At 67.1% G+C, this 57,291-nt stretch carries 49 protein-coding genes and 2 pseudogenes (1 of these 51 only partly in view); 31 read left to right on the top strand and 20 right to left on the bottom strand.

Annotated elements, in window-relative coordinates; translation table 11 throughout:
- Positions 1-253, bottom strand: partial view of a DUF2243 domain-containing protein gene (locus D187_RS55700; RefSeq protein WP_002624752.1) — the 5' portion only. It extends 5 nt beyond the left edge of the window; 253 of the gene's 258 nt are visible here — the first part of the coding sequence; it begins with the start codon at positions 251-253; the stop codon falls past the left edge of the window.
- A gap of 679 nt (positions 254-932) precedes the next feature.
- Here D187_RS55700 and D187_RS55695 point away from each other — a divergent pair.
- The 4 genes from D187_RS55695 to D187_RS59350 all read left to right on the top strand — a co-directional run bounded on the left by D187_RS55695 (position 933) and on the right by D187_RS59350 (position 4,553).
- The gene (locus D187_RS55695) at positions 933-2,027 is read left to right on the top strand and encodes a hypothetical protein (RefSeq protein WP_155893803.1); all 1,095 of its coding nucleotides are present in this window, start codon (positions 933-935) and stop codon (positions 2,025-2,027) included.
- Positions 2,028-3,007: 980 nt separating this feature from the next.
- Positions 3,008-3,793, top strand: coding sequence for a hypothetical protein (locus tag D187_RS34290; protein ID WP_043432862.1), 786 nt, complete (start codon positions 3,008-3,010; stop codon positions 3,791-3,793).
- Between the two features lie 3 nt (positions 3,794-3,796).
- Positions 3,797-4,429, top strand: a complete 633-nt coding sequence (locus tag D187_RS34285; RefSeq protein ID WP_002629265.1) for an ankyrin repeat domain-containing protein — start codon at positions 3,797-3,799, stop codon at positions 4,427-4,429.
- A gap of 10 nt (positions 4,430-4,439) precedes the next feature.
- The gene (locus D187_RS59350; RefSeq protein WP_002629264.1) at positions 4,440-4,553 is read left to right on the top strand and encodes a DUF5953 family protein; all 114 of its coding nucleotides are present in this window, start codon (positions 4,440-4,442) and stop codon (positions 4,551-4,553) included.
- Between the two features lie 28 nt (positions 4,554-4,581).
- On the opposite strand, the gene D187_RS34280 is transcribed toward D187_RS59350, so the two are convergent.
- Together D187_RS34280 and D187_RS34275 are read right to left on the bottom strand one after the other, a co-directional pair.
- Entirely contained in the window at positions 4,582-5,526 is a 945-nt protein-coding gene (locus D187_RS34280) for a DUF2381 family protein (protein WP_002629263.1), read from the bottom strand.
- A gap of 122 nt (positions 5,527-5,648) precedes the next feature.
- Positions 5,649-6,560: a LysR family transcriptional regulator gene (locus D187_RS34275; protein WP_002629262.1), complete on the bottom strand. Its 912-nt coding sequence runs from the start codon at positions 6,558-6,560 to the stop codon at positions 5,649-5,651.
- Between the two features lie 132 nt (positions 6,561-6,692).
- Here D187_RS34275 and D187_RS34270 point away from each other — a divergent pair, with 132 nt between their 5' ends.
- The 4 genes from D187_RS34270 (at position 6,693) to D187_RS34255 (ending at position 15,580) form a co-directional block, all read left to right on the top strand.
- Positions 6,693-7,457 carry an SDR family oxidoreductase gene (locus D187_RS34270; RefSeq protein ID WP_002629261.1) on the top strand — a complete coding sequence of 255 codons (765 nt, stop codon included), beginning with the start codon at positions 6,693-6,695 and terminating at the stop codon, positions 7,455-7,457.
- Positions 7,458-7,878: 421 nt separating this feature from the next.
- Positions 7,879-12,873 (top strand): non-ribosomal peptide synthetase, encoded by a 4,995-nt coding sequence (locus D187_RS34265; protein WP_051256672.1) that lies wholly within the window; start codon positions 7,879-7,881, stop codon positions 12,871-12,873.
- Positions 12,870-14,384 (top strand): condensation domain-containing protein, encoded by a 1,515-nt coding sequence (locus D187_RS34260; RefSeq protein ID WP_076606285.1) that lies wholly within the window; start codon positions 12,870-12,872, stop codon positions 14,382-14,384. The genes D187_RS34265 and D187_RS34260 overlap by 4 nt, the downstream gene beginning before the upstream one ends.
- The gene (locus D187_RS34255; RefSeq protein WP_002629258.1) at positions 14,381-15,580 is read left to right on the top strand and encodes a cytochrome P450; all 1,200 of its coding nucleotides are present in this window, start codon (positions 14,381-14,383) and stop codon (positions 15,578-15,580) included. Before D187_RS34260 ends, D187_RS34255 begins: the two co-directional genes overlap by 4 nt.
- A gap of 189 nt (positions 15,581-15,769) precedes the next feature.
- Here D187_RS34255 and D187_RS58335 read toward each other — a convergent pair whose 3' ends face one another.
- Positions 15,770-19,789 carry a Kelch repeat-containing protein gene (locus D187_RS58335; RefSeq protein ID WP_002629257.1) on the bottom strand — a complete coding sequence of 1,340 codons (4,020 nt, stop codon included), beginning with the start codon at positions 19,787-19,789 and terminating at the stop codon, positions 15,770-15,772.
- Positions 19,790-20,394: 605 nt separating this feature from the next.
- Entirely contained in the window at positions 20,395-25,263 is a 4,869-nt protein-coding gene (locus D187_RS34240; RefSeq protein WP_076606284.1) for an MmyB family transcriptional regulator, read from the bottom strand.
- A gap of 14 nt (positions 25,264-25,277) precedes the next feature.
- On the opposite strand from D187_RS34240, the gene D187_RS34235 reads away from it, so the two are divergent.
- Together D187_RS34235 and D187_RS34230 are read left to right on the top strand one after the other, a co-directional pair.
- Entirely contained in the window at positions 25,278-25,595 is a 318-nt protein-coding gene (locus tag D187_RS34235; protein ID WP_002629255.1) for a Rossmann-fold NAD(P)-binding domain-containing protein, read from the top strand.
- A gap of 43 nt (positions 25,596-25,638) precedes the next feature.
- On the top strand, positions 25,639-26,088 hold the full coding sequence (locus tag D187_RS34230; RefSeq protein WP_002629254.1) for a hypothetical protein: 450 nt from the start codon (positions 25,639-25,641) through the stop codon (positions 26,086-26,088).
- 58 nt (positions 26,089-26,146) lie between these two features.
- Here the strand turns inward: D187_RS34230 and D187_RS58935 are convergent, their stop codons facing one another.
- Positions 26,147-26,272, bottom strand: a complete 126-nt coding sequence (locus tag D187_RS58935) for a hypothetical protein (protein WP_002629253.1) — start codon at positions 26,270-26,272, stop codon at positions 26,147-26,149.
- Positions 26,273-26,415: 143 nt separating this feature from the next.
- Here D187_RS58935 and D187_RS34225 point away from each other — a divergent pair, with 143 nt between their 5' ends.
- The 3 genes from D187_RS34225 to D187_RS34215 all read left to right on the top strand — a co-directional run bounded on the left by D187_RS34225 (position 26,416) and on the right by D187_RS34215 (position 30,429).
- Positions 26,416-27,243 (top strand): dienelactone hydrolase family protein, encoded by an 828-nt coding sequence (locus D187_RS34225; protein ID WP_002629252.1) that lies wholly within the window; start codon positions 26,416-26,418, stop codon positions 27,241-27,243.
- Between the two features lie 366 nt (positions 27,244-27,609).
- Positions 27,610-28,608, top strand: a complete 999-nt coding sequence (locus D187_RS34220) for an FG-GAP repeat domain-containing protein (protein ID WP_002629251.1) — start codon at positions 27,610-27,612, stop codon at positions 28,606-28,608.
- 501 nt (positions 28,609-29,109) lie between these two features.
- Complete coding sequence (locus D187_RS34215) at positions 29,110-30,429, top strand: leucine-rich repeat domain-containing protein (protein ID WP_002629250.1); 1,320 nt, start codon at positions 29,110-29,112, stop codon at positions 30,427-30,429.
- Positions 30,430-30,501: 72 nt separating this feature from the next.
- On the opposite strand, the gene D187_RS34210 is transcribed toward D187_RS34215, so the two are convergent.
- Together D187_RS34210 and D187_RS59345 are read right to left on the bottom strand one after the other, a co-directional pair.
- Positions 30,502-30,945, bottom strand: a complete 444-nt coding sequence (locus tag D187_RS34210) for a RidA family protein (RefSeq protein WP_002629249.1) — start codon at positions 30,943-30,945, stop codon at positions 30,502-30,504.
- Positions 30,946-31,080: 135 nt separating this feature from the next.
- Positions 31,081-31,185 carry an AraC family transcriptional regulator gene (locus tag D187_RS59345; RefSeq protein ID WP_155893799.1) on the bottom strand — a complete coding sequence of 35 codons (105 nt, stop codon included), beginning with the start codon at positions 31,183-31,185 and terminating at the stop codon, positions 31,081-31,083.
- A gap of 602 nt (positions 31,186-31,787) precedes the next feature.
- Here D187_RS59345 and D187_RS55685 point away from each other — a divergent pair.
- The 5 genes from D187_RS55685 to D187_RS34190 all read left to right on the top strand — a co-directional run bounded on the left by D187_RS55685 (position 31,788) and on the right by D187_RS34190 (position 34,630).
- The gene (locus tag D187_RS55685) at positions 31,788-32,033 is read left to right on the top strand and encodes an ATP-binding protein (protein ID WP_002629247.1); all 246 of its coding nucleotides are present in this window, start codon (positions 31,788-31,790) and stop codon (positions 32,031-32,033) included.
- Positions 32,034-32,122: 89 nt separating this feature from the next.
- On the top strand, positions 32,123-32,653 hold the full coding sequence (locus tag D187_RS50790; protein WP_155893797.1) for a hypothetical protein: 531 nt from the start codon (positions 32,123-32,125) through the stop codon (positions 32,651-32,653).
- A 174-nt stretch (positions 32,654-32,827) separates the two neighbouring features.
- A complete protein-coding gene (locus D187_RS34200) occupies positions 32,828-33,112 on the top strand; it encodes a BP74-related protein (protein ID WP_002629245.1) in 285 nt (94 codons plus the stop codon).
- 62 nt (positions 33,113-33,174) lie between these two features.
- Entirely contained in the window at positions 33,175-34,362 is a 1,188-nt protein-coding gene (locus D187_RS34195; protein ID WP_002629244.1) for a lipase family protein, read from the top strand.
- A gap of 13 nt (positions 34,363-34,375) precedes the next feature.
- A complete protein-coding gene (locus D187_RS34190; RefSeq protein ID WP_081713973.1) occupies positions 34,376-34,630 on the top strand; it encodes an adenylate/guanylate cyclase domain-containing protein in 255 nt (84 codons plus the stop codon).
- A gap of 3 nt (positions 34,631-34,633) precedes the next feature.
- On the opposite strand, the gene D187_RS34185 is transcribed toward D187_RS34190, so the two are convergent.
- Positions 34,634-36,970, bottom strand: coding sequence for a nitric-oxide reductase large subunit (locus D187_RS34185; RefSeq protein ID WP_002629242.1), 2,337 nt, complete (start codon positions 36,968-36,970; stop codon positions 34,634-34,636).
- A gap of 170 nt (positions 36,971-37,140) precedes the next feature.
- Between D187_RS34185 and D187_RS54275 the strand changes: the two genes are divergently transcribed.
- Positions 37,141-37,521: a 3-oxoacyl-[acyl-carrier-protein] synthase III C-terminal domain-containing protein gene (locus tag D187_RS54275; RefSeq protein ID WP_002629241.1), complete on the top strand. Its 381-nt coding sequence runs from the start codon at positions 37,141-37,143 to the stop codon at positions 37,519-37,521.
- Positions 37,522-37,531: 10 nt separating this feature from the next.
- Here D187_RS54275 and D187_RS34175 read toward each other — a convergent pair whose 3' ends face one another.
- A complete protein-coding gene (locus tag D187_RS34175; RefSeq protein ID WP_211241606.1) occupies positions 37,532-37,780 on the bottom strand; it encodes a hypothetical protein in 249 nt (82 codons plus the stop codon).
- A gap of 185 nt (positions 37,781-37,965) precedes the next feature.
- Between D187_RS34175 and D187_RS34170 the strand changes: the two genes are divergently transcribed.
- The 5 genes from D187_RS34170 to D187_RS50780 all read left to right on the top strand — a co-directional run bounded on the left by D187_RS34170 (position 37,966) and on the right by D187_RS50780 (position 40,950).
- A complete protein-coding gene (locus tag D187_RS34170; RefSeq protein WP_002629239.1) occupies positions 37,966-38,172 on the top strand; it encodes a hypothetical protein in 207 nt (68 codons plus the stop codon).
- Entirely contained in the window at positions 38,169-38,405 is a 237-nt protein-coding gene (locus tag D187_RS34165; RefSeq protein ID WP_002629238.1) for a hypothetical protein, read from the top strand. Before D187_RS34170 ends, D187_RS34165 begins: the two co-directional genes overlap by 4 nt.
- A 630-nt stretch (positions 38,406-39,035) precedes the next feature.
- Positions 39,036-39,305, top strand: coding sequence for a hypothetical protein (locus tag D187_RS34160; RefSeq protein WP_002629236.1), 270 nt, complete (start codon positions 39,036-39,038; stop codon positions 39,303-39,305).
- A gap of 59 nt (positions 39,306-39,364) precedes the next feature.
- Positions 39,365-40,210: an MbnB/TglH/ChrH family RiPP precursor modification enzyme gene (locus D187_RS34155; RefSeq protein ID WP_002629235.1), complete on the top strand. Its 846-nt coding sequence runs from the start codon at positions 39,365-39,367 to the stop codon at positions 40,208-40,210.
- Positions 40,207-40,950 carry a DUF2063 domain-containing protein gene (locus tag D187_RS50780; RefSeq protein WP_002629234.1) on the top strand — a complete coding sequence of 248 codons (744 nt, stop codon included), beginning with the start codon at positions 40,207-40,209 and terminating at the stop codon, positions 40,948-40,950. Before D187_RS34155 ends, D187_RS50780 begins: the two co-directional genes overlap by 4 nt.
- A gap of 34 nt (positions 40,951-40,984) precedes the next feature.
- Here the strand turns inward: D187_RS50780 and D187_RS34145 are convergent, their stop codons facing one another.
- Both D187_RS34145 and D187_RS58930 read right to left on the bottom strand, forming a co-directional pair.
- Positions 40,985-41,764 (bottom strand): NrsF family protein, encoded by a 780-nt coding sequence (locus D187_RS34145; RefSeq protein ID WP_002632715.1) that lies wholly within the window; start codon positions 41,762-41,764, stop codon positions 40,985-40,987.
- Positions 41,761-41,958, bottom strand: a complete 198-nt coding sequence (locus tag D187_RS58930) for an RNA polymerase sigma factor (RefSeq protein WP_081713971.1) — start codon at positions 41,956-41,958, stop codon at positions 41,761-41,763. The genes D187_RS34145 and D187_RS58930 overlap by 4 nt, the downstream gene beginning before the upstream one ends.
- Here D187_RS58930 and D187_RS56490 point away from each other — a divergent pair.
- Positions 41,911-42,075, top strand: a complete 165-nt coding sequence (locus tag D187_RS56490) for a hypothetical protein (RefSeq protein ID WP_438356970.1) — start codon at positions 41,911-41,913, stop codon at positions 42,073-42,075. The genes D187_RS58930 and D187_RS56490 overlap by 48 nt on opposite strands.
- A 19-nt stretch (positions 42,076-42,094) precedes the next feature.
- On the opposite strand, the gene D187_RS34135 is transcribed toward D187_RS56490, so the two are convergent.
- From D187_RS34135 to D187_RS56485, 3 genes are all read right to left on the bottom strand, one after another.
- On the bottom strand, positions 42,095-43,459 hold the full coding sequence (locus tag D187_RS34135; RefSeq protein WP_020918472.1) for a YopT-type cysteine protease domain-containing protein: 1,365 nt from the start codon (positions 43,457-43,459) through the stop codon (positions 42,095-42,097).
- Entirely contained in the window at positions 43,456-44,082 is a 627-nt protein-coding gene (locus D187_RS34130) for an imm11 family protein (protein WP_063725057.1), read from the bottom strand. Before D187_RS34130 ends, D187_RS34135 begins: the two co-directional genes overlap by 4 nt.
- A gap of 257 nt (positions 44,083-44,339) precedes the next feature.
- Positions 44,340-44,588 carry a hypothetical protein gene (locus D187_RS56485; RefSeq protein ID WP_002632480.1) on the bottom strand — a complete coding sequence of 83 codons (249 nt, stop codon included), beginning with the start codon at positions 44,586-44,588 and terminating at the stop codon, positions 44,340-44,342.
- A gap of 1,047 nt (positions 44,589-45,635) precedes the next feature.
- Here D187_RS56485 and hrpA point away from each other — a divergent pair.
- From hrpA to D187_RS34100, 4 genes are all read left to right on the top strand, one after another.
- Entirely contained in the window at positions 45,636-49,832 is a 4,197-nt protein-coding gene (hrpA, locus tag D187_RS34115; RefSeq protein ID WP_245591895.1) for an ATP-dependent RNA helicase HrpA, read from the top strand.
- A 191-nt stretch (positions 49,833-50,023) separates the two neighbouring features.
- A complete protein-coding gene (locus tag D187_RS34110) occupies positions 50,024-50,410 on the top strand; it encodes an ArsR/SmtB family transcription factor (RefSeq protein WP_043432847.1) in 387 nt (128 codons plus the stop codon).
- The gene (locus D187_RS34105) at positions 50,407-50,910 is read left to right on the top strand and encodes an SRPBCC family protein (RefSeq protein WP_002632483.1); all 504 of its coding nucleotides are present in this window, start codon (positions 50,407-50,409) and stop codon (positions 50,908-50,910) included. The genes D187_RS34110 and D187_RS34105 overlap by 4 nt, the downstream gene beginning before the upstream one ends.
- A 603-nt stretch (positions 50,911-51,513) precedes the next feature.
- Complete coding sequence (locus D187_RS34100; protein ID WP_002632484.1) at positions 51,514-51,726, top strand: hypothetical protein; 213 nt, start codon at positions 51,514-51,516, stop codon at positions 51,724-51,726.
- A gap of 540 nt (positions 51,727-52,266) precedes the next feature.
- Here D187_RS34100 and D187_RS34095 read toward each other — a convergent pair.
- Together D187_RS34095 and D187_RS34090 are read right to left on the bottom strand one after the other, a co-directional pair.
- On the bottom strand, positions 52,267-53,046 hold the full coding sequence (locus tag D187_RS34095; RefSeq protein ID WP_020918471.1) for an NrsF family protein: 780 nt from the start codon (positions 53,044-53,046) through the stop codon (positions 52,267-52,269).
- Positions 53,043-53,567: an RNA polymerase sigma factor gene (locus tag D187_RS34090; RefSeq protein ID WP_043432845.1), complete on the bottom strand. Its 525-nt coding sequence runs from the start codon at positions 53,565-53,567 to the stop codon at positions 53,043-53,045. The genes D187_RS34095 and D187_RS34090 overlap by 4 nt, the downstream gene beginning before the upstream one ends.
- Positions 53,568-53,690: 123 nt before the next feature.
- Here D187_RS34090 and D187_RS34085 point away from each other — a divergent pair.
- A pseudogene (locus D187_RS34085) lies at positions 53,691-53,927 on the top strand (DUF2400 family protein); the annotation flags it as partial.
- 19 nt (positions 53,928-53,946) lie between these two features.
- On the opposite strand, the gene D187_RS34080 reads toward D187_RS34085, so the two are convergent.
- The gene (locus D187_RS34080; RefSeq protein WP_020918468.1) at positions 53,947-54,330 is read right to left on the bottom strand and encodes a YopT-type cysteine protease domain-containing protein; all 384 of its coding nucleotides are present in this window, start codon (positions 54,328-54,330) and stop codon (positions 53,947-53,949) included.
- A 46-nt stretch (positions 54,331-54,376) separates the two neighbouring features.
- Between D187_RS34080 and D187_RS34075 the strand changes: the two are divergent.
- Positions 54,377-54,772, top strand: a pseudogene (locus D187_RS34075) (type 1 glutamine amidotransferase domain-containing protein); the annotation flags it as partial.
- A gap of 123 nt (positions 54,773-54,895) precedes the next feature.
- On the opposite strand, the gene D187_RS50775 reads toward D187_RS34075, so the two are convergent.
- Both D187_RS50775 and D187_RS57235 read right to left on the bottom strand, forming a co-directional pair.
- Entirely contained in the window at positions 54,896-55,423 is a 528-nt protein-coding gene (locus D187_RS50775) for an SRPBCC family protein (RefSeq protein ID WP_002632721.1), read from the bottom strand.
- Between the two features lie 1,391 nt (positions 55,424-56,814).
- The gene (locus D187_RS57235) at positions 56,815-57,171 is read right to left on the bottom strand and encodes a reverse transcriptase domain-containing protein (RefSeq protein ID WP_211241604.1); all 357 of its coding nucleotides are present in this window, start codon (positions 57,169-57,171) and stop codon (positions 56,815-56,817) included.
- Between the last annotated feature and the right edge of the window lie 120 nt (positions 57,172-57,291).

Here is a 57,291-nt window from a genome sequence, read left to right as displayed (position 1 = left end):
CTCGCGACCCTACTTCACGGCCTGTTCGAGCCTCAACCGCGAGGATTCTGGCGAGGGCCTTCCGTGCCTCGAAGCACGGGCGGGACGACGCCTCGCGGCAGCGTATCCGCACGGCCCGCGCGCCCGAGCGCGCCGCCCCCACGATGAGCAGGGCCCCGAAGAGCAGGAAGCCGATATCCCAGGCCAACTGCCCCTCCCCGGGGTGGACGTGGTGGATGCCGAGCAACTGATGGTCGATGAGCCCCTCCACCACGTTGAACGCGCCCCAGCCGATGGAACGAGAGGAGAGCAGGCTCGGCTCAGAGCGGCGGGCAACCTCTACTGGAGGCGGCGGGAATCGAACCCGCGCCGGGCGGTGCGAAACTCCCAGCAGAATCGCGCCCTTACCTCGCAACCGCCCGGAATGCTTGGGAGTCGGTATCCCGCCGCATCCCCTGCTGTCCCGTCCTGTTCCAGGCCATTCCGCAGGCTCCCGCGACATACGTGCAACACGACGGGGGCTGCCTACCTCGCGCCGGAGGGTTATCCCGTGCCGTGTGGCTCGCTGCCGCTCCCATGACCGTCCTGAACGGTAGCTTGCCCCTCGCTGCCGGGTTCTCGTGCCAGGACTGCTGCGGGGCTAAAGGCCACAGGGACTCAACCGGGTCGATGCCGGGGCGCCATTCGAGGCGTCAGCCGCCTGGATACCCGGCCTCTCTCCAGTTTTGGGCAAGCGGTGCCTGACCCGGAACTGTCCGTAAGAGCGAGCTGGTGCTAGCTGCCATTTCCGCCGTGCACTCCACGACCAACCCCATGAGAGTTGCTAGACACAGCCACAACCGCTACACCGCTCCCTAGAGGTTGAGCCATGGAAGAGCGAAGCGATTTTGTGGAATTTTCAACCATCCAGCCTAGATTTTGCGGCAACCCATCTGCCACGGGGAAGCGAGACAATGACGACAGTTGCTGACACCTCCAAGACCTACACTCTTTTCTATTCTTGGCAGTCAGACATGCCCGACAATCAAGGCAGAAATTTAATCAAGAGCGCCCTACGTGATGCAGCAAGCGCTATTGAAGCGAAGCTTCCGGGTGTGCAACTAACTCTCGACGAAGCAACACGTGGCGAAGCTGGGAGTCCTGATATACCGAGCACTATATTTCGCAAGATAGAATCCGCAGACGTCATCATTTCCGACATCTCCATCATAAATAGCAGCACGACAACCGGTCGCAAGACACCGAACCCGAACGTGCTAGTCGAACTCGGTTATGCAGCAGCCCTTCATGGATGGGCGCGAATTATCATGGTTGCCAATAAGGAGCTTGGAAACATAGACGACCTTCCTTTCGACATCAGGCAAAAAAGAATCACCCCATTCAAATGCCCGCTCCCGACCAGAGACGCGAAGAAGAATACAGACTCCGTATCAAGTGCCCTAGGTGCACTAACTAAAGACCTAACTCTCGCCATTGAAGCGATTGTAAAGACCTCTCCGAATCGCCCGGTCGCCGTTGCGACTGACGCAACCTCACTCAAGAGGCAGCGCGACATTCGAACTCTAAATGATCTACTTCTACACCTGAATCCGGACGTCTTCGACAGTATCTGGGAGGACGCACCCCATCGAATTGATTTTACTGTGGTCCATTTTTGGGAAGGCTTCAATGCCCTCTGGGAGGCATCATCGACTTATTTGTACGATGAAACGGCCAGAAACCTGATGATGCAGGTGCACCAATACTGGGGCGATGTCCTATCTCACGGGACTCAATACCAGCGTGGACCCGGAGAATTTTACATTTGGAACCTGTCTAATGACACTCTTCACTCCCCAACCCACGAAGAGGACTACAATAAAGCGTACAATAAAGCAAAAGAAGAAATGCGGTCACTCAAGAAAGCGCATTCTGAACTCATGGCTCATCTGCGCTCTAAATACATCGAGCTTGATTTGGAGACTTTGCGAAAAAATTCATGGGCCCGTTACCATGAATTTCACCAGGAGGTCAAAAACCTCTTCCCATCAGCTTCGAACGAGGACTGAGTAATTAGTACGAGCTGATTACAGATTGTGAGCGGTAAAGCATCATCTCTGCCCTCGTGGCCAGCTCATAACAACGTGGGCGCGGCGTGTGTGAGGGCACATACTCAACGCCCCATCTTCGGCCCGTCGGGAAGGTGATGTTCCCGAAGGTTAAAGACGCGCGTTATCGGTGTCCCCCACAGATTGAAGTCAGTGAGCTGCCGTCGGCCCCTCGGGTAAGGTGATATTTCCGAGGGTCACGCCCCGTGTCTCAGTTGCATCCCACAACTTGAACGTACAGGGGCACGAGAGCGGTCCCGGTCGCCTCTCAGTGCCCACCACGACGTTACCCTCAGTCCCGGCGAGTATCGGGAAGGGCTGGAAGGCGGCTAGAGCCGATCTCGAAATTGGAGGAGGTACAGCCCCAAATGCGGCTGACCGTTCCCTCCACCCAACCCCGAGCCCTAGCAGCCGCGCCGCTGGAGCCTCCTAGCGCGGTCCAGGTGCGCGCCCCACCGTTTCACCGGCCCGGGGCCACGGGGCTGTGCAACCTAGCGCCCTAGAGTCTGCACCGCCCCCGAGCATGGGCTGCCCGCTGCATTCGCGCTCGCCCTGGCCCGAGTTGCGGCTGCGGCCCCCTGGCCCGTTCCGTGCCCCCGGCGCACTCGTCCGTAGCTGTCGGGGCGCCCTGTCATACTCCGAGCGGCCCCGCCAGGGCCCGCCAGGTCCTATCTAGAATGGAGGACCCTCTCATGCGTTTCCGAGCCTGCCTTGTACTTCTGCTCTTGGCCTCAGCCTGCGCTAGCGCGCCCGCCCCGCAGTCGATGCCACGGCCCCATGCCTTCGCGTCGACTCCCACCTCGGGCCCGCGCATCCGGCTCGTTTCCGCGCCGATGGAGCCGACACCAGAACGGTCGTGGATTGGAAAGCCGGACCTGGACAAGGCCAGGGCACTGCTATCTCGGGCACGCCAAGACATCGAGCCGCATCAATGGGAACAGTTGAACCGCAAGCTCACCGCAGCGGAACGGGCCTTCGAGCGCTTCTCGCGCGCCGCGAAAGCGAGCGGGCAAGCCGCCGAGGTGGTGAGGGGGGCGGAGGGCGTCGCGCAGGCGGGACGCGCCAGGACGCTGGCCGAATTCCTCCCCCGGGTGGGCCCGTTGCTCGTGGGCCTCGTCCTGCTCTACCCCTCCAGCACCGCCGGGCCGGAGATCGACCGCCGCCCGGAGTGGGTCGACGCTCAAGGGGAGTACGAGGCCCGTCTGCGGGAGGTGGCGGAGGAGTCGCGGCGGCTCATGGAGGAATTTGAGCGTCAGGAAGCAGAGGAGGTCGTGCCGGACTTTGATTCGGATCCGGTTGCGGCGGTCAAGGTTCCCACCTCTTGGCAGACTGAGACCAATCCGGCGACGGGCAAGCCCTACACCAGTGTGGAGGAGTATGACCGGATTCCGCGTTACCCGAACCAGACCTGCAAGAACAGTCTGCTCGACAAGCTTGAAGCGGAGAAGGATCAGCTCACCAACGAAATCCCTCGCTACAATCCGAAGGTGCCCAACACGAAGAACAAAAAGAAGCTGGACAAGGTGCCGTGCTCCAGGATCCGGCTGCGTCTTGACGCCGTGAAGAAAGTTTTGGAGAAGCGGTGGGAGATTCAGAAAAAATGCTTTGGAGGCAAGCCCGATCCGGGCCACAACACAGCGATGACCCAACTCGAAGATGGCCTTGCGGATATCAAAGCCCTTGAAGCGAAGAATTGCGCCCCGGGTCATCCAATGTCGGAATTGTGAGTCATGTCGAAAGAACTCTTCACAGCGATCGAGCAGCACGATACGTCCCGGGTCAAGGCGCTGCTGGCTGCGGGGGCCGATCCGAACGAGCCGCAGCCGGAGCCGCCGGGGTTGCGTCCGCTGCAAGTGGCCATTTACGAACTCTCCGATGGGGGCGAACTCGACGTGCTCCTGGCGCTCCTTGAGCACGGCGCGGACGTCAACGCGTGGGATGTCGAGCGGGACAGGACCCCCTTGTTGGTCGCGGCCTGCGAAGACGAATTGGCGGCAGTCGAAGCGCTCGTGAAGGCAGGGGCCGAGCCCAACGTGTGCAGCCGCGACGGCATCACGCCGCTGCGGACGTCCGCAGAGGTTGGCAATCTGGGCATGGCCTCGCTCCTCCTGGGCGCGGGGGCGACTCGGACGATCAACGACTGGGGAGGGCTGACCGGATACACCGCGCTCGGGCACGCGGCACGCCGGCTGGACCTTCCGATGATCAAGCTGCTTCTCGACGCGGGCGCCGATCCGAAGGCCCCGGACGAGGACGGTCGACCCGCCCACTACCGTCTGCCGCCGCGCGCTGAATCCGATTCCCAGACATGGGACGCCGCGTTCGAGTTGCTCGGAGGAGCGAAGGACCGCATGCCGTTGTAGAACGGAGGTCGTGCGCGTCGGGCTCACGGGCACGCCGCTCGACCTGGACAACCCCGCGCACTTGGACCCGCTCAAACGGGCCTACGAGCGCTTCCCGGAGATTGGCGGGCGTGCAGCCCCTTGAGGCTCGGCACGGCTCGCGCTGGCCGTGCTCAGGGCCCCGACTGCTGGCTCACCGGGAACTCGACGTTCCCGAGGGTGAAGGTGCGCGGCCCGGTTGCTTCCCACAGCTTGAGGGTGCAGGGGCAGCCGAGCTGCGCGCGCTCCCCCTTGATGCCCACCACGACGGCACCGGCACCATTCGCGGGGATGGGCGCCAGTGGCCAACGGGCAAGCTCCACCTGCTCCCCCGCCGAGTCCACCAGCGCCGCCCCCGCCAGTGTCCAGGGCTCGGCGCCGGGGTTCAAGAGGCGCAGCCGCACAGCCACGCTTGCCGGGTGGGTCTCGCCCGTGGGCGTGTAGCTGTAGCTCCGGGCTTGAACGAGCCCGAGCGCGTTGGCTGGCGGCTCCGTCGGAAAGGCAAGCTTCATGGACGCCACGACCCCGGCCCCCTCCAGCCACGCGGCACCAATGAGTCCGCCCGGCTCCTCACGCTCGGCCAGAAGCCGCGCTTTGTCCTGCTGGCACTGGCGTGCTTCGGCCTGTGCTTCGTCACGCTCTTTCTTGAGCACGTCGGGCGGGCGCGGCTGGCGGAACACCTCCACCCTTCGCGCCCCGAGTCCACCATGCCCCACCAGCCAAAAGGTCGCACTGGCCGGGGCCGCACCATCCGCGAAGCGCACCGTCACCTTGACGCGCTCCCCGGGCAAAAATCCCCGCCTGGGATTCACGGTCACGAAGTCATCCCCCTGGGCAACACCTATGGAGCGATTGTCCGGCAGCATTTCCACGGCTCCCGGCGGCAAGAGTGAATCAAAGACGAGCGTCGTCGGCTCGTCCGCGCTGACGCACACGCTGAGGGCCCCCTCCGGGGACTCCCCCGCCAAGTCAAAGCGAGCCGTCGCGGCGCAGCGGGGGGCGGGGGGAGGCTCTGCGGCTTGTGCAGCACCAGCGAGCAGGGCGGCCAGCAGGACGGCACCGGGAGAGGGGGGCAGCACGGCAACTCTCCGATGCTCAAGCGGCCTGTCCACGCAACCGGGCCAAGCCCACGCGTGTCATCCACCGCCAGGGTGGAGCGCGGAGCCCTCTCCGCGTGGATGGTGCCGCGCATCCGCGCGGGTTACGTCCTGTCCCACGAGGGCGTGCCCCGGAGCTGCTCGGCGAGGAAGTCGATCATCAGCCGGACCTTGGCGCTGAGATGCCGACGGCTGGGATACACGGCGAGGATGTCGATGTCCGGGAGCGAATGGTCCGGCAGCACGCGCACCAGACGTCCGGCACGCAGGTCATCGCCAATCAGGAACGTGGGCTGCCAGGTGAGCCCACGGCCCGCGAGCGCGGCGGCTCGGACGGTGTCGCCGTTGTTGGCTTGCATCACGCTGCGCATGCGCACGACGCGCGTATTGCCGGCCGCGTCGGTGAGCGGCCACTCCTCCGCCATCGACGAATTGCTGTACGCGATGCAGACATGCGCGGCGAGGTCCTCCAGGCGCTTGGGCCTGCCCGCGCGCGCCAGGTAGGCGGGAGCGGCACAGACCACGTTGCGCGACGTGGAGAGCCGGCGAGTGACCTGGCTGGCGGCGGCGCCCTCGCGTGAGATGCGGATGGCGAGGTCGTAGCCCTCCTCGACGAGGTCGACCACCCGGTCGGACAGGGAGACGTCCAGCTCCACGTCGGGATGGAGGGCCATGAAGCGGGGCCAGAGCGGCGCGAGGTGGAGGATGCCGAAGCTCAGCGGCGCGTTGAGCCGCAGCCTGCCGCGCGCCTGGACGGTGCTCGCGGAGGCTAGCGCCTCGGCCTCGGCCACGTCGTCGAGGATGCCGCGCACGTGCTCGTGAAGAGCCTGGCCGCTCTCCGTGAGCGAGAGATGGCGCGGCGTGCGGTGGAGCAGGCGGGTGCCGAGATGGCGCTCCAATTCGTTCACGTAGCGGGTGACGTTGGCGGCGGACGTGTCCAGTGCGTCCGCCGCGCGGGTGAAGCTGCCGCGCTGGACCACCGTGGTGAAGACCTCGAAGGCACGCAATCGGTCCATGCTCAGGCTCCAATCATTCAGGAAAGCTGAATGAGCAAAGCAGGTTCAGCATATTTCTCGAACAAATGCTGATGAGTACATCTCTCCCATCGGCCCGGGCGTCTCGCCGCGGGCCTCGACGGGAGCAGGCACATGGAACGGTTGAACGGGAAGGTCGCAATCATCACGGGCGCGAGCGCGGGCATCGGGCGGGCCACGGCGAAGCTGTTCGCGGCCGAGGGCGCCAAGGTGGTGGTGGGCGCGCGGCGCAAGGAGGAGCTGGACGCGCTGGTCGCGGAGATTGCCGCGGCCGGAGGCGAGGCCGTTGCCCTGGCCGGTGACGTCCGCTCGGAGGACTACGCCCGCGCGCTGGTGGCGCTCGCACTCCAGCGGTTCGACAAGCTGGACATCGCCTTCAACAACGCGGGAGTCCTCGGCGAGGGCGGGCCGAGCACGGAGGTCTCCGAGAAAGGCTTCAGCGACGCGCTGGCGGTGAACCTGACCGCCGCCTTCCTGGGCGCCAAGCACCAGCTCGGGCCGATGGTGAAGCAGGGCGCGGGCTCCATCATCTTCACTTCGACTTTCGTCGGGTACAGCTTCGCCTTCCACGGCACTGCCGCCTACTCCGCCAGCAAGTCCGGGCTGATTGGCCTGACGCAGGCGCTGGCCGCCGAGTACGGACCGCGTGGCGTGCGGGTGAACGCGGTGTTGCCGGGCGCGGTCGAGACGCCGATGTACCAGGCGGCGAACGCCACGCCCGAGGCGAAGACGTTCGTCACCGGGCTGCACGCGCTGAAGCGGGTGGGCACGCCCGAGGAGCTGGCCCGGGCGGTGCTGTTCCTGGCCTCCGATGACGCCTCCTTCGTCACGGGCACGGCGACGCTGGTGGACGGCGGCGTGTCGATTACCCGGACGTAAGGCGCCGCCTCGGGACGCGGCGCTACCGCCGGCAGGACGGCGTGGTAACGCAGTTGCAGCCGTTGGACAGGCCCGCCTGCAAGTCCCTCAACCCTCAACAGGGCCCCCATCCTCTCATGCGCAAGAACCGTGACGAGAGGGCTGTAGACCTCTGCCCGAGCCACACGCTCGGCGCCGGTCAGAGCCCGCGTGCTACGGTCCGCGCCAACCAGACCGCCGGGTCGATGCTCGCCGCGGCAGTCGCGCTCCAGATTACCCCCAGGAGACATCGTTGCCTTCCACCCCACCGCCCTTCCTGGTTACAGGAACAGAATACGAGCGTCTGCTCACCAGCCTCCGGCTGAAGAGTCCCTGGGCGCTCGAATCCCACACGCCGATCGCCCCTGAAGCGAGCCCGAACGAAAAGCGAACGGAGGCCTCCGTGCGCGAGGGCAGGGGCGCCCCGGATCCCTGGCGGTCGGCGGTGGACTGGATTGACGAGCAGTCACAACTGCATGGCGAGCGCATCGCGCTCTCGAACGCCTCCGTCGAGGTGACCTACGCACAGCTGCGGTCGCGCACGCAGGCCCTGGCTGAAAGGCTCCGGGCACATGGGCTGGGGCGTGGAGATGTGGTCGCGCTCGTCCTGGATCGAGGCCCCTCCTTCATCGAGCTCGTGCTTGCCGTCTGGCGGGTCGGCGCGGCCTACCTTCCGCTGGCCCCCGCACATCCGCCCTCCTGGCGGCAAGACATCATCCAGCGGGCCGGGGCCAGGCTCGTGGCCGGACTGTCACGTGACAGCGCCGTTCCAGGCCTGCCCTTCCTCGACCTCGCAGAGGCGTCCCCTGCTGTCGCGCCAGGACCCGAGGAGGTCATACTCGCACCGGAAGACCTCGCGTACATCATCTGCACCTCCGGCTCGACCGGTGAGCCCAAGCTCGTCATGACCGAGCATCGTGGCGTCGCCAATCTCATCCACGCCCAGCGCGACTACCTCGGCACGCTGGGGCCGGACGCTCGCGTGCTTCAGTTCTTTCATCCCTCTTTCGATGCGTCCTTGTTCGATATCTTGATGGCGCTCCCCAATGGAGGGCGCCTGGAGACCATCGACGAGTCGCGCATCTCCGGTGAGCCCCTGGCCGAGGTCCTGCTGAATCGCCGTATCACCCATGCGGTGCTTCCAGCGACCGTCCTTCGCACCCTGCAACCCGGCCGGTTCACCGACCTTCGGACGGTCATGAGCACCGGCGACGTCTGCCTTCCGGAGACCGCTCGGCAGTGGGGCGCATTCCACCACTTCGTCAACGGCTACGGCCCGACCGAGGTGACGGTGGCCAGCACGCTCCACTCCGCGGGGCCCCAGGACTCCGAGCGCGTCTCCATCGGCCGGCCAATCTCCAACTACCACGCCGTCATCCTCGACGAGCACCTGCGGCCCGTCCCCGATGGGACTCCCGGAGAGCTGTGCCTGGGTGGTGAGGGCGTCGGACGCGGCTATCTCGGACGCCCCGCGCTCACCGCCGAGCGCTTCATCCCGGATCCCTTCTCCGCCCTTCCAGGACGTCGCCTGTATCGCAGCGGCGACATGGGCAGGGTGCTACCGGACGGCAGCCTCGAGTTCCTCGGCCGGCGCGATGACCAGGTGAAGGTCCGCGGGGCGCGCATTGAACTGGGGCAGATTGAATCAGCGCTCATCACCCTCCCAGGCGTGCGTGACGCGGTCGCCCTCATCGACCGCACGGGAGAGCGGCTCCTGGGCTACGTGCTCCCGGTCGACGGGGCGGCGCTCCTGGTGGACACCCTGCTCGCGGAGCTCCGGCGTCGGCTCCCCGGCTACCTGGTGCCAGATGTATTGGTTCAAGTCGATGCATGGCCCCTGACCACGAGTGGCAAGGTCGACCGTGCCCTTCTGCCACGACCGCGGCGCTCGGAGCGCACCGACTACCAGCCGCCCCAGTCGCCCGTGGAGGTCGCACTGGCGGCAATCGCGGCGGCGCTGCTCGGGATGGAGCAGGTGGGGCGCCACGACAACCTGTTCGAGCTGGGAGGACACTCCCTCTTCGCCACCCAGCTCGTCGCCCGGGTGCGGCGCGAGATGCGGGCGCACATCGAGTTGAGCGCCGTCCTCCAGGCGCCCACGGTCGCGGAGATCGCCGCGCGGCTGGGTGAACGGCATGACGCGGCGGACCCGGGCCCTCGGGTGGCTCAGGCCGGGGCCGCGCTCGTTCCCTCCTTCGGGCAGCAGCGGGTGTGGCTGATGCACAAGCTCAACCCAGACGCCCGGGCCTATCACTCCCAGGCGGTCCTCCGTCTCGCGGGCGACCTGGACCTCCCCGCGCTTCACGCCAGCCTCACCGACATCGTCCGCCGCCACGACGTGCTCCGCTCCCGCTTCCCGGAGGTCGACGGAGAGCTGCGCTGCGAGCTGGAGCCGCCCTGGGAAGTACAGGTCCCTCTCCAAGACCTCAGCGCCGTGAACGCGGAGCAGCTGGCCTCACGGGTGGGTGAGGCCATTCGCGATGGGGTCCAGGCCCATTTCACCCTCGCCGAGGGCAGGCCGTTCCGCTGGCTCCTCCTCAAGCTCGGCCCCCAGGAGCACGTCTTCGTCCATGTCGAGCACCACGTCGTCCACGACGGCTGGTCCTTCAACCTCTTCGTGCGCGAGCTGCTCAACGGCTACACGGACCACGTTCGCCACGGACAGGTGCGGCGCCCCGACCTCGTCGTCCAGTACTACGACTATGCCCGCTGGCAGCGGGAGTGGTGTGCCACCGAGGCCGCCGACGCCCAACGCCGCTTCTGGCGTCAGGCGCTGGAGGGCGCCGAGACGATGCTCCAGCTCCCACGACGCTCGGCTCCGGAGGGGAGGCGGTTCCGGGGCGTGGGGCCTCGAATGGATCTCGACGGCGAACTCTCGCGGAGCATCCAGGCGCTGGCGGACCGGAATCACACCTCGCTCTTCACCACCCTGCTCGCCGCCTTCTTCGTCCTGCTTCACCGCTACACCGGCTCGCGCGACCTGCTCGTCGGCTCCGCCGTCGCCAACCGCCGCTGGCAGGACACCGAGAGCGTGCTCGGCATGTTCGTCAACACGGTCGTCATGCGCGGCCAACTGCACGCGGACCCTTCCTTCGAGGAGTTCCTGGCGCGGGTGAAGCGCAATGCCCTGGATGTCTATGACCACCAGGAGCTGCCCTACGAGATGATCTTCGCGGAGTCACCCGCGCGTCACCAGGGTGGGCTCAATCCGTTGATCCAGGCCATGTTCAACTTCCACGACACGACGGTGGGCGCTCTCGATGCGGCCCCGCTCGATGTCACCATCGTCGAGGGACTCAGCAACGGCTCGGCCAAGTTCGAGCTGTCCGTCGTCGTGGTGCCCCGCTACGCGGAGCCAGGGCACATCAGCAAGCTGGCCGGGGACATCGTCCACATTCCCCGCTCCGACACGCCGCTGCGCTCCAGCCCCCGCTCGTCCCTGAGCGGCATCCTGCTCGCTTGGGAGTTCGACTCCGACCTCTTCGACGACTTCTTCATCACCGGCATGCTCTCCGCCTACCAGGAGTTGCTGCACTCCATCGTCGCCGCCCCGGAGACCCGCGTGTCCAGGCTGGCGCTGCTGGACGCGGCGGCCCAGAGAGCCCTCATCGTCGCGGGGCCCCGGCGGGAGGCTCCCCCGCGATGGGTTCCAGACCTCGTCGACCTCCAGGCCCAGCGCACGCCCGATGCGCTCGCGGTGACCTCGTGTCAGCCGCCCATGACCTACCGCACGCTCACGCGCGAGGCGGAACGACTGGCGCGCCACCTTCGAAAGATGGGCATCGACCGCGAGGCCCTGGTCGCGGTGTGCGTGCCCCGCTCCGAGCAGCTCGTCGTGGCACAACTCGGCGTGCTCAAGGCCGGAGCAGCATTCCTCCCGCTGGACCTCCACCAGCCGCTCCCCTACCTGGAGGGGCTCGTCCGCGAGGCCGGAGCCCGCGCCCTGATCACCACGGAGAACCTGTCAGGATGGCTCACGGAGCTCCCGGTCATCGTGCTGGATGAAGTCACCGACGCGCCCGAGATGACCCTTGCCTCGGGAAGCCCTGCTGACCTCGCGTACGTCATCTACACCTCCGGTTCGACGGGCAGGCCCAAGGGCGTCCAGGTCGAGCACCAGTCGGTCGTGGCCCTGCTGCACGAATCGGACACGCTCGGGCTGGGGCCGGGCAAGACGGTGTTGGCCATGACGTCGCCTTCCTTCGATCCCTCCGTGCTGGAGATCTTCGGGGCGCTGATGAACGGCGCGGCGCTCCACTTCCTGCCATATGGATGGGACGTGCGCGGCCTGGCGCGCGCCCTCACCGGCACGTCCATCACCCACGCGGTGATTCCCCCCTCGGTGCTTCCCCAGTTGGTGGCCGAAGCGCCCGAAGCCTTCGATGCCCTGGAGCGGGTGATCATCGGAGGGGATGTCTTCTCCCCGGACGTGTTCCGCGCGCTGAAGCACAGGGGCTTCACGAAGGCGACCAACGTCTACGGCCTCACCGAGACGACCATCATGGCCAGCAGCCACCGGCTCGAGGATTGGCGCGACACGGGCGCCGCCAGCGTGCCCATCGGCCGCGCGCTGTCCGACGTCCACCTCGTGGTGCTCGATGAGTACTCGCAGGTGGTGCCGCCGGGCGTGGTCGGGGAGATCTACATCGGTGGGCCCGGCATCGCGCGAGGCTATCGCGGCCTGCCGGAGCTCACCGCCGAGCGGTTCGTGGCGGACCCGTTCGGGCCGGTGCCCGGCGGACGGCTGTACCGCAGCGGGGACCTGGGCCGGTGGCTTCCCGGAGGCGTCCTCGAGTTCGTGGGCCGCGCCGACGAGCAGGTGAAGATTCGCGGCTTCCGCGTGGAGTTGGCCGAGGTACGGGCTGGACTCGCCGCGCATCCCGGGGTGACCGACGCCCTCGTGGTCGTCGACCGGACGGGACTGGAGCCCCGGCTCGTCGGCTACGTGGTGGCCACACCGGACGCAGCGGTGACAGGGCAGAGCGTGCGAGCGGACGCGGCGCACCACTTGCCAGGACACCTCGTGCCCTCGGAAGTCGTGGTCCTCGACGCGTGGCCTCTGAACGCCCATGGGAAGATCGACCGGAGCCTCCTGCCAGCGCCCGGCAAGGTCCCCGACGCGGACTTCACCGCACCGAGAACCGAGGTTGAGACCCGGATCGCGGAGCTGGTCGCGGAGTTGTTGAACGTGGCCCGGGTTGACGTCCACGAGAGCCTGCTCGCGCTGGGCATGCATTCGTTGCAGGCCATGAGGCTCGCCTCGCGGCTGAGCAGGCTGGTGGGCCGGGAGGTCGGTCTCGCCACGATTCTCGTGGGTCCGACTGTCGCGCAACTGGCCGAAGCGCTCACCGCGCTTCCGTCCGCGCCCACCACCATCAAGCGGCTGCCCCGCGCATGACGAACGCGTTTCCCATGTCGTTCGCGCAGCAGCGCCTGTGCTTCCTGCACCGGGTCGACCCGACGGGAGCCGCGCACAGCTCGGCCCGCTGCTTCCGCGTGACGGGGCCGCTGGACACCGAGGACCTGCGTACGGCCCTGGAGGCGCTGGTGGCCCGGCACGAGCCGTTGCGGACCGTCTTCCCACTCGGGACGCACCAGCACGTGTTGAAGCAGGCCCGGGGGGACATGCGGGTGGTGGACGTGGCGACCGAAGCCGAAGCGCTGCGTCACGCCGAAGCCCTGGTGTCCCAGCCGTTCGACCTCGAGCACGGGCCGCTGCTGCGGCTCGCCGTGCACAGGGTGGAGCCGGAGACGCACCTCCTCGTGTTCTTCGTTCACCTGCTGGTGGCCGATGGCTGGTCGCAGCAGGTCTTCTTCGAGGAACTGGCCATCGCCTATCAGGCGGCCGTCACCGGAGCGCCCACGACGCTTCCCGAGCTTCCCGTGCAGTACGTGGACTGGGCGGCCTGGCAGCGCGAGCAACTCACCGAAGCGCGGCGCGCGGAGTTGTCGCGTTGGTGGCGGCAACGACTGTCCGGGATTCCCCTCGTGCTCGACCTGGTCTCGCCCCGCCCCGCGCTGGGACGAGGACGGCGCATGCACCGGGTTCTCTCCGCCGAGCTCACCTCGGCGGTACATGCCTTCGCGAGCGCCGAGCGGCAGACGGTGTTCACGGTGCTGTCCGCCGCCTGCGGCGTCGTCCTCGGGCACCACTCGGGCCGGCAACAGGTGTTGCTGGGCCTGGCCGTGGCCAACCGGGACCTGCCCGAGGTCGAGCGAGTGCTCGGCTTCTTCGTCAACACCGTGGTGTTGCAGGTCGACCTGCGCGGCAACCCGACCTTCCGCGAGCTGCTCGCGCGGGTATCCGAGGCCACGGCCGCCGCGTACGCCCACAAGGACCTGCCCTTCGAGCAGCTCGTCGCCGACCTCGCACCCCCGAGAGATCCGACGCGGTCGCCCGTCGTCCAGGTCAACTTCGCCTACCATCCGACCGGTACGGCCGGCGTGCTGGGATTGCATGGCTGCACGGTCACCGAGCCACGGTGGGATCTCCCCACGGCGAAGTTCGAGCTCACCCTTCGCGTCGAGGACCGCGGCGACGGCACGTGCACCGTCTGGGCCGAGTTCGACGAGAGCCTGTTCGACGCTTCCTTCATCGACGACCTGCTGACCTCGTACGAGGAGGTGCTGCGCGCCGCGGCTCCGGAGGTGCCTCTGTCGAGCCTGCGGCCGGCGCACACCACGACCGAACAGCGCCTCACCCGCATCTTCGCCGACGTGCTGGGGGTCACAGCGGTCGCCCCCCACGACGACTTCTTCCGCCTCGGCGGCCATTCCCTACAACTCATCGACGTCGCGGCCCGAGTCCGTACCGAGCTGGGGCGCGACCTCGGGTTGCGAGAGCTGTACCAGAACCCCACCGCGGCGGGAGCCGCCGCTCGGCTCGAGCGAACTGGAGCATCACGATGACCGATTCCTATCCATTGCCCAAAGACTGGCAGCATCCCCTGGACCCGCCCCCCGAGTACAAGCGACTGAGGAAGGAGGCTCCGGTGTGCCCCGTTCGCACGTGGGACGGCAACACGCCGTGGCTCATCACCCGCTACGAGGACGTCCTCGCGGCGCTGGGTGACCCGAGGCTGAGCCTGGACTCCTCGCTGCCTGGGTTTCCTCACACGTCGCCCGCCTCCGCGGCCCGCCAGAGTCGGCCCCTCCCTTTCCCGTTTCTTCCCGAGGCGGAGTACCGGGCGCAGCGGGCCATGCTCGTACCCGAGTTCGCGCCACGACGGATGGAGGCCCTGCGCCCGAGAATCCAGCAGACCGTCGACGAGGTCCTCGACGCGATGCTGGCCGGGCCCCGGCCGGCCGACCTGATCTCCGCCTTCGCGCTTCCCGTGTCCATGCGTGTCATCTGCGATCTGCTCGGCGTGTCCCGAGAGGACGCCGACCGCCTGCACGTCCTCAGCCGCACGATTGGCTCGCGCGCCTCGTCGCGCGAGGTGGCCGAGAAGGCCCTGGACGAGCTGGATACCTACTTCCGACGGCTGGTGGAGGAGAACCTGCGCGAGCCCACCGACACGCTCGTGGGTCGCGTCGTGGCCGAGCACGTGCAGCCGGGAAGGCTGAGCGTGCCGGACGCCACCGCGATGTTCCACGCGCTGTTCTACGCCGGGCACGGACCGTCCGGGTACATGGTGGGAATGGGCGTGCTGGCCCTGCTGCTCCACCCGGACCAGCTCGACAGGTTCCGCGCCCTGGAGACGCCAGACGCACTCTCCGCCGCCGTCCAGGAACTGCTGCGCTACGTCACCGTCTCTCATATGGGGCGGCAACGCGCCGCCACGGAAGATGTCACCATCGGTGGCCAGCTCATCCGCGCCGGAGAAGGCGTCCTCGCCCAACCGGATTCGGCCAACCGCGATGAGACAGTCTTCCCGGAGCCGGACCGCCTGGACGTCCACCGCGAGCCCTATCGCAATTTCGCCTTTGGCCACGGCATCCACCTCTGCACGGGTCGCACGCTCGCCATCGTCGAGCTCGAGGTGACATTCCACACCCTGTTCCGGCGCATCCCGAACCTGCGACTGGCTGCACCCCTGGAGCAGATTCGCTTCAAGAAGGACGAGAACCTGATCGGCGCCCACGAATTGCCGGTCACCTGGTAGTCCTCCGCCCGTCGGATGGCGCAGGCACTGAGTGAAGGGACTGGTCGCGCTGCCTGATGTGATGGGAGAGGGCGTCGGCGGCTCCAGCCCTCTCCCTCCACATCGCCCCCATTCCGCCTATACGCAGCGGTGGGGCCGTGCAGCTGGCCCCACCGAGTGCCTGTCATCGACACCCACTGACCACGAGGCTCAGGGCGTGTACAGCTCCGCCGACATCGCTCTCATTCCCCCCGAAACGAGCACCTTGCCGTCGGGCAGCAGCGTCGCCGTGTGGTCTTCGCGATCCCAAACCATGGAGCCAGCATCGCTCCAGGTGTCCAGGGCCGGGTCGTACACCTCCGCCACCGGTGTGTCGCCTCTGTTTCCCCCCGAGATGAGCACTCTACCGTCAGGGAGCAACGTCGCCGCGTGGCCCTCATGAGGCGAGAGCATGGAGCCCGTAGCGCGCCAGGTAGCCGTGACCGGATCGTACACCTCCGCCAACACGAGGCAACTCGCGCTGCCGCATCCCGAGACGAGCACCTTGCCGTCGGGCAGCAGCGTCGCCGTGTGGCGATAGCGAGGCGAGGCCATGGAACCCGTGGTACGCCAGGAGCCCACGGCCGGGTCGTATATCTCCGCCGTCGCGAGGTCACCGCCACCGGAAGCACGTCCCCCCGAGACGAGCACCTTGCCGTCGGACAGCAGCGTCGCCGTGTGGCCAGCACGGAGCGAGACCATGGAACCGGCAGCGCTCCAGGTGCCGGTGACCGGGTCGTATACCTCCGCCATCGCGAAGGTACTGCCGCCACTGAACCCCCCCGTAACGAGTACCTTGCCGTCGGGCAGCAGCGTCGCCGTGTGGTGATAGCGAGACGAGGCCATGGAACCCGTGGCACGCCAGGAGCCCACGGCCGGGTCGTACACCTCCGCCGTCCGGTGCCCCTCCCCCCCGGCGACGAGCACCTTGCCGCCGGGCAGCAGCGTCGCCGTGTGGCCAGAGCGAGACACAGCCATGGAGCCGGTAGCGCTCCAGGTGCCCATTGCCGGATCGTATACCTCCGCCGTCGCGAGGCTCGAGTAGCTCTCCTCCCCCCCGGCGACGAGCACCTTGCCGTCGAGCAGCAGCGTCGCCGTGTGGCTTCCGCGAAGCCCGGCCATGGAGCCCGTCGAGGCCCACTCACAGGACGGCAGCCCCTTGACCAGGAAGCGCCTCACCGACTTCTGGTTGAAGGCGTTGGTGACCGTGGCGGTGAGGGTCGCGGTACTGCCCGCGGTGATACAGGAGGGAGCCGTCCAGGTAATGCGGCTGGTGGATGCACCGGTGGCCGGTGCGCCAGGCGAGCCCGTGGTGGCGGTCCAGGAGAAGCCGAGCGCGGAGCCCTCGGGGTCCAAGGCATCCACCTCGAAGGTGAGCACCTGGCCGGGGGTGGCCGTCTCCGAGGAGCTGGAGGCCCGGGTGATGACGGGATTGAAGTGGCTGGGAGTAGAGGGGGTGGGATCCATCTTCAGCACGAAGGAGGAGGAGGAGCACGTGCTCACCCGCCCCATCCCGAAGTCCACGGTGTCAGCGAATGAGCCCCCCAGCAGCAGGTTTCCCTCGGGGTCGACACTTGGTTCGGCTCTCCAATAGTTTCCAAGCACTGCTCCGTCCACCGCACTGAGCGCCGGGAGGACGTAGTCCTTCAGATACCTTCCCTGTGGATCGTACCAGGCCACGAACACACCCTGGCCTCTGGACTGACGGATCCCACCGCCCAGGTCGACACTGCCACTGAATGTCCCGGTAACCAGTGCGTTGCCCGCGGCGTCGACCCCCAAGCCATCCACACCCTCGTCTGTGATGATGTGGCTCCAGAGCTCATCGCCATCCGCGGAGAGCTTGGAAAGTATTGCCTCTCCACTCCCGTTATTCATCAGCACCAACACCGACCCTGCTCCCGCCACCTTCAGGTACGGAGGGCTTCCTCCTTCCCCACCTATCAGGCCTGCGCTCCGGGCCCAGAGTTCCTTGCCCGTGGAACCCTCGAGCTTCATGACGAGAGCACTCGGGTAAACGTTCACCACCAGCAGGACATTGCCCGCCTCATCCGCGTCGAGGGAGATGGCATAGTACAACGTGCCGAGGTTCCGGATGCTCCGGCTCCAGAGGGGCGCCCCCGTGCCCGCGTCGAGCTTCGCCACGTAGATGGCATCGTACCCGTACCTCGCCAGGAGGAGGACATTGCCTGCCGCGTCCGTGGCCACGGCCCCACCGCCGAGCCCGTCCCCCTCCGCGGGGAATTGCTGGGCCCACAGCAAGCGGCCATTGGGAGCGAACCTGGCCACGAAAACGTGCGGGGAGCCTTGGCTGAGCAGCGAGACACCATCGATGCGCAGGGGACCAACGAACGACCCCGACACCACCACGCCCCCCATCGCGTCCACGGTGATGCTCTCCTTCGCCGTGGAATAGAAGGAGCTGCTGTAGATATCGAGGAGTTTGGCCCAGACGGGTTGACCCCTGGCATCCACCTTCACCAGGAGCAGATCGTCCTCGTCTCCCGTGAAGACCTCGCCGCCGATGGTGGTAGTGCCACTGAATGCGCTCAGGATCAGCGTGTTCCCTTCGCCGTCCACATCCATGCCCCGCATCCACGTGGAGGACGTGCAGCTCAGGCCATTGGCGTCCACGGCCCAGAACCACTGGGACACGGGCTCGCATCCTTCGTTCACGCCATTGCAGTTGTCGTCCTCGAACGTCGAGCAGGTCTCCGGCACGGGAAGCCGTTGCCCCTGACAGACGACGCGGCCGAACATGTCGCACGCCACCGTCCCGCCATGGCAGAGACCCACCCCTTGAGTCTCGATGGCGCCGCCATAGCAGGGTGAGCCCTCCTGATCGGAACAGCTGCAGTCCTCGTTCACCACGCCATCGCAGTCGTCATCGAAGGGAGTCCGGCAGCTCTCGGCCGCTGGCAGCACTTCCCCCTGACAGGCGCTCCACTCCGTCCCGATGACGTTGCACTGCCGGCGGCCAGCCCGGCACGATCCCTTTCCCTCTGTTCCCGCGGGCCCCGGGTACGCGCATGCCTCGTAGGCGCCCGGCGTGCAGATGAAGTCCCCCAGGGTGAGCTGGACCTCGGTGCAGGGGCCGCTGCCACACACGGCCGCATCCGCCGTCCCCGTCACCGTCGCCATGCCCGCGGCGGGCTCACCGGCCAGTCCCGCGAAGACGTTGGCCGTGTGACCTCGCTTGATCTCGATGCACGCCCGGCCACCGGCACCGGTGGACACGGGCCCGCTCGCTCCCGAGTAGCTGGTCCCCTGGGCGTTCACCATCACACCCTCGACGGGCGTTCCTTTCCCATCCACCACGAGCACGTTCACACAGCTCTTGTCCGTCCATGGCGCATCACAGTTCCACCAGGTGAAGTGCTTCACCTGGGCAACCCAGGCCAGCCTGTCTGGCTGCGTCGAGGAGGGTTGAATGCGCCCCTCCCCTTCCTCGCGCCACTGGCCCTCGTCCAGGTCGAACCACCACGCCGGTACGCTGTCCCCCGCGTGGAACTGGCTGGCCAGGGCCTCCGGGAGGACGAACTCCAGGGTGGCCGATTTCCCCGACGCCAGTTGCACGGGAGCTCCGTTGCTCCACAGGCTCACCTCCGCCATGAAGAAGCTCTCCAGTTGCACCGTCGCGCCATCCGCCACACGGGTGGCCTCCAAGGGCCCCGGCATGGCCGCCAGTTGGGTCGTCGGATCCAGCGGAACGATGGTGACATTGACGGTGCCCGTGACGGGCTGACCCAGTGCATCCACGACCGCGTCGGGGGGAATGGTGACACGCACCCGCGGCGTCTGGATGGTGCCACCCTGCTCGGCCTGGAAGGGTATGGGGTTGGGCAGTGGGAGCAGCTTCACCCGGGCTCCAGCGTGAGCCCCTTCTTGCAACTCCACCACCGCGGTGGCCGAAGTGAAACCGAGCGCGTCCACGCGGGCCAGCAGGCGCCCGGGCGGGAGTTGCTCCAGGAGCAGATGGCCGGAGCTGTCGACGGAAAAGACAGCACCCTGGGAGGAGACGGCGGCTCCCGCGACCGGGTTGCCCGAGTCATCGACGACCTGAAGTAGCAGGCTGGTACCCGCGGGCGCGGAAGGGTGCTCGGGCGCGGGGTTCTCTTGAGGAGGTTCCTCGCCCGGGTGCTCGATGTCAGGATTGACACACCCAACGAGGGAGAGACATAGGAACCCCATGAGTACGACGGATGAAGCCAGACATTGATTCCACGGCCTTGGTAACAAGAGGCTCTGCAAGGTAATCTCCCCAGGTTTGTTTTCTCGGCAGCCCCCCTCCCCTCCCCGCCCACCCCGCACGTATAGTCCGCCCGTCATACCCACCGTGAAGAAAATTCAAATTCACGAATACCTTGAAGAAGATTCAAATTCACGAATACCTTCACCAACACCACAAACCAGTCGCACACTGCAACGAGGTCTTCGATTGAAGCGCGCGCGAGCCACGATGACGCCCGCGAACGGCTCGTTCGCGCCGGGTGCATGACGGGTCGCTTTTGCCAGCTCGCGTCAGGAAACCCCAGTTGAATTCGCGTCTCCTGGAACTGGTGCCCTTAATCGCCGAGGCGCTGGAGGCAGCCACCGAAGCCAGCCGTGCGAAGAAGGTCGCGAAGCCCGCTCCCAAGCTGGTGGAGAAGCTGGGCGACTACTGCGACGAGATGAAGGATGCGAGCGGCCAATTCGAAAAGCAGCAGGCCGTGGACGTCCGCTTGCGCTCCCTTGGTCCCGTTGACGGGACGCCCTTCTTTCGACACCTGAGCGGCTCGCTGGCGCGCCCCCCCCGCTCAGGCTGGAGCGGGCGTGAGGGGAAGCACCAGTGTGGCCGTGGCTCCCTTGCCGGGCCCATCGCTCTCCAGGGAGAGCGAGCCTCCGAGCAGCTCCGCCGCCAGGGCGCTCGAGTGCAAACCCAGGCCGTGTCCTCCCTCGAAGCCGGAGAAGCCCTGGCAGAACAGCCGCTCGCGGTTCTCCGGCGCGATGCCCACGCCGTTGTCCTCCACCTGGATGCGCACGCTGTCCGCCTCGGAGATCAACCGCACCTGGAGGTGGGCCTGGTCCTCGGGGAGCCCGCGCATCGCGGTCTTCGCGTTGCTGATGAGGTTGACGAGGATCTGCAGCACCTTGTGCCTGTCCACCTTCACGATGGGTGGGGAGTCCAACCGCTGGGAGACCTGGATGCCGTGACGCGTGAGGGCCGACATCTGAAGACTCAAGGCGTCCTCCACGAGCTGGCGCAGGTCGCAGTCCTCGACGACGAGCGTGCAGGTCCCATGGACCTGCTGGATCTGCACGATGGCGCGGATGTGCTCGATGTGCATGGCCAGTGTACCCACGCAGTCCTTGAGCGAGGACTGCTCGCGCACCAGTTCATCCGCGAGCACGAAGAGATAATCGGTGAGCTGCTGGCCCCGCGGGGAGCCGGTGAGGAAGCCGACCAGATCCTCGCGGTGCTCGCCGAGCAGGGTCGTCACCTGCTTGAGCCGTCCCATGCGCGAGAGGTGCAAGCTCTGCCGCATCATGTCCATGTTGATGACGGTGCTGGTGAGCACGTTGCCCACGTTGTGGAGCACGTTGGTGGCCACTTCCGCCATGCCCGCCGAGCGCGCCGTCTCCACCAGCACGGCCTGGGCCCGCCGCAGCTCCCGCGTGCGCTCCTCCACGCGCTTCTCCAGGCCGTCATTGGCGACGCGCAGGGCGCTCTCGGCGCGTTGGAGGTTCGCGTACAACCGCGCGTTCTCGATGGAGATGGTGGCCTGGGAGGCCAGGTGCTCCAGCAGCGAGAGCCGGAGCGGGGTGAAGGCATCCGTGGCGAGGTTGTTCTCCAGGTAGAGCACGCCGCGCAGCTCTCCCTGACGCACCAGGGGCAGGCAGAGCACGGAGCGGGCGATGAGCTGCTCGAACCAGGGATCCGAGGAGAAGGGATGAGGCGCGGAGGCATCCCGGATGAGCACGTGCTCCTGGGTGCGCCGGACATAGGCGAGCAGGGACCAGGGCAGTCGCGTGTTCGCGTCGGGAGGCACCTCCCCCTGGGCCCCGCCCAGGTCGAGCGCCATGACGGAGAGCCCCTCGCCTTCCGGCATCAGCAGGGCGCCATGCTGGGCCCCCGCGTTCTCGATCGCCACGTGCAGCAGGGTGCTGGCCAGCTGCTCGAGGACGATCTCCCGGGAGATGGCCTGCTGGGCCTTCACCAGCGTGAGCGCGTCGATCCGCACCGACGTCGTATCGGTGACGCTCTCCTCCGCCGAGGGCTGGGCGTCCGGACGAGAGTGCCGTGCCAGGTGACGCGCCTTGCCCAGGGCACCCCAGCGGCAATAGGCGTCGTGCGCCTTGTCCTCATAGGCGTCCGCGATGGTGGGAACCTCGCGGGCCCGCCAGTAGTTCGCCGCCAGCTCACAGGCCAGCGCGAGGTGATGCAGGTGGCCATATTGGCGCGCGGACTGGATCGCGGCCTCATAGGCATGGAGGGCCTCGTCCAACCGTCCCGTGACGCGGGCCAGCTCCGCGGAGACCATCCGCTCGAAGGCGCGTATGTCGTCGGGACAGATACGGGCCCACGTCTCGATGTAACCAAGGTGTTGGCGGAGCGCCTCGAGCAGCGAGGGGCGCAGCTCGGGCGCCGCGCCAGGGACACACGCCGCCAGGGTCAGGGCACGCATCACCTGGAAGTCCTTGCGGTAGACGGGGCTGGCCGCGGCCCAGTAGAGGGCCTGGGCCTGCTCGCCCGCCTCGCGCGCCTCCTCGTAGGCGCCTCCCATGAAGCGCGCCTGCATTTTGAGCGACCAGTAGAGGAAGCGCAGCGAGCTGATGCGGTTGGGGGTCAGCCGGGCCTCGAAGTCCTCTTCCCGGAGTCCCTCGTCATCCAGGGTCCCGAACGAGGGGGTGAGCCCGCGCAACTGCTGCACGAAGCGCCCGGTGAGCTGCTCCGTGTCGAGCATGTCCGGAAAGTTCGCCTCGCGGGCGAAGTCCACGTGCGTGAGATTCTCCTGCTGGACGGCCTCCAGGTCGTGCCCCAACGCCAGGCGCAAGGCCATGATGTGGTTGCCGCAGAAGCACGCCATGCTGGGATTGAAGTCCTGGACGGCCTGATGGAAGGTCTCGCGGATGATCTCCAGGCCCCGGGTGTAGGGCTCGATCCAGCAACTGCTGTGCTCCAGGCAGAAGAGGACGGTGGCCCGCTTGGAGCCATAACCATGGCGATCGAGCACATCCAGCCCCAGCCTCGAGAAGGCATGGCCATCCACGTAGCTGTGGAAGTAGAGCCCCAACCCCATGCCGTACATGGCATACCCATGCGCGCTTTCCAGGGTGGTGCCGTACTGGAGGCTGAGTGTCACCATCCGGCTGAGGTGGAGGATGGTGAGGTTGGCGTCGACGAAGAACGAGGGCTCGGTCAGGGCGGCGAGCACCTTCATCACCGCCCGCATGTCCTCGTCCGTCATGAGCGGCAGGTCGATGAGGCTCGCGACGGGGCGGCCATCCAACAGCGCCCAGACCTGCTCATGGGCCGCCACGGCCTCCTCCCAGGTGGGATGGGCGGGCAGGGGCATGCCCATCCGCGCCAGGCACTCCAGCAGGCACGCGCAGGAGCCGGCGGTGTCGCCCGACAAGGTGAGCAGCACGCTCTTCAAGTCGTAGACGGCGGCCCACTGCGCCTTCGTCCGGGCCCGGTCGCACAGCTCGTCCACCCTCTGGCGGGCCGCGTCGACATGGTTGCGCATGAGCTCGCTGCTGGCCTGGGCCAGACTCAACTCGAAGGTCAGCGCGGGCGCCGTCTCCCAGGGGTCGCCCGGCAGCAGCGCGATGGCGGTGGCGAAGTAGGTGATGGCCGAGGCGTGCGCGCTCGACGCCTGCGCCTTGCGGCCCGCCTCGGCGTTCAGCCGCGCGACGCGCTGGCGCTCCTCGGGCTCGCGCAGCAGCTCGAGTCCGGCATTGAACTGGCCCACCACGTCGAAGAGCCGCTCCCCGAGCGACTCGGGAGGAAGGTCCCCCGACAGCAGGCGGCCAATCTTCAGATGGATGGTCTCCCGCTCCTGCTTGGACATGAGGGCGTAGGCCGCCTGCTGGATGCGGTCATGGAGGAAGCGATGGGGTAGCTCCCCCGTGCTCGTCACCAGGCCCTCTCTCAAGGCCGGCTCGAGCCCTTCCCGGACCGCGTCGAGGTCCATCCGGGACACGAGGCCGAGCAACTCGAGCGAGAAGGAGGTGCCCACGCACGCGGCCAGCGCGAGCAGATGCTGGGTCGACGTGGCCAGCTCGCGCAACTTGCCCACCATGAAATCGACGACGTTGTCCGAGTAGCCCCGGGCCCGGACCGCCTCCACGTCCCAATGCCAGGTGCCCAGGGGGGTGCGCGACAGAAGGCCATCCTGGTGGAGCGCCAACAGGAAGCGCAGCAGGAAGAAGGGGTTGCCTCCCGTCTTCTCGTGAGCCAGCGCGGCGAGCGGAGGAAGGGCGTCCCGGTTCACGCCCGGCAGCGCATCGAAGAGGAGTTGGTGGACATCCCCGACGCCCAGCGGCTCGAGGAGCGGCGACGTCATCCGCGCGCCCGCCACGCGCAGCTCCTCCAACACCTGCGTCAGGGGATGCGCGAGGCCAACCTCGTTGTCCCGATAGGTGCCAATGAGCAGCATCGACGAGGGCTGGGGATGGATGAACAACTCGAGCAGCAGCCGCAGGCTCGCGGGATCCGCCCACTGCAGATCATCCAGGAACAGGACGAGGGGGTGCTCGGGCGTGGCGAACACGCCGAGAAACTGGCGGAAGACCTGGAGGAAGCGCCGCTGGGACTCGGACGGGGGCAGCTCCGGAACACGCGGCTGCGGCCCGATGACGAGCCCGAGTTGGGATACGCCTCGGGCCGGTGTCTGGACGTCCCGGAGGGCAACCGCGCCAGCGCGACGTCCGTGCAACTCGGCGACTGTGCGGACGTGCCGCGACAGAAGTGGACGCTGCTGGCCAACGGGCAGCTCCAGGGCTCCGCGGGCCGGTGTCTCGTCGAGCACGATCTCGCCGACCTCGGGACGGACGAGCCACTTCTGGAACCCGCTGTGCGACTGGAGGTCCCCTTCGTTCCACAGGCGGCGAAAGTCGGGGCCCGTCGCCATCAACTCGTCGATCAGCGCCGTCGCCTCGGCGGAGGGGCCAGCCCGTGCGATGTCCACACGAAACGACGCGAGACAGGTCCGGCGAACGTCCTCGACCTGGTGCACCTTGTGTTCCGAGCCCGGTTGGAAGACCCGGCGCAGCAGGTTGCGGTCGCGCTCCGGGACCGTCGCGTCATCGCCGAGCACCGCGACCGACGCGCGATTCCACGCGACGATCTGGAACGTCGGTGTCTTCACGAACGCGGGGACGGAGAGGTTGTCGAGGACGAACCGGAGTGACGGCGTGACCTCGGCGGGCGGCGCGGGCTTGCGCGGCGGTGGACGGTCCTGTGCGAGCAGGAACAGCATCTCGCGATTCGTGTCGTCGAGCTCGAGGGCACGGGCGAGGCGCTCGAGCACGTCGTCCGAGGGCACACCGCCGCGGCCCTGCTCGAGCCACGTGTACCAGGTGACGCTCACGCCAGCGCGGGCGGCGACCTCCTCGCGGCGCAACCCGGGAGTGCGTCGGCGCGTGGTGCTCGTGGGATGGACTCGCTCGCGACGGTCGCGCAGGAACGTGGGGAGCGATGGAGGGCACGAACAAGGCGTTCATCGGCGCGGCGCGCTTGTACCGGCTCGCTGTCGAGAGCGTACCGCCGGGAACCGTGTTGCACGGCACCGCGGAGGAAGGCATCTCGATGCGCACGGTCGCGGAGGCCATCGCCCAAGGCACCGGAGTGCCGACGAAGAGCGTGCCGACCGCGAAGGCAGGTGCCCACTTCGGATGGATGTCGATGGTCGTCGGGCTCGACAATCGGGCCTCGAGCCAGGCGACACGTGAGCTTCTCGGCTGGAAGCCGGAGCAGCCGGGCCTGCTCGAGGACATGCGCGCGCAGTACTTCTGAGCACCATCCGTCAGCGGCCCGCCCCGCGCGATAGGATGGGCGGATGCTCCCGGACGACTGGCAGGAAGCAAGCAGTCCCGATGAGATGCTCAGCCGGCTCGGCGACCGCTTTGGTCCGCGAGCGCATCTCCTCCTGGGCCTCGCCTGCTGTTGCCGGATTGAATACCTCCTCACCGACAAGCCCCTGAAGAAGGTCCTGAGGCGGCTCAAACAAGCAGCGCAGGAGCCCGGTCCCCTGGACGAGAAAAGACAAAGGGACATGCACAACACGGTGTGCTCGGTCTTCTCCGAGAGATTCTCCAGGCTCCCCTCCCCTGACCGGCGCGCGGAACTCTACGCGGTCTATACGTTGATGAGTGCCACGTCCGGCCAGTACACGTCCCATCTGTTTGGGAACTTCCGCGCGGCGCTGGAGCACGCCGAGGGATTGACGCTCCAGCAGGTTCTCCCCATGGAGTGCGCCTTCATCAAACAGATCATGCGGGCGTTATAGCCTCGATGATGCCCTCGGAGCGCCCCGGACACCGCCGGGGCGCTCGCCAGACCCGGGGCTACTCCTCGTCGCTGCGCAGCGAGGGACGGCCCACCACGGAGGCCTCGGCCACGGACTTGTGCGCCACCGGCGCGCTCCCCACCTCGGCCGTGCCCAGGCGGTGGCCCAGGGAGCCAAAATCCATCGCATCAAAGCGTCTAACACTACTGCGTCAGGGACGGGCAGGCAGTGAAGGGGGACCTGCTCGCACAACTGCGTCGTAACTGCTCGCCGGACCCCGTCATGCCAATATTGGCGGCCTCAACGAAGCTCCTAGGAGGAAGAACCATGGACGACTATTCCAACCGGGCCGGCGACGAGGGCGTGTCGCGGCGCGAGTTCGCGGCAACCTCCGCGGGCGGCGTGGCCGTGGTCGAGCACGACGTCGAGCTCAAGACCCCTGCCGGCACGGCCGACGCCGCCTTCTACCACCCGTCGGGCAACGGTCCGTGGCCGGGCGTGCTGCTGTGGCCGGACGCCTTCGGCCTGCGCTCCGCCATGCGCGACATGGGCCAGCGGCTGGCGGCCGAGGGCTACGCCGTTCTTGTGCCCAACCCCTTCTACCGCACCCGCAAGGCGCCGGTGTTCTCGCGGCCGATGGACTTCGCCGTCCCCACCGACCGCGAGGAGATCATGAAGGTCGTGGGCACGCTGAACCAGGACACCGCCTTCACCGACGGCGGCGCCTTCCTGGCCTGGCTGGACCAGCAGCCGCAGGTGAACAAGCGCGCCAAGATCGGGGTGCAGGGCTACTGCATGGGCGGGCCGCTGACCATCCGCACCGCCTCGCTGTCGGAGCGGGTGGGCGCGGGCGCCTCGTTCCACGGCGGCGGCCTGGTCACCCAGGCGCCGGACAGCCCCCACCTGTTGGCCCCGAAGATCAAGGCCGAGATGCTGATCGCCGTCGCCGCCAACGACGACGAGCGCGACCCGCGGGCCAAGGTCACGCTCAAGGAGGCGTTCGACGCCGCCAAAGTGAAAAACAAGATCGAGGTCTACAACGGCGCCCAGCACGGCTGGTGCGTGAAGGACATGGCCAGCGGCATCTACAACGAGGCCGCGGCCGAGAAGGCCTGGGCCGAGTTGCTGGCGCTCTACGAGCGCGCCCTGGTCTGATCGGGACCCGGGATGGAGACGACGGCCGCGCGGGGCGATCTCCGCAGCCGTTTTCTTTGGGGTCGGGCAGGACTTCCGATGGGTTCCCCGTGTGCTGCCTCCAACCCTGCCGCCTCTTGCCGGAACTCCTACGAGTCGTCTCCTACGAGTCGTCTGACACCTTGTCCGGCCACCTTGTCCGGCTGGACTGCGACGAAGCCGAACGACTGCCCGTTGCCGCGGCGATGCTCGGCCTCACGAACCGGCTCATGGGCCGCAACTGGGGGTGACCTATCGCGGCGGCCCCCTTGCTCCCGCCAAACATGTCAGACAGGTCCGTAGAATCCGACCCGCCTTGCAAGGAGCAGGGCTGAATCCTGAAAGGCTGTGTCCAAGTTCATGAGAAATTCATCTACCCTGAATGGGAGTATCTTCTTCGCGGCCCTCTTGAGTTTCACCATGGGGGCTGGTGAGGCCCAGGCGGCCGGAACGTTCATGGGGGCGTGGGACCTGACGGGGGATGGTGTCGCGGAGTCAGTGTACAACAACCTGAGCTCGATCGAGGTCAGACAATCGAATGGCGCCACGCGCAGCTACGCTATCACGAACGCCGCTTGGACGCTGTTGACCGTGGCGGACATGGATGGAACGGCGGGCTTGGAGTTGGCGCTCAACGTCGGTTCCAGCATCAAGCTCATCACCCATCGCACGGGCTGGGTCCGTGACTACTTCATCTCCTCGGGGTCATGGGTACCGCTCGGATACCATGATCTGAACGGTGATGGTGCGACGGATATCGCAGTCAACACCGGGCCCGCCGTGAGGATCATCAAGCTCAAGACGGACACGGTTAGTGACTATGCCATCTCGAATGTCTCGTGGGCGCCCATCGGTTTCGCGGACACGGATGGGGATGGCGGCATCGATATCATTGTCAACAACGTGCGTGCCGTCAAGATCATCAGCGATCGGACCGCCTCCTCTCGCGATTACGCCATCTCGAGCGTCAATTGGGCACCCCTTGGCATCATCGATACGGACGGGAAGCCTGGTGCCGAGGTGGTCATCAACAACCTCTCGTCGGTCAAGATCATCAACGATCGGACCGCCTACTCTCGCGACTACGCCATCTCGAGCGGCAGTTGGGCACCCCTTGGCATCATCGATACGGACGGGAAGCCTGGTGCCGAGGTGGTCATCAACAACCTCTCGTCGGTCAAGATCATCCGAAACCGGGACGACAGCACGAAGGATTATACTGTCGGGAGCCCCTCCTGGAGTGTGCAGATGATCGCCGACCTCGACGGCAAGGCTGGAAACGAGATCATGTTGAACCTCGGTACTTCCACCAAGACCATCTACGACGCCTCCGAGCAATACTACTGAGAGCGGCGCCTGAGAAAGGTGTCAAAGGACTCGTTCCGCCCCTTCGCCTCCTACGAGTCGAAGGATGGCCTTGCCCGAACTCTTGCAGGCGGCTCTCCAACTCCAGAGGATCAGCCAGGTTTGAGCAGTAGGAGGAGTGCAAAACACCCGCGTACTCCACGCCCAAAACAACAAACTTGCTGCCCACTTTTCGCACGGCCTGGGCCATGGCCATGTTGACCATCCACTGATTGGGTTTGTTGTTTCTGTAAAAGACGTAGGCCTTCCAGGAGGAGGGGCCGCTTGGGCCGGCGTGTGCCTCCAGGAGGCTGCACGCTCTCCCCACCGCCCTGGCGCACAGCCCGGGGGCTCCCGTCCGCGGCCTTCCTCTGCCTCTCCGCGCCCACCCTCTGCCCTCGACATTGCTCCCATTCCTCTTATGCGCCACGTCGTCCGCGTCCGCTGACTGGCCCTCGCGGCGACTCCATGGCCTGATGGCTTCCGGAAGGGAGTTCCAGGGACATGTCGGCGAAGCAGGACGCAGTGCGGGTCTGGGGACGTGAAACCTCCGCGCGCGAGGTGTGGCCGCGCGTGGAGGCGGTGGCGACGCCCGAGTGGCGGGAGAAGCTGGCCTCGTGGTGGAAGGGCATCACCGAGCAGGGCGTCCTCTTCCACGAGGGAGGTGTAGAGGCCGACTCGCTCGTCGTCGGTCCCCGGCCGCTCGTCGTCTCCGGCAGCGTCCGGGTGAAGGGGTTGCTCTCGGACGGCCATGCGGCCGACCACACCCTCCTGGTGGTGCTGGGAGACCTGGAGGTGGAGAACGTCGCCACGTTCTCCGCCATCTTCATCGCGGGCAACGCCCGGATTCGGGGACTCCTCTTCGGCGACTCGCTTGGGGACGACGTCTTCTGTGTCGGCGGCGGGCTGACGGCACGCACCCTCGTCGAGGAGCACCACCACGTCCACGTCTATGGTGCGCTCGACGTGGACGTGCTCGTGGGCAGCAAGCTCACCGCGACGGGACGGCCTCGAAAGACGCTGGAGCCGCACGAGGCGCTCCTACCGGGCGCCTTCACCGTGGAAGACGAGGACGAGGACGGCGTCATCGACTCGACGCTGGACCGGAAGGGGTTGCTCGCGAAGCTGCGCGCGGGGAAGCCCGTGCTGGCGGACGCCCGGCTCGACCCCGTGGAGAAGGCCATCGCCGCCGTGAAGGAGAAGGCGGCGCGGGGCGAGAAGGCCACGCGGCTCGGGCTCGCGCAGAAGAAGCTGAAGGCCATCCCCGAGGAGCTCTTCTCCCTCACCGGGCTGGAGAGCCTCACGCTGGACACGAACGGCATCGCGGAAATCTCCCCGCGCATCGGCGAGCTTCAAGCGCTGAAGAGCCTCAGCCTGGAGAGCCTGCCGCTGAAGACGCTGCCCGTGGAGCTCTGCCGGCTCCCCGCGCTCAAGAAGCTGAGCCTGCGGTACTGCAACAACCTCTCCCGGCTCCCGGACGCGTTCGGAGAGCTGGAGTCGCTGGAGGAGCTGTACCTCGACGCCATGGCGCTGGAGGGTTTCCCCGAGGTGCTGACCCGACTGCCTCGGCTGAAGAAGCTCTGGTGGTGGCGCTTCTACAAGATGACGCCGGGGCGGGTTCAGGTGCTGGTGGACGGGCTCGGGCGGCTGCCGAAGCTGACGCATGCCGGGTTCTTCCAGGGAGAACTGTCCGCGCTGCCGGAGGGCCTCGCGCCGCTCGCCCGGCTGAAGCAGTTCAAGCTGGGGCTGGACCGCATCCCCGAGGAGGAGGTGAAGCGATTGGAGGCGGCGCTGCCTCCCGGCCGCCTGCACGTGGGGTACTGAGCGTATAAGAAGGATGGGAGGCCTGTGGAGGGAGTGGGCTGGTGGCTCGCCGATGCGAGCGCGCGGCCGGGCTCAGCCCTGGACTTCCGCTCTGAATGCAATCTCGATCAGCTGCTCGGGAAAGGCCAAGGCAGACACGCCGATCAGATTGCTGGCAACCTGTGGCACCGCCTGCTTGTAGACCAGCGGCCGCACCTTCGAACTGGCTGCGAAGGCAGATGGAACGTCGAGCACGAACAGCGTTTCTTCCACCACGTCCGCCATGGTCGCGCCCAGTTCGGCCAGCAGCACCTCGGCATTCTCGTAGGTGCGCTTCATCTGCGCTTCCATGGTCGAGAAGTCCGCGGGCTTGCCGTCCGCGCCCAGCGCTGCCGGAGCGACGAGCTCGCCCCGCGGGGTGTGCGAAAGCTGGCCGGAGACGTAGATGGTGTTGTTCAAGCGTACGGCCTGCACGTAGCCATACGCCTTTTCCCAAGGAACCCCGAAGCTGGCGGTCTTTCGATTCGAGCTGCTCATGATGTCGCCCTCTGAGTGGAAGCCGGATTCTGAACGGCCCCACCTCCGGAAGCACCCCCCATCCGAGGGAGCCTCGCACTCCTCCGGCGAGGCATCGCGGCATGCGCCGGGCCAGGGCGGCGATGCGCGCCCGCCTCAACTCCCGAACGTCTTGCGCCACTCGCTCGGACTGACATGCAGCGCGCGCTTGAATCTCTGGCGGAAACTCACCGGGCTCTGGAACCCGCTTTGTTCGGCCACCGCGTTCCCCTGCTACGTCCTTCCAGGAGGAGGGGCCGCTTGGGCCGGCGTGTGCCTCCTGGAGTCTGCACGCTCTCCCCACCGCCCTGGCTCACAGCCCGGGGGCTCCCGTCCGCGGCCCTCCTCGGCCCCTCGGCTCCTGCCCTCCCCCTCCACACGGCCCCCATCCCTCCTATACGCCACTCCTCGCTTGGCTACGTCAGCCCAGCTGAGTTCGAGCAGGCTGCCTCACAGGTGCCGCAGGCCGCATAACCCACCTGTCCACGGAACCCGGGCAAGCTGAACAAGCCCAATGTGAGGAACTACCTGGGGGGAGATCGCGCGGCGGGCCGAGGAGCACGAGCACCAGGTCCAGGCGCTCCACTGCCTCATCGGTCGGGAGCCCTCGGCGGCGCGCAAGCGCTCCAGGCGCGAAACTGCGGCCATTTCCGCTCCCCCAAGCAGGAGCGGAGGAGGCGAGCGTGGCGCCTGAGGCAGCAGCCAGCAAGGAGCCGAAGAAGAAGAGGACGCCGCGAGTGGACCAGGCGCAACCGCTGAGCAGGACGTTCGGCTTCGACGTCTTCACTTGCCAGAGGTGTGGGGGCAGGCGGCGGCAGGTGTGAGTGAGCACCTGGCGCAAGGAGGGCCAGGTGGAGCTGGTGGTGGAGGACTCCGAGCCCTTCTTCACCACCAGGCAGGACGGGCTGGGCATGGGCCTGTCCATCAGCCGCTCCATCCTCGAGGAGCATCGAGGCCGGCTCCAGGCCGAGCTCCGCGGCGCGGGCCGGGGCGCCGTCTTGCGTTGCACCCTTCCGTCCACTGCCCGAGCCCCACAGGCACAAACCCACACCTCTGTCAATTCAACATAAAGCTCAATGGCATTCTCCTGGAGGGGTGGCCTATAGGACTGGCTCGTCTTCGCGCAGTCATCTCCCTCGTAAAGGGGTGTCAGATGTTGATGGGTTTGATTCCGCCGATTGGTTTGGAAATCCCGCTCAGTGGCTATGCGGTCGACGTTCCGTTCCAGGTGAATGTCCTCGGGCTCATCAAGCTGGACTTCAAGGGAGGTATCAAATACCGGGTGGAGGCCAACCTTGGGAGCGGTCTCGGCGGCGTCAAGCTGAAGGTGCTTGGCTTCGAGGAGTCGGCCGACAGCCCCGTGCTGGGCAAGGTCACCCTGACTCTGGCCGATGTCGACACGACGCCGCTCAGTCTGCTCGAACTCGTCGGTCATCTCCCGCCGACCTTCCGGCAGACGACGTTCCTGGATCTCCAGGTGACGATCGAGAAGCCACCTGGCGGTGGCCCGCCCCTGGTGCTGTCGAACACGAAGACGTTCACGCTGATCAACGATCGTCTCACGGTGTTTCCGCCGCGGGGCTCCGTCTACCAACTCCAGCAACCCGTGGACCTCGCGCCCGTGGGTGCACCGAACCAGGTCGTCGCCCAGATTCTCGCTTTCCCCATCACGATGTCCCACAACCCGTAGCGAGCCATCTCCGGTGGCTCGTCCTTCCCTCCCACCATGAAAGAAGTGGTCGCCAGCAAGGAGGGAGTGCCGTCCAGGTCTCAGGTGAGCGAGTCCCTGGACGCCTCCTTGTAGGCGGTTGTTCCGGTAGCACCCAGCTTCAATCTCAATACAACCCCCATCCAAGGAATCACCATGTCCGAGCGCAAACTCTTCTCCTTCATGCAGCGGCCGGATCAGGAGTTCATCTTCGAGTTGACCGATCCCGCGAAGATCAAGGAGGCCCAGGACATCCTCTCCGGCAAGGAGACGTTCAAGGACCACGTCGTGGGCAAGAGCGTGAAGAGCAAGAAGCCCTACAACCCCAACTGGGATTACCACCTGGATCCCGCGACCATCAGCTTCTTCGCCGTGGCCATCGAGGTGTGTGATGCCGACATGGGTTTCGTGCTGAAGCGGGAAGTGCCCGTCACCCCCTGACAACGGTGGTCCACGCTCTCCCTCCCCTTTCCCTCTTTTTTCCCTCTTTCTCGAGGCCCATCATGACCACTTCCCCCACAGTCAAACCGCCGAAGGCCCCCGAGGGCATGGAGGCCTATCGTCCGCCCGCGTCCATGCTGAAGGGCACGCATGGTGACGTGATCTGGTACCGCGATCTCGACAGCAACAGCCCGGCCTGCCTCGCCAACGCCCGGAGCAACGAGCTCGTGGTGTATCTCTCGGAGAGCGTTCACGGTAAGCCCATCGCCGTCTCGGGCATCATCGCCCTGCCGAAGAAAGCGGCCCCCGCTGGGGGCTATCCGGTCATCAGCTGGGCCCATGGCACCGTGGGCTGTGCCGACCACTGCGCGCCGTCCCGTGACGTCGTGGACGGGGAGGCGCACCGCTTCAACGTCTTCCCGCATCCCCTGCTCAACAAGTTCCTGGACCGGGGTTGGGCCGTGGTCATGACAGACTACGAGGGCCTCGGCACCGAGGGCCCTCATCCCTACCTGCTCGGCAAGTCCCAGGCCCGCGGCATCCTCGACATCGTGCGGGCCGCGCGCCAGCTCCACCCGGAGCTCTCCGATCAGTTCGCCATCGTCGGCCACTCGCAGGGAGGTCAGGCGGCACTGTTCGGCGCGCACCACGCGCCAGAGTGGACACCGGAGCTCACCTTGCACGGCGTGGCGGCGCTGGCTCCCGCCTCCGCGATCGGAACGCTCGTCACGCTCGCCTGCGAGGGGGAGGAACCCAGTGCGGGCAATGCCTTCGTCGCCTTGTTCATCACCGGGGCCCTCGCCGGGGATCCGAGCATCAAGATGGAGGAGGTGCTGGCCCCGGAGGCCCTCAAGGTGTACCACCATGTCGAGGAGCGGGGCCGGATAAGGCTGGGCAGCACGGATGACTCCTGGGGGAAGTTGACGGGGAAGCAGCTCCTTCGTTCGGACAAGAGCGCGAGCAGGGACGCGCTGTTCAAGCAGTTCAGGGCCATGCACCCGAACCTCTCCATCCAGGCGCCGATCCGGATTTCGCAGGCCCTGGCGGACACGCGCGTGAACGCGCTTCTCACCACCCACCTCGTGGAGCAGCTCAAGGAAACGAACGGGGACGACAAGGTCACGTACAGGCCGTACCTTCTGGTCCCGCCGGCCCCTGATCCGGAGCTCGGAGTCCACTTCGGGTTGATCAACAGAGACTCGGACGCGGTGACGGACTGGCTCGCCGGTTTGCTCCCGAAGGTGGAATAGAGCCGGGTTGCGCATGCCCCCTCTCCCAGAGGGAGAGGGGTGGTCCACGGGTCAGCAACCCGTGCGCTTACGGCTGGGCATGCACGTGGGCCCGGTGGTGGCGGGCATCCTCGGCACCCAGAAGTTCACCTACGACTTGTGGGGTGACACGGTGAACACGGCCAGCCGCATGGAGTCCCATGGTGTGCCCGGACGCGTCCAGGTCACCGAGTCCACCTGGCTTGCCCTTCGCGAGCGCTCCGGGTTGCTGGTGGGCGAGCGGTGTTGATGATCACGGGCGCACCTCGGGTTCGACTTGCCTTGATTCGGTGAAAAGCGTTCCCGTGCCGGTGCTCGCGAGAACCGCCCCCGGACGCCGGTACCTGACGCCGAGCCAGCACAGCCAGAGCAAAGGCAACACGCCCAAGGTGATGAAGACGGCGTCGCCCGGGAGGCGCAGCCACTCGAGGAAGCGGTTCGTCGGGTGGGTCAAGAAGCTGAGCTCCCGGGCTTCGTAGTAGCCATGATTCACGGACTCGAACAACTGGAGCAGCCCGAGTGGTAGCAGCGCGACGAACACCATCCAGCCGAGGCCGAGGTTGAGAGACCAGAAGCAGAGCCTCGCCGCCCGCTCGGACCACCGCTCTTCCGGGATCAGGTAGCGCAGGCCGAAGAGCGAGAGTCCCGCCGCCAGCATCCCGTAGACGCCCATCATGGAGGCGTGGCCGTGGTTGGCCGTCAGCGCGGTTCCAATCTCGTAGTAGGAGACGATGGGCAGGTTGATCAGGAAGCCGAAGATCCCGGCGCCCACGAAGTTCCAGAATCCGACGGCGACGAGGAACATCATCGCCCAGCGGTGCGGAAAGGGGTGGGTCGCGCTCGCCTTCTGGCCTTCACCTATCCGCAAGAAGGTCCACGCTTCCAGCGTCAGGAAGGTCAGCGGGATGACCTCCGCCGCGGAGAAGACGGCGCCGAGCGCCATGTGCTCGACGGGCTCGCCCGAGAAATACACGTGGTGCATGGAGCCGATCACCCCACCGGCCGAATAGAGGATGACGTCGAGATAGATCAAGCGCAGTGCGGTGCGCTCCTCCACGACACCGAGGAGCACGAAGAAGTAGGCGACCATGATCGTCGTGAAGAGCTCGAGGAAGTCCTCGACCCACAGGTGCACCACCCAGAAGCGCCAGAAATCGGTCGTGGTGAAGTGGCCGCTCGGGTGCGCCAGAAGTCCGACGGCATAGAACGCGGGAATCGCCAGGGCGGCGAAGAAGAAGAGCCAGGGCATGTTGCCCTTGTGCTCGCCGCGCAGGCGGTGGCGCAGCCCGCGGAAGAGGATCGCCACCCAGGCGAACAGCCCCAGCGAGAGGAGCACCTGCCAGAACCGGCCGAGATCGAGGTACTCGAAGCCCTGATTGCCGAACCAGATGCTCGTTGTCCATCCATGAATGCCGCTGAGCTCGCCCCCGAGGCTGCCGACGACGACGAGCACCAGGGCGCCGAGGAGCCCATGGGCGAGCAGGTGCTGATTGCGGGGCTCGTGACCGGCGATGAGCGGAGCGAGAAAGATTCCAGCCGCCAGGAACGAGGTCGCGACCCAGAGGATCGAAAGCTGGACGTGCCAGGTGCGCGCGAGGTGGTAGGGGAGCAGCGCCGATATATCGACGCCGAAGAAGCTGGAGAGATCAGCGCGATAATGCTGCGACACGCCGCCGACGAGCACCTGCACGAGGAACAGCAGGCCCATGACCAGGAAGAACCAGGCGCAGGCGCGCTGGGCGGGCGTGAGCTGCACTTCGCTCGGGCGCTTGAAGATCAACCCGGTTTGATCGCGCCGGTGCCAGCCGAGGAAATCCCAGCGCCCGAAGGCAGCGAAGAGCAATCCGGACCCGCCGAGCAAGGCGGCGAGCGAGAGCATGCTGGAGACGATCGCGGCGGCGGTCGGTTGATTGCGTACCCGCGGCTCCGGCGGCCAGTTGTTGGTGTATGAATAGCTCTTGCCGGGTCGCTCCGCCGAGGCGGCCCAGGCCGTCCAGGCGAAGAAGCTGGTGAGGGCATGAATGTCCGCCGCGCCGGACAATCCCTTCAGGTTGACCCCAGTCTCCGTCGCGGGCCGGGCGAAGAACTCCGCGTAGTGGCGCTCGGCGTCGGCGAACGCCTGGGCCTGGGCGGCGGTGTAACGCAACGTGCCTGAGCCGGGATCGTAGCGGTTGGTCTTGAAGTCGGCGACGACGCGCGCGGGCACGTTTCGCTCGCCCTGGCGCTCGTACGTCTCTGTCACGTGGAGCGCGGAGCGGCGGAGATAGTCGGCGGTGAAGTCAGGCCCGAGGTAGGCGCCGTGGCCGAAGACCGAGCCGAACTCCATCAGCCCGGTGCGCAGAAAGATGCGCTGTCCTTGCTTTACCTCCTCGCCGGAGAACACGAAGGAGCCCTCTTCCGCGACGACGCGCGCCGGGATCGGCGGCCCGGCGACATAGGTGCGGTAGGCCAGCAACCCGAGCACGAAGAAGCCGGTGAGAACGACCAGGGCGGCCCACTGAATCCATGCTTTCGAGACGAGAAGCTGGGGATTGGGGCTCGCTCGTTGGGTCTGGGCGTGCGCCTGTTCTGACTCGCGACGAAGCGGCATGCATGAATCTCACCTGCCTCTTGACTCCACCGGTACCAGTAAAGTTGTGTAAACAGAATATCCTTGGAGGAGTGTTTGAAATAGAAACGCATGGGACGAATGGGGGCCGCCCTACGCACTGTGTCAAAACGCGGGGCCTCGCGGAAAATCGACGGGGCCGTGGCAGAGCGATGACGTGGGGCGTGGTTACAAGCCCAGCAGGGCTCCGCGGTGCAGTCCTTCGCCATCAAGCGCACCAGCGAGACCTTCCCGCGCTGCGCACGCACTACCTCGCGGCGTCCCCGGAACGCACCCCGGAAGGCCTGAGCCTCATCGGGCATCAGGCCAACCTGCGCATGCTGGAAGCGGTGCAGCGGCGCACCGAGGTCGCCGACGCGCGCCACTTCTACAACGTGGACCATCGCGGCAACTGCGGAGCCTCGGGCGCCCCCACCGTGCTCTCGGAGAACTGGGACAACCCACAACTGGGGGACGCGGTGGCGCGCTCGGTGGTGGGCAGTGGCCTCACCTGGGCCGGCTCGCTGCTCGAGCGAACCGTCCCGTCCACGTGACACGGAGCGCTCAGGCCCAGAGTTCCCGCTCGAGCGAGGTCAGGAGGGCCGCGGCGACCTCGGGCGGGGGCATGCCCGCCTGGGCGATGAGCTCCGCATCCAGCGGCTGTGTCAGCTCCGCGCGCAGCGTCTCCACGGCCCGGCGCCGCGCTTCCCGCAGGGTGGCGTGCTCGGTGTCCGACAGCCGCTCGTGGGCCCAGTCATCGATGGCCCAGGACAGCTCGGCGTGGCGTGTCTCGTCCTCGGCGATGCGGGCCATGACGCCGCGCACCTGCGTGTCCCGCGCGTGCAGGGCCTGGTAGTGCGATCGGGAGGTGTCTCGGGAGGTGTCAAAGAAGTTGAAAGACTCAGCCGGGCACCACACGAGGAGGGAAGGAGAAGAGAGGGAAACCAGCCGAAAAGTCTCCCCGTCTCACGGTCGACGGCAAGCCCTACAAGGTGATCATGGACACGGGGACCACCGGCATCGTGCTGTCGGCGAGCGGCCTCCCGAACTACTCGCGCGAGGAGGCGGCGAAGTACCCGAAGGGCTGGGAGTTCCTGTCGAGCAGCAAGATCCTCTGGGTTGGCCACTGGATTCCCCAGGAGGTGACCTTCACCGGCGCCCACGGCGTCCCCGTCACCGCGAAGGTGGTAGGAAGAAGAAGGTGAACGAGGCACCGATCGCGTCCTATACCTTCACGGTCGGCAACACGCCTCCGCCCAATCCCTTGCAGCCCGCACAGGTCATCACCTCGACGAAGGGCAAGAGCGCCTTCGTCAACACGGGCCGCCACTTCCTGCGCGGCTTCGACGTCCTCTACGACGCCGACGGTGGCTTCTTCGGCCTGAAGTGGACCGGAGCCGCCGACTCGGCCGTCGGTGGGTTGACGCCCCGGCACTGACTGGAGCGCGCCAGGCTGGAAAGGCAGAGGGATTCGAACCCGAGCCCCTCCGCCTCCTCGGCGGCTGCCTCACACGTCCCCGAAGCGTATGCTTCGCTTCGTCTTACCACGTCCGTTCATGGTGTCTCCCTGTGATCGTGGTTCGCTCGTCAGAGCGGATTCCAAGTTTTTGATCGTTGATCTTCCAGAGATCGTTCAGCGAGAGCTGTTGCGTGGAGGGCTGGGAAGAGGTCCGCGGCAAGCGCAGTCTTTCCAGGCGCGCCGCCAGGTCTTCGTATCCCTGCGTTGGCGAGGAGGACGCGGAGTTCCGCGGGGACGACGAGGTCGAGTAGACGTTACTCCGCGTGGGCGTGTGCGTGGTCGGCGCGCTCAGGGCCGTCAGTCGCGCGAACAGTGGGGCCTCGCTCGGCTGTGAAGTGAAGGCGTCGCGTGGCGGGCTCTCCGTTCCCGTGCCGGGTACGCTTGGAGCCAGAGGGAGCTGAGCCTCAACACCACGCGGCCTGGTGGGGGCCTCGTGCTGGGGCCAGGCTCACCACGAGCGCCCACGAAAAAAAAACAGGGAGGCCTGTAACCGAGAATCCCGCTCGCCCGTCAGATACGGGGACTCACTTCACCCCCGGAGAAATCCCCATGAACAAGAAGCTGATCGGCGCCGTGCTCGGAACCCTCGTCATCGCCTCCCCCGCCCTCGCCGAGGCCCCCAAGGCCAAGCCCGCCGCGACCACCAAGGGTAGCGAGAAGTCCTGCAAGGGTGACGCGGCCGCCAAGGGCTCCGAGCACTCCTGCAAGGGCGATGCGACCGCCAAGGGCTCCGAGAAGTCCTGCAAGGGTGACGCGGCCACCAAGGGCTCCGAGAAGTCCTGCAAGGGTGACGCGGCCACCACCAAGGACGCGAAGTAGTTCTGGTTCCAAGGGACCGCGGGCAACCGCGGTCCCCGTCGTGTAGGAAACCCCCTCTCATGCCCACCTCCATCCAAGGCATTGGTCTCGGTCTGCGCCGCGCCTACGCACGAGAGTTGCTCGCGACGGACAGACGAATCGACTGGCTGGAAGTCACACCGGAGAACTGGGTGGGGTTTGGAGGCGAGCGCGCCCGACTCCTCCACGCGTGCGCCGAGCGCTGGCCCCTGGTGTCCCACAGCGTGAGTCTTTCGCTGGGAGGCCCGGATCCACTCGATGCCCCGTTGCTCGACTCCCTCGAGGCACTTCGCCAGCAGACGGACTTCGCGTGGTGGAGCGATCACCTCTGCTACTCATCGGCCAACGGAGTGCACTTCCAGGACTTGCTGCCCCTGCCCTTCAGTGAAGAGGCCGTCGAGCACACCGCGAGCCGCATCCGCGAGGCGCAGCAACGGGTGGACGCGCCGCTGCTCGTGGAGAACATCTCCTATTATGCGCACATGCCCGGCGGCGAATTCGACGACGCGACCTTCGTGCGCTCCGTGGTGGAGCGCTCGGGCTGTGGGTTGTTGCTCGACGTCAACAACGTCTATGTGAACTCCGTCAACCACGGCTTCGCGCCCCGCGCCTTCATCGATGCCATGCCCCTGGAGCGCGTGCGTCAGCTGCACATCGCGGGGCACACGCGGCAGGACGACGGGTTGATCATCGACACGCACATCGGGCCCATCATCGACGAGGTCTGGGATCTGTACCGCTACACGCTGCGGCGGGCCGGACGGCTCATCCCGACCCTGGTGGAATGGGACCAGGACCTCCCCCCGCTGGACGAAGTCCTGGACGAGCTGGAGCGCGCTCGCGCGCATGCCCACGCGGCGCTTGGCGTGCCGGAGGACGCACGATGAAGCTGCGCGAGTTCTTCGGCGCCATCACGCCTTTTCTCCAGGGCGAGGCCTCGCACCGGGAGGCGGTCCAGGCCCTCTATGGCGTACCCGAGCAAGCGCGGGTCACGGATGCCCGGCGGCTGGCCCTCTACGGGCGCATGTGCCAACGCCATCGTTTCGAGGTGCTCGAGGGGCTCTACCCGCACTGCGTGCGCGCGGTGCGCGATCGCCAGGGAGAGGAGGGCTGGGCCGCGCTCGTGGAGGCGTATTACCGCGCCCACCCCATGCGCGCCGCCGAGCTCAACGCCAATGGTGCCCACCTTCCGGAGTTCCTCACCCACTACGCACCCGCGAAGGGTCTGCCCGAGTGGCTGCCAGAGCTGGCGGACGTGGAGTGGTGGGAGTGGGAAGTGCTCGTCGCTCCGGATCGCGAGCAGGAGGGGCCACGCCCCTGTCTGGCCTCGACGGTGGACCTGCGGCCCTACCGCCATGAGCTGGTGGAATGGATGGACGCCGAGCCCTCCGCGCGCGCGGACGCTCCCGAGCCTCGCGCGTGCCTCGTCCTCTTCTGGCGCGATCCCGAGGGAAACTTCCGACGGGGCAATGCCAGCGCCCTCGAGTTGCACGTGATCAAGGCCGTTCACGCGGGGCAGGGACTCGACGCGACCGCCGCGGAGGCCGGCCTCCCGGTGGAGGACCTGGAAGCCACGCGGGCCGAGCTCATCGCCTCGGGCGTGCTCCTCGGATTCGCGGCCCCCTGACTCGAGCCGACGTAGCCCTCCGAGAAGAGGCGACTCAGGGGGCGTGGCGGGTGGTGCGCAGACGGGCTCGCACCCAGGGGGCGAGCGCGCCCAGCACGAGCCAGGGCCCCACATGGGAGACGGCCAGGTGCCCGGGGCTCCCATCGGAGCAGTGCACGTGCAGGAGGAGCAAGCCCACCGCGCCCGCGGCCAGTCCCGCGGCCACCGCCCGGACGGCGTGCAAGGCCATTCGGCGCAGCATGCCCAGGGTGGCGACGAGGGGCAGCAGCGAGAAGAGCGCCCCCGTGCGCACGCAGGAGACGCACCCCTCGACAAAGCCCCTGTTGGGGTTGGCGAGCCCCGAGCCGCCCAGCACGACCAGCAGCGCCACGCCCACCGCGCCGGTGCCCACCCCGAGCCAGCCCAGGCGCCGCGCGGGTGCCAGCGCCACCCAGAGCGCGCCCCCCATGGACAGCAGCAGGAGGACGGCCAGCCCCACCACCACCCCGAGGGGCGCCGTGTTGCTCAGGAGGCCCTTCGCCGCGAAGACGAGCGTCACGAGCGCCATCATGCCCGTGTACAGGCCCCCGAGCGTCCAGGCCTCGGACGTCCAGGGAGTCGCTTTGGGCTGTGCCGCCAGCGCTTCCAGGGCGACGGCCCGCACGGGCTCCAGGTCGGGGGGAGGCCGAGCGGCTCCCGGGACGGGCAGGGACTCCAGCGCGTCGAAGCCCTCGAGCAGGGCCCGGCACCCGGCGCAGCCGTCCGCATGCGCGGCGAGCTCCGGCGAGAGGGGTTGGCCCAGGGCTTCCAGCACGCGCGTGCACTCGGCGCTCATTCCTTCGCCTCCTGTTCGAGGGCGGACAGCAACTCGCGCAGCCGCGCGTAGCCCCGGTGGGCGCGGACCTTCACCGCCGACTCCGTCAGCCCCATCGCCTCGGCGATCTCCGCGAAGCCCATCCCCTCGAAGCGGTGCAGGACGGCGTGCTCGACGCCGAGGAGCCGGTGCGCTTCGACTTCGCCCTCTGTCATTACGGCATGAGCGGCGTGTGTCCCACGACGCCCGTACGGGAGAACTGCGCCCGGTGTCTCCCGCGGCCCGCGTGCGCCACCGGCCGCGAGACGGGGAGCGCGGGCCAGGGCCGCTGAGGCTGTTGGACGTCGCCGGTCAGGGGAGGAGGTGCTGGATCTCGAACGAGAAGGCGTCGTTCGCGTAGCCCATCAGCCGCGCGTTTTGCGTCACGACATGTCTCAGGGCGGCCTTGTCATGCAGGTGGAATTCGCCGCTGTTCGGGTCCATGAACTTGAACTGTCCATTGCCGAGATTCTCAATGCCCATGGCATGACCGCGCCTGTCGCCCTTCAGCGAGATCCGATAGAACCCGGGCTCGTTGGTCTTCTCCGTGACTTTATCCCCAAAGACGGAGGAGCTTCGCATGTCGTATTCTCTGGACCAGACCTTCCTCAGGCCGGCGTTCTCATGCCTCTCCACAGCCGCTATGGCGTTGGTGATGTCTTGGTCGAGTGCTTCGATCGCTCCATGGAAGTGCATGACATCCTGCTTGACGTTGGCGAATTCCGTCTGACTCTGCTGGAATCTCTGCATGGATTCAGCGTCAGACAGCGCAAGTCTTATCGCGTGACTGGTCAAGTCCCCTTGTTCACGGACGATGTCTTGATATCGCTTAGAATCCCGAGGAACCGTCCTCTTCTCCGCCTCCAATTGACGGTATTTCCGCCTGTCCTCCGGGTGTAGCGCCGTATCCCTTGCTTCCTGGGCAAATTCTTCGAAGTCGGCCTTGCGCTCATGAAGCTCCTGCTCGGCATCTGCCTTGTTCTGTACCGCCGTTCCGCGAGCATCCAGCAGCTGCCCGACCTTTTGGTACTTGTGCAGGTACTCTTTCTGCTGAGTCGCGAGGCGATGCGAGTCCCCGAGTCGGTGGTTGAAATTCGCCGAGGCTTGCTCCGGATCCTGGGTGCGCATTCCCGCCTTGAACCAGTTCGTCGTGATGGCCGAGCATGCTCCGGACCCCGGAATGCGGTTGAATTCCGGGTTCTCATCCTGTGCGATGTATTGGGTGAGATTGGCTCCGGAGATGGGCCTCTGGGTGTGATCGAGCAGGACCGAATCGATGTGCGTCTGTTTGGCGCTCAAGACCTGCCACCCTGGCTGGCCGCCGCCCACATTCATGCTCGCGAAGGATTCGTTCAGGTCGTAGCCACCCTGGGGCGGGGCACTGTCGGGTGCGTGATACGCGGCCGAGCGCTGACCGTATCTCAGACTGGAGGTCCGGGTGGTGTACGCCGCATGCTCTTGCGGCGTTGGCGCCTTGCTGGGAACGGCAGGGCCGCCCCGCTGTTGCGTCGTGTCGTACCGGCTCTTCTCCGGCGCCGGAGAGGGCGTGGGGGACTCGCGCCGCGGACCTTCCTGCCGTGGGGTGGCGAGGGGCGCTGGCCCCTGCCTCACGCGCTCATGGCCGCGAACGGAAGACGGAGGAGGGGCCGGCGAACCGTTCTTGATCTTCATGTTCATGGGGCGCTCGGGTCCTGTTCGCTCACATCGTGCTCGGGGGGCCGCGTGACACACTCGAAGTGAATGCCCGACACCTCCGCGTCCAGCAGCGCCGCGTGGATGCGTTCGGACACGATGAGCGCCACCGTCCATCCCGAGGGGCGGAAGAGCTGGGCCGCTCCCACCTTCTCCGGGTCGATCCGCAGGCCGTCCACGCGCTTGTACCTCCGGCCAGCCCGCTCCGGGCGTCCTACCTCCGGCTTCCGGTACTCCACCTTCTTGCACTTCGCGTCGTCGATGCACGCGACGGTCCGGGTCGCGACGAGGATGCAATGGGGTTCGGTTTGTCCCTTGACCTCCACCGGGACGGCCTGCACGTCCCCGGGGGCCCACTGGGCGATGAGTCTGGCGAGCCGTTCGGGAACGACCGGAATGTCGCTGGTGTCCGTCAGGGAGAAATCGAGCGGTGTGCCCGGACGCTTCAGGGGACACTTGAGGGGGTCCTCGACGCTCACGGGCATCCCGCTCGTGAGCTGGAAGGCGCGATCGAACGCCTCGCCCGTTGCATCCACGGGCTCGTCCAACTGCCAGCTTCCAGCGGCGGTCCCGTAGTCCTTGGTGATCCAGAAATAGCGCGTTGTCATAAGGGATGAGGGGGGCAATCGCGTGTTGGTGTCGTGGGCTACGGCCCCGGCGATTCGCCGGTTACCGGTTACAGGGAGGATTCTCCACCCACGGACCGTGGCCCAGGGACGTCACCGCTGGGTCCCGCCGTCGCACCCGAAGGGGCGGCATGGTGCGGACCGCCGGGAGCAACCGCCCGGGCAACGCCTGGAGACTCCCCGAGCACGGGGAGGGCCTCCCGCCTGGCGCCGGGCATCGGCCCTCTCGAGGCGCTTGCTCAACACCCGCAGGAGAGCTTGCAGAGCGACGCACTGAGAGAACACACATTCGAGTTCCCACACTGCAGCTTCTTCAGATCGCACTGCAACTTGCAGAGGTTACAGGTAGAGCCGCCCTGGGTGGGGTTCGTGGTCCCCCCCGCGCCCCCCGAAGAGGAGCCGGCCATCGCCACCTGCGAGGGGAGGACAAAGGCGCTCGCCACACCCAGCGCCAGCCCGAGCAATCCCACCTTCAGTGTCTTCATCATGTCGTGTGCTCCCGTGGAATGGGGACGGTGGTTTCCGTCGCTCCCCGTCTTTCGGGGAAGTACCTACCGATACGGAGTCCCCCATTTTCCGGTTACACCTTTTTTTCTGGTGAGACCGGAGTGGATACTCGGGGTCGATCCTGGAACCCATGGATGACCAGGTGGGGACGAACACGGTGCTCATCCGCTACTGATACTTCTACGCGTGGCAGAGCACCTGCTTCGTCAGCGCGGGCTCCCACGCCGCGGACTGGGAATCGCTGGCGGTCCTGCTCGTCGATGGGCGGCTGAGCCGGGTCGCGTTCTACCAGCACGGCGGGTGGATCAGTGTCTGGGTATCGCGGGCGGCGCCACGGCAGGTGCGAGCCTGACCCCGGCGCGTGCGCCACCCCAGGGCGCAGGGTGTTGAGGCTTCCGCCGTCACGGCCCAGAGACCTGGTGCCCCTGCCGCGCCCCTCCTCGGCCCCTCTGCTCCAGCCCTCCCCCTCCACACCGCCTCTCTCCTGCCTATACGCCCGACCGTCAAGGAGTGAAACCCGGTGGCCTGGGAGGGAGCCCTCCACACCTCCCAGGGCAGGGAGCGGCTGCGCGAGGAACTGGAGCGAGTCGCTAACAATTACCATACTTGGCCGTGCAGATCAGGCCGCCCAGAGGGTTGCCCGCATTCTCGATGAGGCAAAGGGCCTTTCTGAGCTGACAGGCGGAGGGGGGGGGCTTCGGCGGATTCCCGGGGGCAGGGCCAGAGCCGGCCATGGCCACCTGCGAGGGAAGGACAACCGCGCTCGCCACCCCCAACGCCAACCCCAGCAGTCCCATCTTCAGCGTCTTCATCATGTCGTGTTCTCTTATGTCGTCTGGACGGTGGATTCCGTCGTTCCCCGTTTCACGGGGAGCCACCTCTTCAATACGGAACTCTCTTTTCTCGGTTACACGGAGTGGGAGTTCCCGTCCTCCAGCTCGCGCTGGAGAAGGCGTGCCGGGCTGAAGGCGGGGCGTCAGCACGTGGGGCGCGACAGCGCCCACCCGCCGCTGACACTCTCCGCCCCCATGAAGAGGCCCCTCCCCGCCGAAGCGGCACCCGCGGGCAAGTCGCTCGAGCTGGTGACGATTCCCGCTCCCCCTCCCGAACTCCGGGTCCGCCGTGACGCGCGCTTCGCCTCCCCCGGTGAGAAGCGCACGCGCCATCACCTGCCCGAGTCGCTCGAGTCCACCTCGCCCGTGGGCTACCGCACGCGCGTCTCGCTCTCCCGGCAGGAGGCGGGCACCCTGCTGTCGCTGCTCTCGCTGTTCGAGGAGTGCTCGCTCGGGGTGCTCTCCGCCAGGCAGTCCACCAACTTCCACGGACAGCGGGAGGTGCTCCTCGGCCCCTCGGCTCCTGCCCTCTCCCTCCACACGGCCCCCATCCCTCCTATACGCTCGCATGCAGGTGCGTATGAGCGTGCAGGGAGAATCCCTCCAGGAACGCCGGGCGAGCAGGTACCCACACGATTCGTCAGGGGCGAAGCGTGCGCTTCAGTGATAGGCCATGCCGCCATGTCCGGCGACTCACCCGTCCCCGCCCCCGGCGGCTTGCCCACCCTGCACTTCCCCCCCGAGCTCCCCATCTCGAGCCGGGTGGAGGACATCACCGCGGCCATCACCGCCCATCAGGTGGTCATTGTCGCGGGGGCCACCGGCTCGGGGAAGACGACGCAGCTGCCGAAAGTCCTGCTCGCCATGGGGCGCGGCCGCCCGCGCCAGATTGGCGTCACCCAGCCCCGGCGTATCGCCGCGACGAGCGTGGCGGCGCGCGTGGCACGCGAGCTCGGCACGGAGCTGGGCACGGACGTCGGCTACCAGATTCGCTTCGAGGACCGCTCGTCCCGGCGGACAGCCGTGAAGTTCATGACCGACGGGGTCCTGCTCGCGCAGATTCACGGCGACCCGCTCCTGAGCCGCTACGACACGATCGTGCTCGACGAGGCCCACGAGCGCAGCCTCACCATCGACTTCCTGCTGGGGTGGCTCAAGCGCATCCTCCCCAGGCGCCCCGACCTCAAGGTGGTGGTGAGCTCGGCCACCATCGAGACCGAGCGCTTCTCGCGGTTCTTCGGGGGGGCTCCGGTCATCCAGGTGGAGGGCCGTACCTTTCCGGTGGACGTGCTCTACGAGCCGCCCCCCGAGGACGCCGAGCTCGCCGACTCCGTCGCCGATGCGGTGGCGGACGTGCTCTCGCTCGACCCGGACGGGGACGTCCTCGTGTTCCTCCCCGGGGAGCGAGAAATCCGCGAGGCCGAGAATGCCCTGAACGCGCGCGAGCTCCGCGGCACGGTGGTGCAGCCCCTGTATGCGCGCCTGTCGGCCGCCGAGCAGTCGCGCGTCTTCGCCACCATCCCCGAGCGCCGGATCATCCTCGCCACCAACGTCGCGGAGACGTCGGTCACCATCCCGGGGATCGTGTACGTCGTGGACACGGGGGTGGCGCGCCTGTCGCGCTACGACCCACGCTCGGGCACCACACGCCTGCACATCGAGCCGGTCTCCCAGGCCAGCGCCGACCAGCGCAAAGGGCGCTGCGGACGCGTGCGCGAGGGGATCTGCGTGCGCCTCTACGACGAGGCGAGCTTCACCACGCGGTCCGCCTTCACCGACCCGGAAATCAAGCGCACCGGGCTCGCGGGGGTCATCCTGCGCATGAAGTCCCTCGGCCTCGGTGACGTCGAGGACTTCCCCTTCCTCGACCCGCCCCAGCCGAGGGCCATCGCCGAGGGCTGGCGGGTGCTCGAGGAACTCGGGGCCATCGAGGGCAAGGAGCGCACCTTGACGCCGCTCGGGCACCAGCTCGCGCGCTTCCCGGTGGACCCGCGCATCGCGCGGATGATTCTCGCCGGCGCCGAGTACGGGTGCCTGGACGAGGTGCTCATCGTCGCCGCGGCGCTCAACCTGCAGGACCCGCGCGAGCGGCCACGGGAGCTCGCTCAGAAGGCGGACGAGTCGCACCGGCGCTTCCGTGACGAGCACTCGGACTTCACGGGGCTGCTCAAGCTGTGGGCGTTCGTGCGCGAGGCCGAGGACCGGGGGACGTCCCATCTGCGGCGCGTGTGCCGGGACAACTTCCTGTCCTTCCTGCGGGTGCGCGAGTGGCGGGACGTCCAACGCCAGCTCGAGGAGACCGTCCGCGAGCTGCGCCTGCCGCGCAAGGGCCGGGGCGCCCCGGCGCGCGGGGACGTCCTGCACCAGTCGCTCCTCACCGGGCTCCTGTCCCGCATCGGCCAGTGGAATCCGGAGCAGCGCCACTATACGGGCGCGAAGCAGACGCGCTTCATGGTTCACCCCTCGTCGGCGCTCGCGAAAAAGCCCCCGGCCTGGGTGATGGCGTTCGAGCTCGTGGAGACGTCCCAGCTGTTCGCGCGCACCGTGGCGAAGCTCGACCCGGAGTGGCTCGCGGCGGCGGCCCCCCACCTGCTCAAGCGCAGCTACTCCGAACCGCACTGGTCGGAGAAGTCCGCGCGCGCCGTGGTGAAGGAGAACGCGACCCTCTTCGGGCTTCAAGTCTTCAAGGAGCGCCCCGTGTCCCTGGCCAGCATGGACCCCGCCCGGGCACGGCTGATGTTCCTCGAGCATGCCCTGGTGCGCGGCGAGTACCGCACCCGGGGGGCGTTCCAGGAGAAGAACCGCCAGGTGCTCGAGCGCGTGGCGCGCCTGCGGGACAAGGCCCGGCGCAGCGAGCTGCTCGACGACGAGGCGCTGCTGACGTTCTTCGACCAGCGCCTCCCGGCGGACGTGACGGACGGAGCAAGCTTCGAGGCCTGGCGCCGCAAGGCCGAGGCGGCCGACCCCGACGTGCTCGTCCTCTCGATGGAGGATGCCCTCTCGCACGACCCGGGCCTGTCCCCGGCGCACTACCCGGACGCCATCCCCCTGCACGGCGCGTCCGTTCCGGTGACGTACACCTTCGACCCCGCGGCCGAGGACGACGGCATCACCCTGAGCGTGCCGCTGCTGCTGCTCGCCCAGTTGGTCCCGGGTGAGCTCGACTGGACCATCCCCGGGTGGCAGCGGGAGAAACTCACCGCCCTGCTCGAGCAGCTCCCCCGCGCCCAGCGCAAGCAGCTGGGGCCGGTGCCGGACCTGGTCGACCGTCTCGAGAAGGAACTCGTGCCCTTCCGCGGGCCGATGATTCCAGCGCTCGCGCGTGCGGTGTCCCGGCTGTGCGGCGTGGACGTGCCCGAGGAGTCCCTCCGGGCGGATGCCGTGGCGCCGTACCTGCGCATCACGCTCCGGGTGCTCGACGAGCGGGGAAAGGAGCTCGCGCGCAGCCGTGACGCCAGCGCGCTGCTCGCGCAGTACGGGGGACCTGCACGGGCGGCGCTGCGCAGCGCGGCACCGACTTCGGACTGGGAGCGCAAGGGGCTGACGGCCTGGACCTTCGGCGAGCTGCCCCCCGTGGTCACCCGGCGGGTCGGCAAGCTCGAGGTCCGCAGCTACCCCGCGCTCGTCGACCGGGGCGCTGCCGTGGACCTGGTGCTGCTCGAGACCTCCGCCGCCGCCGACGCGGCCACGCGCACGGGGGTCCGCCGGCTCCTGATGCTCGCCGCGCGCGGACACGTGGCCGTCAGCGCCGCGCGCATGCCGCTGCCCTTCCCTTCCCTGGACGGCGCGCCGCCCGCGCGGGGCCAGGCCGACGCCTTCCGGGCGCTCGTCCTCGCACGCAGCGTCGACGATGCGTTCGAGCTCGCACCGGGTGCGCCGCTGCCCCGCACGAAGGCGGCCTTCGAGGCGCTGGTCCGTGAGGGCTCACCGCGCATCGAGCGTGCGGCCCGGGACTGGGCGAACGCCGTCGGTGTCACCTCCTCGGAGCTCGCCGCGACGCTCGCCGCGCTCAAGGCCGCATCAAAGGGGCCGAGCGGCGCGGCGGCCGTGCGGGACATCCGCTCGCAGCTCGGGCACCTGTTCCCCGCGAACCTCATCGAGTGGATTCCCTTCGTGCGCCTGCTGAACTACCCGCGCTACCTCCGCGCGGCCCAGGCACGGCTGTCGCGTGCGGTGGCGAACCCCGGCAAGGACGCAGGGAAGGCCGCGCCCTTCACCCCCCTGTGGGAGACCTTCCTCGCCAGGCGCGCCACCGTGCGCGACCAGGAGGCGGCGCGGGAGCTGCGGTGGGTCTTCGAGGAGCTCCGCGTGGCCATCTTCGCTCCGGAGGTGACGACGCCCGTGTCGGTGACGGTGGCGAAGGTCGACGCGGCCCTCGCGGCGCTGCGCTAACACAAAAGCCGAGGCCGGAAGCCGCTGAGCAATCAGGGGTTTCCTGGCGAGGCGCGTGTCGCCGGACTTCTCGATGACGCCGTGAAGTGCCTGTCGTCGCCGCGCTGACGACCGAACGCATTCGCAATTGTCCGAGTGCTTGACAGAATTCAACCAAATGGTTAGTTAACCAATCGGTTAGCTACTCGAAAATGCTCGATCCCCTTAGCGCCACCTTCGCGGCCCTTGCAGACCCCACTCGGCGGGCGATCCTCGCTCGGCTGGCAAAGGGCGAGACCTCCGTCACCGAGCTCGCACAGCCGTTCGAGATGAGCCTCCCGGCAGTGACGAAGCACCTCAAGGTGCTCGAGCGCGCCGGGCTGATCACGCGGAGCCGCGCAGCCCAGTGGAGACCGTGTCGTCTGGCGCCAGCGCCGCTGAAGACCGCCAACGACTGGCTCGAGCACTACCGACAATTCTGGGAGGGCAGCTTCGACAGGCTCGAGGACTACCTCGCTGACCTGCAGGGGCAGCCGCGTCCGAAACGCACCCGCAAGGTGGCACCTCCGAAGAAGGCCCGAACAGGAGAGAAGACATGAATGCAGCGCCCGATCTGAATGAGCTCGCGAAGCGGCAGCTCGAAGTGACCCGGCTGATCAACGCGCCACGCGCGCTGGTCTTTCAGGCGTTCACGGACGCGAAGATGATCTCGAACTGGTGGGGGCCGAACGGGTTTCGGACGACGACCTACAGCAAGGACGTGCGGCCCGGCGGCGCGTGGCGCTTCACGATGCACGGTCCCGACGGCACCGACTTCCCGAACCACATCCTCTACACGAAGGTGGTCCCCGACGAGCGGCTCGAGTGGGACCACGGCTCGAAGGAAGGGGAGGTGATGTTCAAAGCCGTCGTCACCTTCAAGGACGAAGGCGGCAAGACGCGTGTCACGCTCCAGCACACCTTGCCGACCGTCGAAGCTCGCGAGCAGGCGGCGAAGTACGCAATCGAGGGCGGAACCCAGACCCTCGCGCGGCTCGAAGCGCACCTCGCATCTCAGGGGGGCAGAGCCGAAGCCGGAAAAGGCCAGAGAGCCCCCTGAGGCAGCGACGAGGCTGGAGCCGCCCCAGGAGCGCACGCCTCGGCTGGATGGGGCCGGGCTGCTGCGCAGGAGCTTCGCGCTCGACGGGCTTCGCCTGCGGCAGGTGTGGAGGCAGGCGCCGGGTGTGGGCGGACCTGACGGCACCCAACACCGTGCGCGCCCTTGTGGAGCACCTGTCACTGCCCTCGTGGCCTGCTCAGCTGGCCCCGGCGCCTCCTCTGATGGCGTGGTGTTGAGCCCCATGCCGTCACGCGGCCCCACAAGCCCACGCCCCTGCTACCTCCTTCCAGGAGGAGGGGCCGCTTGGGCCAGCGTGTGCCGCCTGGAGGCTGCACGCTCTGCGCACCGCCCTGGCTCACAGCCCGGGGGCTCCCGTCCGCGGCCCTCCTCGGCCCCTCGGCTCCTTCCCTCTCCCTCCACACGGCCCCCTTCCCTCCTATACGCTCGGCTCGTCAATTCGTTGAAATCATTGTGGTTTTTAGAAACTCGGGGGTGTCTTGGTTTCCGATGTAACCGGCAAACGAAGTTCTCCGTATGGACAGGCGACTCTCCGAAAAACGGGGAGCAACGGGACGTGGTCCGAACACCACAGGAGAAGACGACATGATGAAGACGCTGAAGATGGGAGTTCTCGGGTTGACGTTGGGGTTGACGGGCGCCCTTGTTTTTTCCTCGCAGGAGGCGAGGGCCGTCCCCAAGGCCCCGGACAGCAACCAGTGCAAGCTCATCAGGGCCGCATGCATCTTGAAATCCCAGTCCTGTCAGTCCGTCGCGTGCCCCTCCGTGGCGCTCTGCATGGCCTGGGCCGGCTGCTGAAACGCCTAAGAGGGGTGGGGGCACTGGCTCCCCTCTGGTGCGTGGCAGGGGCCTGGACCTCTTGGCTGTCTTGAGCCTAAACATCACGCGGCACCTGGCAAGGCCTTGTTCTTCGGAGCTCCCTCCTCGGAGGCAGGGACGGGTGCGGCAGTACTGCAAGCACGACGATGTCTCGCGCCGCTGCAACTGGTCCCACCTGCGGCTCAAGGTGGCGTGGACGTCTACAGCTGCGGAGAAGGCCGAAGCACGCCGCGGAACCGCGGGTCACTCGGAGACTTCACGTACCGCGCGGGCGTCGTCCCCACGAGCCGCCGGAAGTGCCGCGTCAGCTAAGCCTGGTCGTAGAAACCGACCAATGGCGCGAGCACGAAGGGCCTCACGCCGCGGGTGAAACTCCGCCTCTTCCTTCGCTCCATGAACACTACCTCCCGTGTAGCCGACTTATGAGGTGTGTCCACAAAACCGGCTCTCCCGCACTTCATGTGCACGAGGCGCTTGAACCAGCCCGCCCTTGATGGGGTTCGCGACTGAAGAGGCGACTCAGGGGGCGTGGCGGGTGGTGCGCAGACGGGCTCGCACCCAGGGGGCGAGCGCGCCCAGCACGAGCCAGGGCCCCACATGGGAGACGGCCAGGTGCCCGGGGCTCCCATCGGAGCAGTGCACGTGCAGGAGGAGCAAGCCCACCGCGCCCGCGGCCAGTCCCGCGGCCACCGCCCGGACGGCGTGCAAGGCCATTCGGCGCAGCATGCCCAGGGTGGCGACGAGGGGCAGCAGCGAGAAGAGCGCCCCCGTGCGCACGCAGGAGACGCACCCCTCGACAAAGCCCCTGTTGGGGTTGGCGAGCCCCGAGCCGCCCAGCACGACCAGCAGCGCCACGCCCACCGCGCCGGTGCCCACCCCAAGCCAGCCCAGGCGCCGCGCGGGTGCCAGCGCCACCCAGAGCGCGCCCCCCATGGACAGCAGCAGGAGGACGGCCAGCCCCACCACCACCCCGAGGGGCGCCGTGTTGCTCAGGAGGCCCTTCGCCGCGAAGACGAGCGTCACGAGCGCCATCATGCCCGTGTACAGGCCCCCGAGCTTCCAGGCCTCGGACGTCCAGGGAGTCGCTTTGGGCTGTGCCGCCAGCGCTTCCAGGGCGACGGCCCGCACGGGCTCCAGGTCGGGGGGAGGCCGAGCGGCTCCCGGGACGGGCAGGGACTCCAGCGCGTCGAAGCCCTCGAGCAGGGCCCGGCACCCGGCGCAGCCGTCCGCATGCGCGGCGAGCTCCGGCGAGAGGGGTTGGCCCAGGGCTTCCAGCACGCGCGTGCACTCGGCGCTCATTCCTTCGCCTCCTGTTCGAGGGCGGACAGCAACTCGCGCAGCCGCGCGTAGCCCCGGTGGGCGCGGACCTTCACCGCCGACTCCGTCAGCCCCATCGCCTCGGCGATCTCCGCGAAGCCCATCCCCTCGAAGCGGTGCAGGACGATGGGGATGCGCTGTCCCTCGGGCAACTGGGCGAGCGCCCGCTGCACGGCGTTCTCCAGGCCCAGGTCCCGGGAGCCGCCGTGCTCCGAGGCGACCTGGGCGGGCAGCTCTCCCTCGTCCGTCAGCTCCTCGGGACGCTTGCGCCGCTGCCAGTCGCGCGCCGCGTTGGTGGCGATGGCGTACAGCCACGGCTTCACCCGCGAGCCCTCCTGGAAGCGCCCGCGCGCCTTCACCAGCGACAGGAACGTCTGCTGGGACAGGTCCTCGGCCGCGGCCACCTGGCCCGTCATCCGCGCCAGGTAGCCGTGGATGGGCCGCGCATAGCGCTGGAAGAGGGCGTCGAAGGCCCGTGCATCACCCTGGCAGAAGCGCGCCATCAATTCCTCGTCTGATTCTCCGGCGGAGGAGGATGAAGCGGCCGGTGCATCGGCGGTACGCGCCAGGGGAGACTTGGGTTTCACCGGACTCGAACTCTACCCCAGACGAGGCAGCAGCGAAGGCAATATCTGGGGCTCACCCGCCGCAACGACCTGAGCTGGCGCACCGCCGAGGAGGTGACGGCCTCGCTGCGCGTGCTCGACGCCGAGGAGCCGGTGCGCTTCGACTTCGCCCTCTGTCATTACGGCATGAGCGGCGTGTGTCCCACGACGCCCGTACGGGAGAACTGCGCCCGGTGTCTCCTGCGGCCCGCGTGCGCCACCGGCCGCGAGACGGGGAGCGCGGGCCGGGGCCGCTGAGGCTGTTGGACGTCGCCGGTCAGGTGCGGAGGCGCTGGATCTCGAACGAGAAGGCGTCGTTCGCGTAGCCCATCAGCCGCGCGTTTTGCGTCACGACATGTCTCAGGGCGGCCTCGTCATGCAGGTGGAATTCGCCGCTGTTCGGGTCCATGAACTTGAACTGTCCATTGCCGAGATTCTCAATGCCCATGGCATGACCGCGCCTGTCGCCCTTCAGCGAGATCCGATAGAACCCGGGCTCGTTGGTCTCCTCCGTGACTTTATCCCCAAAGAAGGAGGAGCTTTGCATCTTGTATTTTTCGGACCAGACCTTCTCCAGGCCGGCGTTCTCATGCCTCTCCACATCCGCTATGGCGTTGGTGATATCTTGGTCGAGTGCTTTGATCTCTCCATCGAAGTGCATGACTGTTTGCTTGACGTGAGCGAAATCCGCCCGGGCCTACCGGTTCGGCGCCATCGTCATCCCAGGGGGTCATGGACCTGTCGAAGACCTCTACAAAGACCCGGACATGGGCCGCCTCCTGGTCCGGGCGAACCGCGCCTCGAAACTGATCGCTTCGGTCTGCCACGGCCCAGCCGCGCTGCTCGCCGCAACGGACGAGGACGGTAGCTGGCCCTTCGCAGGTCGGAAGCTGACCGCTTTCAGCGATGAGGAAGAGATCGAGTTTGGGACCGCCGAGAACGCGCCGTGGCTGCTTGCCGACACCTTGCGCAAGCGCGGAGCGCTCTACGAGAAGGGGCCGAATTGGAGTTCCTTCGTCGTGCAGGACGGCAACCTGCTGACAGGCCAGAACCCAGGGTCTTCAGCCGCGCTGGCGGAGGCGGTGATCGCTGCGCTCCGCTGACGGAGGGGCTCCAGGTAGCGGTGAAGGTTCACTCCACGAAGCGGCACCGAGCCATGCGGTGAGCGGTTACGGCCAGTGTTGTCTTGAGAAGCGAGGAGAGGCGTGTGAGTCCAGGTTGATTCTTCATTCGACGCTTCCTTCCCATGTAGCTACCTGTTGGGCAATGCGGCTGTTCCATGTGTTGAGGGCATCGGTAAGGAATGCGTTCCCGTCGACCGAGCCGGCAAGCTTCCATTCGTCGATGGATTCTTCGTTGCGCAGGAGTGTGCCGTTGGCCATCGGGATCAGTTCCCACACATGGACGGCGCCATCCGTGCCATTCCAGATGAGTCGGCGTTCGGGTTCCACTACGACGAGACGAGACTCCACCACCTGGCCTGGGGGCTCCCAGAAGATCACCGAACCGGGGGCGAGGGGCCCTTCGAGCCGCGCCGAGGCAAACTCGGGCATCCATACGGTCCAGCGGTCGATCTCGGTCAATACCGACCAGATCGCCTTCGGCGGCGCGTGGATGAGCAGTTCGGTGCGCGCGACGGTCGCGGCGTTCGGATTGATCCGCGTCCGGATGTTGGACATGTCCTGGCATTGGACATGAGAAATCGCGAGGATGGCGAGAAGAAAGAGCCTGGTGGTGTCAGCTATTCTGTTCATTGGTATCTCCGTTGATGAGACGAAGATGAGCCACGCGGGGCTGGAACAGAATCTAAATTAACGTACAGCGGCTGTACGATTTTTTATGGGCACGACGAGCTCGTGGGACGATCCGCGCATGTTCGCCCATCTCTGGCACAGGCGACGCTGGGCGCTTCGGAGTAGCCGGCAGTCCACCGGCCCTCCTCGGCCCCTCGGGCTCCTGCCCTCTCCCTCCACACCGCCCCCATCCCTCCTATAGGCGGGTTTTCCGGAACCTGTCTTGCCCATATTACTGGTATTACAGTCCTTTTCCGTGGCTTCCTGCTAGGGTGCTTTCACGCTCGACCCGAACCGAACCGCCACGAAAAGGTACGACCCCCATGAGCCGTCCTCATCGATTCGCCCGTCTGTCCATGAGTACTTCCGCGCTGAGCGCCCTGCTGCTGGGCGGCTGCGGTCTCTCCCATGAGACCGAGCAGGCCTTCTCCGGAAAGTCAGGTGAAGTGGTGACCGCCCGGGTGGCGTTGAGCATAAGACAACCTGGAGCTGCTGGACGTACTGGCCGATCCGGGCAAGTCCCAGCCGACCCTCGCGGTCGAGGAAGTACGTCACGCCCTCGTGAACTTCGACGGAAAGGGCACGGAGCTCGGCCCCACGAAACCCTCCCAACCGGAGAGTTCCCGACGAGGCGAAGGTGCTCGAGGAGTGGGGCTTCACGCTCCAGGACGTCCAGTCGGAGGACCGAGCACGCTCAGGTGCCGGGCGGCTCCTTGCGCACGGTCAGGGCCTTGGCCAGCTCGAGCACCTCCACCGGCACGGCGAGCAGCACGGTATTGGAGGGCGAGGCGCTCAGGCCGAGAAAGGTGTCAGAGAAAGGTGTCAGACGACTCGTAGGAACGGCTCGGAGAGCGCGAGGTGTCGGAGTCGGGTAGACCGGGGCAGTTGCCCACCCCGGCCCCCCACAGATCCGGACGTGCAGAATTCCCGCATCCGGCTCCTCGGCTCATGGTTTCGCTGCGAGTCGGTAGACCCTGTGGACGACGCGCGGCGCTGGTAGCGGAAGCAGCTTGAGCAGTCGCCAGAATCGCTCCGGCTTCAGCTCCTTCTGCGAGCGCCGCGCTAGCCACTTGTACCACCTGCTTTCCACCTCCCGTGCAAAGGTAGTGAGGGCAGCCCAGTTCCCAGTAATCCCGTAGTAGCTGTAATGCCCTCTCACCTTCTGCGCGAGGCAGCGGTGTTGCTCCTGTATCGATCGGTGCCGGTTCAGGCGGCACCATTGTGCCACCCTCTTCAGCGCCCGGCTCAATCGGCTCGTGGCTGTCTTGCGTTTCACCACCCATTTGCCCCACCGGGACTTGCCCCAGTCAGTAGTGCTTGAAACCCAGTAGGTCGAAGCTCCCGGGTCCACCCTATCCCCTGTTTTCCGGGCGCGGTGGGCGGAATTCAACCAGCCGGGTCTTCTCCGGGTGGAGCGTCAGGCCGTACTTCTCCATCCTCTTGGGAAGTACCTCCATGACGCGGCGAGCATCTTCCTCCCTCTCGAAGCAGATGACGAAATCGTCCGAGTAGCGTACGAGCTCCGCGCGTCCCTTCATGCGCGGTTTGACTTCCTTCTCGAACCACACGTCCAGCACTTCGTGCAGGTAGATGTTCGCCAGCACGGGCGAGATGACCCCGCCCTGCGGTGTCCCCTCATCGGGGTATGTCACATTCCCCTCTTCCAGAATCCCCGCCTTCAGCCACTTGCCGATGAGGCGCAGGAGCACCCCATCTCGCACCCTGCGCTGGATGAGCTGCTGGAGCTCCAGAGGAAGTGTCAAAGAACTCGTTGCGCTACCTCACGCTCCCCGAGTCATACCTGTCGGGTAGACCGGGGCAGTTGCCCA

Source organism: Cystobacter fuscus DSM 2262 (assembly GCF_000335475.2).
GTDB classification, from domain to species: Bacteria; Myxococcota; Myxococcia; order Myxococcales; family Myxococcaceae; genus Cystobacter; species Cystobacter fuscus.
Note: the sequence above shows the minus strand (reverse complement) of the source record. Positions and strands in the feature narration are given on the sequence as shown.

Coding starts and splice junctions, on each gene's coding strand:
- D187_RS34270 (WP_002629261.1), top strand. CDS start 6,693: ATGGAACGGTTGAACGGGAAGGTCGCAATCATCACGGGCGCGAGCGCG.
- D187_RS34285 (WP_002629265.1), top strand. CDS start 3,797: ATGTCGAAAGAACTCTTCACAGCGATCGAGCAGCACGATACGTCCCGG.
- D187_RS34190 (WP_081713973.1), top strand. CDS start 34,376: ATGCCCCCTCTCCCAGAGGGAGAGGGGTGGTCCACGGGTCAGCAACCC.
- D187_RS34260 (WP_076606285.1), top strand. CDS start 12,870: ATGACGAACGCGTTTCCCATGTCGTTCGCGCAGCAGCGCCTGTGCTTC.
- D187_RS34110 (WP_043432847.1), top strand. CDS start 50,024: ATGCTCGATCCCCTTAGCGCCACCTTCGCGGCCCTTGCAGACCCCACT.
- D187_RS34130 (WP_063725057.1), bottom strand. CDS start 44,082: ATGACAACGCGCTATTTCTGGATCACCAAGGACTACGGGACCGCCGCT.
- D187_RS58935 (WP_002629253.1), bottom strand. CDS start 26,272: ATGGATTTTGGCTCCCTGGGCCACCGCCTGGGCACGGCCGAGGTGGGG.
- D187_RS34145 (WP_002632715.1), bottom strand. CDS start 41,764: ATGAGCGCCGAGTGCACGCGCGTGCTGGAAGCCCTGGGCCAACCCCTC.
- D187_RS50780 (WP_002629234.1), top strand. CDS start 40,207: ATGAAGCTGCGCGAGTTCTTCGGCGCCATCACGCCTTTTCTCCAGGGC.
- hrpA (WP_245591895.1), top strand. CDS start 45,636: ATGAAGAGGCCCCTCCCCGCCGAAGCGGCACCCGCGGGCAAGTCGCTC.
- D187_RS50790 (WP_155893797.1), top strand. CDS start 32,123: ATGGGTTTGATTCCGCCGATTGGTTTGGAAATCCCGCTCAGTGGCTAT.
- D187_RS34225 (WP_002629252.1), top strand. CDS start 26,416: ATGGACGACTATTCCAACCGGGCCGGCGACGAGGGCGTGTCGCGGCGC.
- D187_RS50775 (WP_002632721.1), bottom strand. CDS start 55,423: ATGAACAGAATAGCTGACACCACCAGGCTCTTTCTTCTCGCCATCCTC.
- D187_RS34275 (WP_002629262.1), bottom strand. CDS start 6,560: ATGGACCGATTGCGTGCCTTCGAGGTCTTCACCACGGTGGTCCAGCGC.
- D187_RS34100 (WP_002632484.1), top strand. CDS start 51,514: ATGATGAAGACGCTGAAGATGGGAGTTCTCGGGTTGACGTTGGGGTTG.
- D187_RS34175 (WP_211241606.1), bottom strand. CDS start 37,780: ATGGCCCGCATCGCCGAGGACGAGACACGCCACGCCGAGCTGTCCTGG.
- D187_RS34090 (WP_043432845.1), bottom strand. CDS start 53,567: ATGGCGCGCTTCTGCCAGGGTGATGCACGGGCCTTCGACGCCCTCTTC.
- D187_RS34160 (WP_002629236.1), top strand. CDS start 39,036: ATGAACAAGAAGCTGATCGGCGCCGTGCTCGGAACCCTCGTCATCGCC.
- D187_RS34195 (WP_002629244.1), top strand. CDS start 33,175: ATGACCACTTCCCCCACAGTCAAACCGCCGAAGGCCCCCGAGGGCATG.
- D187_RS34200 (WP_002629245.1), top strand. CDS start 32,828: ATGTCCGAGCGCAAACTCTTCTCCTTCATGCAGCGGCCGGATCAGGAG.
- D187_RS54275 (WP_002629241.1), top strand. CDS start 37,141: ATGACGTGGGGCGTGGTTACAAGCCCAGCAGGGCTCCGCGGTGCAGTC.
- D187_RS34170 (WP_002629239.1), top strand. CDS start 37,966: ATGGACACGGGGACCACCGGCATCGTGCTGTCGGCGAGCGGCCTCCCG.
- D187_RS34215 (WP_002629250.1), top strand. CDS start 29,110: ATGTCGGCGAAGCAGGACGCAGTGCGGGTCTGGGGACGTGAAACCTCC.
- D187_RS34155 (WP_002629235.1), top strand. CDS start 39,365: ATGCCCACCTCCATCCAAGGCATTGGTCTCGGTCTGCGCCGCGCCTAC.
- D187_RS34095 (WP_020918471.1), bottom strand. CDS start 53,046: ATGAGCGCCGAGTGCACGCGCGTGCTGGAAGCCCTGGGCCAACCCCTC.
- D187_RS34185 (WP_002629242.1), bottom strand. CDS start 36,970: ATGCCGCTTCGTCGCGAGTCAGAACAGGCGCACGCCCAGACCCAACGA.
- D187_RS34210 (WP_002629249.1), bottom strand. CDS start 30,945: ATGAGCAGCTCGAATCGAAAGACCGCCAGCTTCGGGGTTCCTTGGGAA.
- D187_RS56485 (WP_002632480.1), bottom strand. CDS start 44,588: ATGATGAAGACACTGAAGGTGGGATTGCTCGGGCTGGCGCTGGGTGTG.
- D187_RS34235 (WP_002629255.1), top strand. CDS start 25,278: ATGGAGGGCACGAACAAGGCGTTCATCGGCGCGGCGCGCTTGTACCGG.
- D187_RS58930 (WP_081713971.1), bottom strand. CDS start 41,958: ATGACAGAGGGCGAAGTCGAAGCGCACCGGCTCCTCGGCGTCGAGCAC.
- D187_RS34255 (WP_002629258.1), top strand. CDS start 14,381: ATGACCGATTCCTATCCATTGCCCAAAGACTGGCAGCATCCCCTGGAC.
- D187_RS34230 (WP_002629254.1), top strand. CDS start 25,639: ATGCTCCCGGACGACTGGCAGGAAGCAAGCAGTCCCGATGAGATGCTC.
- D187_RS34080 (WP_020918468.1), bottom strand. CDS start 54,330: ATGCACTTCGATGGAGAGATCAAAGCACTCGACCAAGATATCACCAAC.
- D187_RS55695 (WP_155893803.1), top strand. CDS start 933: ATGACGACAGTTGCTGACACCTCCAAGACCTACACTCTTTTCTATTCT.
- D187_RS34135 (WP_020918472.1), bottom strand. CDS start 43,459: ATGAACATGAAGATCAAGAACGGTTCGCCGGCCCCTCCTCCGTCTTCC.
- D187_RS34105 (WP_002632483.1), top strand. CDS start 50,407: ATGAATGCAGCGCCCGATCTGAATGAGCTCGCGAAGCGGCAGCTCGAA.
- D187_RS58335 (WP_002629257.1), bottom strand. CDS start 19,789: ATGGGGTTCCTATGTCTCTCCCTCGTTGGGTGTGTCAATCCTGACATC.